The 54,323-nt window shown below is 52.7% G+C and carries 68 protein-coding genes, 1 tRNA gene, 1 pseudogene and 1 riboswitch (1 of these 71 running past the window's edge); of the genes and pseudogenes, 45 read left to right on the forward strand and 25 right to left on the reverse strand.

Annotation, left to right across the window (positions count from 1 at the left end; translation table 11 throughout):
• The first annotated feature begins 22 nt into the window (after window positions 1-22).
• The 4 genes from ABLV17_RS07160 to rlmA all read left to right on the forward strand — a co-directional run bounded on the left by ABLV17_RS07160 (window position 23) and on the right by rlmA (window position 3,181).
• Window positions 23-139: a DUF2627 domain-containing protein gene (locus tag ABLV17_RS07160; protein ID WP_071530300.1), complete on the forward strand. Its 117-nt coding sequence runs from the start codon at window positions 23-25 to the stop codon at window positions 137-139.
• Window positions 140-179: 40 nt separating this feature from the next.
• On the forward strand, window positions 180-389 hold the full coding sequence (cspE, locus tag ABLV17_RS07165; RefSeq protein ID WP_001062678.1) for a transcription antiterminator/RNA stability regulator CspE: 210 nt from the start codon (window positions 180-182) through the stop codon (window positions 387-389).
• A gap of 190 nt (window positions 390-579) precedes the next feature.
• A complete protein-coding gene (ftsI, locus tag ABLV17_RS07170; protein WP_213316883.1) occupies window positions 580-2,325 on the forward strand; it encodes a peptidoglycan glycosyltransferase FtsI in 1,746 nt (581 codons plus the stop codon).
• Between the two features lie 61 nt (window positions 2,326-2,386).
• Window positions 2,387-3,181 (forward strand): 23S rRNA (guanine(745)-N(1))-methyltransferase, encoded by a 795-nt coding sequence (rlmA, locus tag ABLV17_RS07175; protein ID WP_087860566.1) that lies wholly within the window; start codon window positions 2,387-2,389, stop codon window positions 3,179-3,181.
• A 3-nt stretch (window positions 3,182-3,184) separates the two neighbouring features.
• Here the strand turns inward: rlmA and mntP are convergent, their stop codons facing one another.
• The 5 genes from mntP to manX form a co-directional block, all read right to left on the reverse strand.
• Window positions 3,185-3,751, reverse strand: a complete 567-nt coding sequence (gene mntP, locus ABLV17_RS07180; RefSeq protein WP_015366036.1) for a manganese efflux pump MntP — start codon at window positions 3,749-3,751, stop codon at window positions 3,185-3,187.
• Between the two features lie 62 nt (window positions 3,752-3,813).
• A riboswitch (yybP-ykoY riboswitch) is annotated at window positions 3,814-3,962 on the reverse strand.
• Window positions 3,963-4,161: 199 nt separating this feature from the next.
• Window positions 4,162-4,620 (reverse strand): DUF986 family protein, encoded by a 459-nt coding sequence (locus ABLV17_RS07185; protein ID WP_015366037.1) that lies wholly within the window; start codon window positions 4,618-4,620, stop codon window positions 4,162-4,164.
• A gap of 95 nt (window positions 4,621-4,715) precedes the next feature.
• On the reverse strand, window positions 4,716-5,567 hold the full coding sequence (locus ABLV17_RS07190; RefSeq protein WP_015366038.1) for a PTS mannose transporter subunit IID: 852 nt from the start codon (window positions 5,565-5,567) through the stop codon (window positions 4,716-4,718).
• 12 nt (window positions 5,568-5,579) lie between these two features.
• A complete protein-coding gene (locus ABLV17_RS07195) occupies window positions 5,580-6,380 on the reverse strand; it encodes a PTS mannose/fructose/sorbose transporter subunit IIC (RefSeq protein WP_015366039.1) in 801 nt (266 codons plus the stop codon).
• A 55-nt stretch (window positions 6,381-6,435) separates the two neighbouring features.
• On the reverse strand, window positions 6,436-7,401 hold the full coding sequence (manX, locus tag ABLV17_RS07200) for a PTS mannose transporter subunit IIAB (protein ID WP_087860567.1): 966 nt from the start codon (window positions 7,399-7,401) through the stop codon (window positions 6,436-6,438).
• A gap of 445 nt (window positions 7,402-7,846) precedes the next feature.
• On the opposite strand from manX, the gene yoaE reads away from it, so the two are divergent.
• Window positions 7,847-9,406: a CNNM family cation transport protein YoaE gene (gene yoaE / locus ABLV17_RS07205; RefSeq protein ID WP_213794547.1), complete on the forward strand. Its 1,560-nt coding sequence runs from the start codon at window positions 7,847-7,849 to the stop codon at window positions 9,404-9,406.
• A gap of 16 nt (window positions 9,407-9,422) precedes the next feature.
• Here yoaE and ABLV17_RS07210 read toward each other — a convergent pair whose 3' ends face one another.
• From ABLV17_RS07210 to pabB, 4 genes are all read right to left on the reverse strand, one after another.
• Window positions 9,423-11,018, reverse strand: a complete 1,596-nt coding sequence (locus tag ABLV17_RS07210; RefSeq protein WP_113373583.1) for an EAL domain-containing protein — start codon at window positions 11,016-11,018, stop codon at window positions 9,423-9,425.
• A 130-nt stretch (window positions 11,019-11,148) separates the two neighbouring features.
• Entirely contained in the window at window positions 11,149-12,513 is a 1,365-nt protein-coding gene (gene sdaA, locus ABLV17_RS07215; RefSeq protein ID WP_015705929.1) for an L-serine ammonia-lyase, read from the reverse strand.
• A gap of 163 nt (window positions 12,514-12,676) precedes the next feature.
• Window positions 12,677-13,255, reverse strand: a complete 579-nt coding sequence (locus ABLV17_RS07220; RefSeq protein ID WP_087860569.1) for a CoA pyrophosphatase — start codon at window positions 13,253-13,255, stop codon at window positions 12,677-12,679.
• A gap of 3 nt (window positions 13,256-13,258) precedes the next feature.
• Window positions 13,259-14,614, reverse strand: coding sequence for an aminodeoxychorismate synthase component 1 (gene pabB, locus ABLV17_RS07225; RefSeq protein WP_213794548.1), 1,356 nt, complete (start codon window positions 14,612-14,614; stop codon window positions 13,259-13,261).
• Between the two features lie 85 nt (window positions 14,615-14,699).
• Here pabB and ABLV17_RS07230 point away from each other — a divergent pair, with 85 nt between their 5' ends.
• Window positions 14,700-14,885, forward strand: coding sequence for a YoaH family protein (locus tag ABLV17_RS07230; RefSeq protein ID WP_045376054.1), 186 nt, complete (start codon window positions 14,700-14,702; stop codon window positions 14,883-14,885).
• On the opposite strand, the gene ABLV17_RS07235 is transcribed toward ABLV17_RS07230, so the two are convergent.
• Complete coding sequence (locus ABLV17_RS07235; protein WP_015366047.1) at window positions 14,886-15,230, reverse strand: RidA family protein; 345 nt, start codon at window positions 15,228-15,230, stop codon at window positions 14,886-14,888.
• A gap of 131 nt (window positions 15,231-15,361) precedes the next feature.
• Between ABLV17_RS07235 and ABLV17_RS07240 the strand changes: the two genes are divergently transcribed.
• From ABLV17_RS07240 to rnd, 5 genes are all read left to right on the forward strand, one after another.
• The gene (locus ABLV17_RS07240; RefSeq protein WP_087860571.1) at window positions 15,362-17,272 is read left to right on the forward strand and encodes an ATP-dependent DNA helicase; all 1,911 of its coding nucleotides are present in this window, start codon (window positions 15,362-15,364) and stop codon (window positions 17,270-17,272) included.
• A gap of 145 nt (window positions 17,273-17,417) precedes the next feature.
• Complete coding sequence (tsaB, locus tag ABLV17_RS07245; protein WP_087860572.1) at window positions 17,418-18,113, forward strand: tRNA (adenosine(37)-N6)-threonylcarbamoyltransferase complex dimerization subunit type 1 TsaB; 696 nt, start codon at window positions 17,418-17,420, stop codon at window positions 18,111-18,113.
• A gap of 38 nt (window positions 18,114-18,151) precedes the next feature.
• Entirely contained in the window at window positions 18,152-18,733 is a 582-nt protein-coding gene (locus tag ABLV17_RS07250) for a Slp family lipoprotein (protein ID WP_213794549.1), read from the forward strand.
• Window positions 18,734-18,941: 208 nt separating this feature from the next.
• On the forward strand, window positions 18,942-20,627 hold the full coding sequence (gene fadD / locus ABLV17_RS07255) for a long-chain-fatty-acid--CoA ligase FadD (RefSeq protein WP_213794574.1): 1,686 nt from the start codon (window positions 18,942-18,944) through the stop codon (window positions 20,625-20,627).
• A 242-nt stretch (window positions 20,628-20,869) separates the two neighbouring features.
• Entirely contained in the window at window positions 20,870-21,985 is a 1,116-nt protein-coding gene (gene rnd / locus ABLV17_RS07260) for a ribonuclease D (protein WP_213794575.1), read from the forward strand.
• Between the two features lie 95 nt (window positions 21,986-22,080).
• Here the strand turns inward: rnd and minE are convergent, their stop codons facing one another.
• Genes minE through minC form a run of 3 tightly spaced genes read right to left on the reverse strand, consistent with a single transcriptional unit; the run spans window position 22,081 to window position 23,891 of the window.
• Window positions 22,081-22,350, reverse strand: coding sequence for a cell division topological specificity factor MinE (gene minE / locus ABLV17_RS07265; RefSeq protein ID WP_015366053.1), 270 nt, complete (start codon window positions 22,348-22,350; stop codon window positions 22,081-22,083).
• A 3-nt stretch (window positions 22,351-22,353) separates the two neighbouring features.
• Complete coding sequence (gene minD / locus ABLV17_RS07270) at window positions 22,354-23,166, reverse strand: septum site-determining protein MinD (RefSeq protein WP_015366054.1); 813 nt, start codon at window positions 23,164-23,166, stop codon at window positions 22,354-22,356.
• Window positions 23,167-23,189: 23 nt separating this feature from the next.
• A complete protein-coding gene (gene minC, locus ABLV17_RS07275; protein WP_213794576.1) occupies window positions 23,190-23,891 on the reverse strand; it encodes a septum site-determining protein MinC in 702 nt (233 codons plus the stop codon).
• Window positions 23,892-24,017: 126 nt separating this feature from the next.
• On the opposite strand from minC, the gene ABLV17_RS07280 reads away from it, so the two are divergent.
• The 3 genes from ABLV17_RS07280 to ABLV17_RS07290 all read left to right on the forward strand — a co-directional run bounded on the left by ABLV17_RS07280 (window position 24,018) and on the right by ABLV17_RS07290 (window position 25,516).
• Window positions 24,018-24,299, forward strand: coding sequence for a YcgL domain-containing protein (locus ABLV17_RS07280; RefSeq protein WP_026612271.1), 282 nt, complete (start codon window positions 24,018-24,020; stop codon window positions 24,297-24,299).
• Between the two features lie 17 nt (window positions 24,300-24,316).
• The gene (locus ABLV17_RS07285) at window positions 24,317-24,976 is read left to right on the forward strand and encodes a fumarylacetoacetate hydrolase family protein (RefSeq protein ID WP_087860576.1); all 660 of its coding nucleotides are present in this window, start codon (window positions 24,317-24,319) and stop codon (window positions 24,974-24,976) included.
• Between the two features lie 93 nt (window positions 24,977-25,069).
• Window positions 25,070-25,516: a YcgN family cysteine cluster protein gene (locus ABLV17_RS07290; RefSeq protein WP_015366058.1), complete on the forward strand. Its 447-nt coding sequence runs from the start codon at window positions 25,070-25,072 to the stop codon at window positions 25,514-25,516.
• 26 nt (window positions 25,517-25,542) lie between these two features.
• Here the strand turns inward: ABLV17_RS07290 and ABLV17_RS07295 are convergent, their stop codons facing one another.
• From ABLV17_RS07295 to ABLV17_RS07345, 11 genes and pseudogenes are all read right to left on the reverse strand, one after another.
• Window positions 25,543-26,823: a site-specific integrase gene (locus ABLV17_RS07295; RefSeq protein WP_348854158.1), complete on the reverse strand. Its 1,281-nt coding sequence runs from the start codon at window positions 26,821-26,823 to the stop codon at window positions 25,543-25,545.
• Window positions 26,824-26,854: 31 nt separating this feature from the next.
• Window positions 26,855-27,103 (reverse strand): excisionase family protein, encoded by a 249-nt coding sequence (locus ABLV17_RS07300; protein ID WP_015705920.1) that lies wholly within the window; start codon window positions 27,101-27,103, stop codon window positions 26,855-26,857.
• A gap of 104 nt (window positions 27,104-27,207) precedes the next feature.
• Window positions 27,208-27,396: a hypothetical protein gene (locus ABLV17_RS07305; protein WP_348854159.1), complete on the reverse strand. Its 189-nt coding sequence runs from the start codon at window positions 27,394-27,396 to the stop codon at window positions 27,208-27,210.
• Window positions 27,396-27,617: a TraR/DksA family transcriptional regulator gene (locus ABLV17_RS07310; protein WP_348854160.1), complete on the reverse strand. Its 222-nt coding sequence runs from the start codon at window positions 27,615-27,617 to the stop codon at window positions 27,396-27,398. The genes ABLV17_RS07305 and ABLV17_RS07310 overlap by 1 nt, the downstream gene beginning before the upstream one ends.
• Window positions 27,618-27,834: 217 nt before the next feature.
• Window positions 27,835-28,320, reverse strand: a complete 486-nt coding sequence (locus ABLV17_RS07315; RefSeq protein WP_348854161.1) for a hypothetical protein — start codon at window positions 28,318-28,320, stop codon at window positions 27,835-27,837.
• On the reverse strand, window positions 28,313-28,666 hold the full coding sequence (locus ABLV17_RS07320; protein WP_348854162.1) for a hypothetical protein: 354 nt from the start codon (window positions 28,664-28,666) through the stop codon (window positions 28,313-28,315). Before ABLV17_RS07320 ends, ABLV17_RS07315 begins: the two co-directional genes overlap by 8 nt.
• A gap of 34 nt (window positions 28,667-28,700) precedes the next feature.
• Window positions 28,701-29,860, reverse strand: a pseudogene (locus tag ABLV17_RS07325) (RecT family recombinase).
• Window positions 29,823-32,804: a RecE family exodeoxyribonuclease gene (locus ABLV17_RS07330; RefSeq protein WP_348854163.1), complete on the reverse strand. Its 2,982-nt coding sequence runs from the start codon at window positions 32,802-32,804 to the stop codon at window positions 29,823-29,825. The pseudogene ABLV17_RS07325 and the gene ABLV17_RS07330 overlap by 38 nt, the downstream one beginning before the upstream one ends.
• A gap of 139 nt (window positions 32,805-32,943) precedes the next feature.
• A complete protein-coding gene (locus tag ABLV17_RS07335; protein ID WP_348854204.1) occupies window positions 32,944-33,129 on the reverse strand; it encodes a YdaE family protein in 186 nt (61 codons plus the stop codon).
• Window positions 33,111-33,302: a DUF1482 family protein gene (locus ABLV17_RS07340; protein ID WP_047052302.1), complete on the reverse strand. Its 192-nt coding sequence runs from the start codon at window positions 33,300-33,302 to the stop codon at window positions 33,111-33,113. The genes ABLV17_RS07335 and ABLV17_RS07340 overlap by 19 nt, the downstream gene beginning before the upstream one ends.
• 664 nt (window positions 33,303-33,966) lie before the next feature.
• A complete protein-coding gene (locus ABLV17_RS07345; RefSeq protein WP_108684194.1) occupies window positions 33,967-34,659 on the reverse strand; it encodes a helix-turn-helix transcriptional regulator in 693 nt (230 codons plus the stop codon).
• A gap of 127 nt (window positions 34,660-34,786) precedes the next feature.
• Between ABLV17_RS07345 and ABLV17_RS07350 the strand changes: the two genes are divergently transcribed.
• From ABLV17_RS07350 to ABLV17_RS07380, 7 genes are all read left to right on the forward strand, one after another.
• Window positions 34,787-35,035 carry a helix-turn-helix domain-containing protein gene (locus ABLV17_RS07350; RefSeq protein ID WP_348854164.1) on the forward strand — a complete coding sequence of 83 codons (249 nt, stop codon included), beginning with the start codon at window positions 34,787-34,789 and terminating at the stop codon, window positions 35,033-35,035.
• Between the two features lie 96 nt (window positions 35,036-35,131).
• The gene (locus tag ABLV17_RS07355) at window positions 35,132-35,674 is read left to right on the forward strand and encodes a toxin YdaT domain-containing protein (protein WP_348854165.1); all 543 of its coding nucleotides are present in this window, start codon (window positions 35,132-35,134) and stop codon (window positions 35,672-35,674) included.
• 185 nt (window positions 35,675-35,859) lie between these two features.
• Window positions 35,860-36,792: a replication protein gene (locus tag ABLV17_RS07360; protein WP_348854166.1), complete on the forward strand. Its 933-nt coding sequence runs from the start codon at window positions 35,860-35,862 to the stop codon at window positions 36,790-36,792.
• Window positions 36,789-37,490 (forward strand): replication protein P, encoded by a 702-nt coding sequence (locus ABLV17_RS07365; RefSeq protein WP_348854167.1) that lies wholly within the window; start codon window positions 36,789-36,791, stop codon window positions 37,488-37,490. Before ABLV17_RS07360 ends, ABLV17_RS07365 begins: the two co-directional genes overlap by 4 nt.
• On the forward strand, window positions 37,487-37,789 hold the full coding sequence (locus ABLV17_RS07370; RefSeq protein ID WP_348854168.1) for a protein ren: 303 nt from the start codon (window positions 37,487-37,489) through the stop codon (window positions 37,787-37,789). Before ABLV17_RS07365 ends, ABLV17_RS07370 begins: the two co-directional genes overlap by 4 nt.
• 22 nt (window positions 37,790-37,811) lie before the next feature.
• Entirely contained in the window at window positions 37,812-38,018 is a 207-nt protein-coding gene (locus ABLV17_RS07375) for a hypothetical protein (protein WP_348854169.1), read from the forward strand.
• Window positions 38,019-38,125: 107 nt separating this feature from the next.
• Window positions 38,126-39,130: a DUF2971 domain-containing protein gene (locus ABLV17_RS07380; RefSeq protein WP_348854170.1), complete on the forward strand. Its 1,005-nt coding sequence runs from the start codon at window positions 38,126-38,128 to the stop codon at window positions 39,128-39,130.
• Window positions 39,131-39,372: 242 nt separating this feature from the next.
• On the opposite strand, the gene ABLV17_RS07385 is transcribed toward ABLV17_RS07380, so the two are convergent.
• A complete protein-coding gene (locus tag ABLV17_RS07385; protein WP_348854171.1) occupies window positions 39,373-40,281 on the reverse strand; it encodes a hypothetical protein in 909 nt (302 codons plus the stop codon).
• 446 nt (window positions 40,282-40,727) lie between these two features.
• Here ABLV17_RS07385 and ABLV17_RS07390 point away from each other — a divergent pair, with 446 nt between their 5' ends.
• The 24 genes from ABLV17_RS07390 to ABLV17_RS07505 all read left to right on the forward strand — a co-directional run.
• Window positions 40,728-40,985, forward strand: a complete 258-nt coding sequence (locus ABLV17_RS07390; RefSeq protein ID WP_348854172.1) for a DNA polymerase III subunit theta — start codon at window positions 40,728-40,730, stop codon at window positions 40,983-40,985.
• A 182-nt stretch (window positions 40,986-41,167) separates the two neighbouring features.
• Entirely contained in the window at window positions 41,168-41,623 is a 456-nt protein-coding gene (locus ABLV17_RS07395; RefSeq protein ID WP_348854173.1) for a YbcN family protein, read from the forward strand.
• On the forward strand, window positions 41,616-42,137 hold the full coding sequence (locus ABLV17_RS07400) for an HNH endonuclease (RefSeq protein WP_320902901.1): 522 nt from the start codon (window positions 41,616-41,618) through the stop codon (window positions 42,135-42,137). The genes ABLV17_RS07395 and ABLV17_RS07400 overlap by 8 nt, the downstream gene beginning before the upstream one ends.
• The gene (locus ABLV17_RS07405) at window positions 42,137-42,307 is read left to right on the forward strand and encodes a NinE family protein (RefSeq protein WP_201507218.1); all 171 of its coding nucleotides are present in this window, start codon (window positions 42,137-42,139) and stop codon (window positions 42,305-42,307) included. The genes ABLV17_RS07400 and ABLV17_RS07405 overlap by 1 nt, the downstream gene beginning before the upstream one ends.
• On the forward strand, window positions 42,300-42,590 hold the full coding sequence (locus tag ABLV17_RS07410; RefSeq protein ID WP_047076797.1) for a DUF1364 domain-containing protein: 291 nt from the start codon (window positions 42,300-42,302) through the stop codon (window positions 42,588-42,590). Before ABLV17_RS07405 ends, ABLV17_RS07410 begins: the two co-directional genes overlap by 8 nt.
• Window positions 42,587-42,949, forward strand: a complete 363-nt coding sequence (rusA, locus tag ABLV17_RS07415; RefSeq protein ID WP_348854174.1) for a crossover junction endodeoxyribonuclease RusA — start codon at window positions 42,587-42,589, stop codon at window positions 42,947-42,949. Before ABLV17_RS07410 ends, rusA begins: the two co-directional genes overlap by 4 nt.
• Window positions 42,946-43,086 (forward strand): YlcG family protein, encoded by a 141-nt coding sequence (locus ABLV17_RS07420; RefSeq protein WP_348854175.1) that lies wholly within the window; start codon window positions 42,946-42,948, stop codon window positions 43,084-43,086. The genes rusA and ABLV17_RS07420 overlap by 4 nt, the downstream gene beginning before the upstream one ends.
• The gene (locus ABLV17_RS07425; protein WP_348854176.1) at window positions 43,083-43,583 is read left to right on the forward strand and encodes an antiterminator Q family protein; all 501 of its coding nucleotides are present in this window, start codon (window positions 43,083-43,085) and stop codon (window positions 43,581-43,583) included. The genes ABLV17_RS07420 and ABLV17_RS07425 overlap by 4 nt, the downstream gene beginning before the upstream one ends.
• An 89-nt stretch (window positions 43,584-43,672) precedes the next feature.
• Window positions 43,673-43,748, forward strand: a tRNA-Arg gene (locus ABLV17_RS07430).
• Between the two features lie 192 nt (window positions 43,749-43,940).
• Window positions 43,941-44,165: a class II holin family protein gene (locus ABLV17_RS07435; RefSeq protein WP_045412035.1), complete on the forward strand. Its 225-nt coding sequence runs from the start codon at window positions 43,941-43,943 to the stop codon at window positions 44,163-44,165.
• Window positions 44,143-44,646, forward strand: coding sequence for a lysozyme (locus ABLV17_RS07440; RefSeq protein ID WP_348854177.1), 504 nt, complete (start codon window positions 44,143-44,145; stop codon window positions 44,644-44,646). Before ABLV17_RS07435 ends, ABLV17_RS07440 begins: the two co-directional genes overlap by 23 nt.
• Window positions 44,634-45,011 carry a DUF2570 domain-containing protein gene (locus tag ABLV17_RS07445; protein ID WP_348854178.1) on the forward strand — a complete coding sequence of 126 codons (378 nt, stop codon included), beginning with the start codon at window positions 44,634-44,636 and terminating at the stop codon, window positions 45,009-45,011. Before ABLV17_RS07440 ends, ABLV17_RS07445 begins: the two co-directional genes overlap by 13 nt.
• Entirely contained in the window at window positions 44,911-45,180 is a 270-nt protein-coding gene (locus ABLV17_RS07450) for an Rz1 lytic protein (RefSeq protein ID WP_348854205.1), read from the forward strand. The genes ABLV17_RS07445 and ABLV17_RS07450 overlap by 101 nt, the downstream gene beginning before the upstream one ends.
• Window positions 45,181-45,490: 310 nt before the next feature.
• A complete protein-coding gene (locus tag ABLV17_RS07455) occupies window positions 45,491-45,721 on the forward strand; it encodes a hypothetical protein (protein WP_348854179.1) in 231 nt (76 codons plus the stop codon).
• Between the two features lie 67 nt (window positions 45,722-45,788).
• Complete coding sequence (locus ABLV17_RS07460; RefSeq protein WP_348854180.1) at window positions 45,789-46,391, forward strand: hypothetical protein; 603 nt, start codon at window positions 45,789-45,791, stop codon at window positions 46,389-46,391.
• Window positions 46,391-47,866: a terminase gene (locus ABLV17_RS07465; protein WP_348854181.1), complete on the forward strand. Its 1,476-nt coding sequence runs from the start codon at window positions 46,391-46,393 to the stop codon at window positions 47,864-47,866. The genes ABLV17_RS07460 and ABLV17_RS07465 overlap by 1 nt, the downstream gene beginning before the upstream one ends.
• 28 nt (window positions 47,867-47,894) lie before the next feature.
• Window positions 47,895-49,343, forward strand: coding sequence for a phage portal protein (locus ABLV17_RS07470; protein WP_348854206.1), 1,449 nt, complete (start codon window positions 47,895-47,897; stop codon window positions 49,341-49,343).
• Complete coding sequence (locus tag ABLV17_RS07475; RefSeq protein WP_348854182.1) at window positions 49,279-50,283, forward strand: phage minor head protein; 1,005 nt, start codon at window positions 49,279-49,281, stop codon at window positions 50,281-50,283. Before ABLV17_RS07470 ends, ABLV17_RS07475 begins: the two co-directional genes overlap by 65 nt.
• A gap of 40 nt (window positions 50,284-50,323) precedes the next feature.
• Complete coding sequence (locus tag ABLV17_RS07480) at window positions 50,324-50,833, forward strand: hypothetical protein (protein WP_348854183.1); 510 nt, start codon at window positions 50,324-50,326, stop codon at window positions 50,831-50,833.
• A gap of 69 nt (window positions 50,834-50,902) precedes the next feature.
• Window positions 50,903-52,288, forward strand: a complete 1,386-nt coding sequence (locus tag ABLV17_RS07485; RefSeq protein WP_348854184.1) for a DUF2213 domain-containing protein — start codon at window positions 50,903-50,905, stop codon at window positions 52,286-52,288.
• Window positions 52,289-52,291: 3 nt separating this feature from the next.
• Window positions 52,292-52,723, forward strand: a complete 432-nt coding sequence (locus tag ABLV17_RS07490) for a hypothetical protein (protein ID WP_348854185.1) — start codon at window positions 52,292-52,294, stop codon at window positions 52,721-52,723.
• 11 nt (window positions 52,724-52,734) lie between these two features.
• Window positions 52,735-53,820 (forward strand): major capsid protein, encoded by a 1,086-nt coding sequence (locus ABLV17_RS07495; protein ID WP_248062264.1) that lies wholly within the window; start codon window positions 52,735-52,737, stop codon window positions 53,818-53,820.
• Between the two features lie 11 nt (window positions 53,821-53,831).
• Entirely contained in the window at window positions 53,832-54,209 is a 378-nt protein-coding gene (locus ABLV17_RS07500) for a hypothetical protein (protein ID WP_348854186.1), read from the forward strand.
• A 2-nt stretch (window positions 54,210-54,211) separates the two neighbouring features.
• Window positions 54,212-54,323, forward strand: partial view of a hypothetical protein gene (locus ABLV17_RS07505; protein WP_348854187.1) — the 5' portion only. 269 nt of this gene lie beyond the right edge of the window; the window shows 112 of its 381 coding nt (coding positions 1-112); it begins with the start codon at window positions 54,212-54,214; its stop codon lies off the right edge, out of view.

Here is a 54,323-nt window from a genome sequence, read left to right on the forward strand (position 1 = left end):
TAAACGAGGTACAGTTCTGTTTATGTGTGGCATTTTCAGTAAAGAAGTCCTGAGTAAACACGTTGTCGTTGAATACCGCTTCTCTGCCGAACCTTATATTAGTGCCTCATGCAGTTATGTGTCAGTTTTATCTATGTAAGCACCTGCGGGTGAAGAAAACAGTTTAAGGAATTTTGCAAATGGCAAAGATTAAAGGTCAAGTTAAGTGGTTCAACGAGTCTAAAGGTTTTGGCTTCATTACTCCGGCTGATGGCAGCAAAGACGTGTTCGTACACTTCTCTGCAATCCAGGGTAACGGCTTCAAAACTCTGGCTGAAGGCCAGAACGTTGAGTTCGAAATTCAGGACGGCCAGAAAGGTCCGGCTGCAGTTAACGTAACTGCTATCTGATTCAAGACCACTCATCTTGTAAGAAAGCCTCGCTATAGCGGGGCTTTTTAGCATCTGTTGCAAAGTATTTCCAATTTTTCCCCTCCGACGCGCTTTGTTGCAAAACATCACCCTTATTAGCACTGTTTAGCAGTCTGTTTTGCCAATTTTCTGTTAAATCAGGTGGTTGCAAAATAATGCTGGAGCTACGGTGCAAAAGAATAAAAGTAAGTCGGTCACAAATTTTCTCCCTATCCGTTTTGGGTTGCTGTGTGTGGCGATTTTGGGATGTCTTGGATTTCTGCTGGCGAGGGTAGGTTGGCTGCAAATCGTCTCTCCGGATAATCTGGTTAAACAAGAGGATATGCGTTCGCTGCGTGAAGAACCCATCGCCGTGATGCGCGGAACTATTAGCGATCGTGAAGGACGCCCGCTGGCGGTGAGCGTGCCGGTAAGCGCTATCTGGATAGATCCGCAGACCATGCTGGAAAAGGGCGGTGTCGGCTATGGTCCGCGCTGGCAGGCAATGGCGGAAGCGTTGCATATCGATCTTATTGAACTCTCTCATCGGGTGCAGTCGCATCCGCATGCTCGCTTTCTTTATCTGGCGCGCCAGGTGAATCCGGAACAGGCCGACTGGATCGATAAATTGCACCTGCCGGGCGTTTATTTGCGCGATGAGTCCCGCCGTTTCTATCCCGCCGGGCACGTCGCGGCGAACCTGCTGGGCTTTACCAATGTAGATAATCAGGGCATCGAAGGGGTTGAGAAAAGCTTTAACAAACAGCTAATGGGAACGCCCGGGCGCCGGCTGGTGCGTAAAGACCGTCACGGCCATGTGATCGAGAATATCACCGAGCAGGCCGCCGTTCCGGCGCATAATCTGCAGCTTAGTATTGACGAGCGCCTGCAAACGGTCACGGAGGATGCGCTGGATAATGCCGTGCGTTGGAACAAGGCGGAATCAGGCGCGGCGGTGTTGATCAAGATTGATACCGGCGAAATCCTGTCGATGGCCAGCTACCCGGATTTTAACCCTAATAACCGCGACAGCGCCCAGCTCGATGATTTTCGAAATCGCGCTATCAGCGATACCTTTGAGCCGGGTTCAACGGTTAAACCGCTGGTGATTATGACCGCGCTGCAGCAGGGGATTGTGCAGCCGGATAGCGTAGTCGATACCCATCCCTTTACGCTTGATGGCCATCGCATTCGCGACGTGGGTTATTATCCCGAGCTGACGCTCACCGGTATTCTGCAAAAGTCGAGCGATACCGGGGTTTCGCACCTCTCGCTGGCGATGCCGGTGCAGCATCTTATTGATACTTACAAGGCCTTTGGCTTTGGCGACCCGACCGGGCTTGGCTTGACCGGTGAAAGCTCCGGGCTGATGCCGCATCGTCGCTATTGGGGCGAGCTGGATCGTGCCACCTTCGCCTTTGGCTATGGACTGATGGTTACGCCGCTACAGCTGGCGCATGTCTATGCGACGATCGGCGGTTACGGTATTGAGCGCCCGCTGTCGATAACCCGTATCGATCCGCCGGTTATCGGGACGCGAGTTATGCCGCAAGAGATCGTCCATGAGGTTGAACATATGATGGAGAGCGTGGCGTTACCGGGGGGCGGCGGGACAAAAGCGGCGGTACGTGATTATCGTATCGCGGTAAAAACGGGTACGGCGAAGAAAATTGGCCCTGACGGTAAATACATCGATAAATACGTCGCCTATACCGCCGGCGTGGCGCCGGCCAGTCAGCCGAAGTATGCCTTGGTGGTGGTGATAAACGATCCCAGTAACGGCAAATACTACGGCGGGGCGGTATCTGCCCCGGTATTCAGTCAGATTATGGGCGACGTACTGCGTCTGGAAAACGTGATGCCCGACGGTATGCCGCAAGGCTCTGAGAATCTTATCGTCATGCATAACCGCGAGGATCTGCCTCCCGCGTTGTAACAGTGGTCTGCGAGGGCGAATAGCGCTACACTTTCGCCCTTTCAGCGCCACCGGAGTTATCATGTCTTACACCTGCCCACTATGCCACGCGCCGCTTAGCCGCAGCGCAAATAGCTATATTTGCCCGCAGCGGCACCAGTTCGATCTGGCAAAGGAAGGGTATGTCAATTTACTGCCGGTGCAGTTCAAACGTTCACGCGATCCGGGCGATAGCGCTGAGATGATGCAGGCGCGCCGCGCTTTCCTCGATGGCGGATATTATCAACCGCTGCGCGAGGCGATTTGCGGCTATCTGCGGACTTTCGCCCCGGGCGAGCTGCTGGATATCGGCTGCGGAGAGGGATACTACACGCATGCTTTCGCCGCCATTGCCGCACGCAGTTTCGGCCTCGATGTCTCAAAATCGGCGATCCGCGCCGCCGCTAAACGTTACCCACAGGTCGAATTCTGCGTGGCTTCCAGCCAACGGTTGCCTTTTGCCGATCAATCTCTGGATGCCGTCGTGCGTATTTATGCGCCCTGTAACGCCGATGAACTGGCGCGTGTAGTAAAAGCAGGCGGTTGGGTGATTACCGCCACCCCTGGGCCGCGCCATCTGATGGAACTGAAAGGGCTAATCTACGATGAAGTTCGTCTGCATGAACAGAACCGGGAAGCGATGCCGGGCTTTACGCTGCGTCATGAGCAGCAGTTAGCTTATCCGATGCAGTTGAGCGGCGCGCAGGCGGAAGCATTACTACAGATGACGCCGTTTGCATGGCGAGCGAAACCGGAAGTCAGGGAGTCGTTACGCCAGCAGGAAATCTTTGGCTGCCAGACCGATTTCATGATTCACTGCTGGCAGCGCGAGGGGTAAGGGCTACGGCGCGAAATGGCCCCACAGAATCTGCGCGCCGATACCGATTAGCACGATACCGCCAAGAATTTCGGCCCGTTTGCCGAGCAGCGGGCCGATAAAGCGGCCAACCATAATTCCCAGCGTTGACATGGTAAAGGTGGCGCAGCCGATAGCCAGCGCGGTGGCGATAATATTGACCTGCAGGAAAGCAAGCCCCACGCCAACGGCCATCGCGTCAAGACTGGTAGCGAATGCGGTGGTCACTAGCAGCCAGAAGCCGTGGCGACGCGGCGCTTCACATTCATCGTCATCGCCGCCGCGAAAACCTTCAATGACCATACGCCCGCCGAGAAACACCAGCAGCACGAACGCGATCCAGTGGTTCCATTCCAGCACAAACTGGCTGGCCAACATGCCCAGGCCCCAGCCGACCAGCGGCGTCAGGGTTTCGATCGCGCCGAATATAAGACCGGTGCGTAGCGCTTCGGAGAACTTAGGTTTATGCAGGGTGGCGCCTTTACCGATAGAAGCGGCAAACGCGTCCATCGACATACCAAAGGCAAGAAGGATAGTGGCAGAAATATTCATGAGCGTGTCCTGACCGGGGAATATCCATATGACACATCGCTGCCCCCAGTAAATATACGCGGAGCTTGAGCATAACGTACAGCAGTGATGTATCTATGGTCTCGCCTGATTGAACGACCGCTCAACCCGTACGTGCCACGTTTTGCAACGAGTATGTTGACACGTACATTTTCCACTTGCGGAAAATCGGCTACTCCCCAACGACGGGCGCAACCTTAACATATTTTTAGAAGATAAAACAATCACAGAAAAATAATATTAGCAACAATAAATGATAACGATTTTCATTTAAAATATTAAGTGAAGGATTGGTTAAATAATATAACGGGGTGAGGGGAGTAAATATAGCCATGGCTATATATTCCGACAGCAATGAATGGCGGAAATATAGCGCAGGCTATATCTATAACTCATTGACTGGTAACGAGTAGTTTGTATATTTTTTCCAGATCGTCGATATTTCGTACGCGGATAAGCAGGCGCCGCTGCTCTAATTGCATCACCAGTACGCCGTCTTCCGACAAATTCATTGCTTTAATGCGCGGATATTCAATCCACACGTTGGCAAAGAAAAAACCGCTCTTTTTGAACAGAATTCGCGGCGTACGGATCCAGAACAGATATAACCCCATTAATGCCAGCGCAGATAATAACCAGGTGGTGATTATTTCGCCGTGGCTGGCAATATTGTTGTAGATGAGAATCGCCGTCAGGCCGACGAAAATCATCCCGTCGACGCGTCCACGACGCAGCAGGGGGATTGACAGCAGGGTGGGGCCATTGCGGCGCGGCATGATGAATTGGTCGTAGATAGCGAAAGCCACCAGGGCGACGATAAACAGAATGAGCACCAGCTCCGTGATTGCCATTGATCCTCCAGGCAGCGTGGACCTGCGTACAGGTACACGTTTTTACGCTAAAAAAAAGCCGGGGACAAAGCTGCCCCCGGCCTACTACGTGACGATTATTGACCCAGCAGGCCGACCGCATAGCCGGCGATACCGATGACGAAGAAGCCAACGATGATCCACAGCGGATTGACTTTCTTACGCAGCAGCCACATACAAGCGAAGGTCAGCAGCAGCGGCACCAGTCCCGGCATCAGCTGGTCAAGGATGGTCTGCACGGTGGTCACACGAGTCTGGCCATCCTGACCGGTGATAGTGGAAACCACCAGGGGAATATTGACATGCGTCCATTTGTTAACCAGGGCCCCCATGACAAACAGGCCGAGGATTGATGCCCCCTCGGTCAGTTTCTGCAGGAAGCCGCCGCCCATATCCTTAACGATGTCCACGCCTTTCCGATAGCCGTATGCTACGCCGTAGTAGCGGGTCAGCAGACGCACGGCATTGAACAGGATGAAGAACAGTAGCGGACCAAGCAGGCTACCGCTCATCGCGATACCGGCGCCGAGCGCGGCGAATACCGGACGCACGGTACCCCAGAAGATCGGGTCGCCGACGCCTGCCAGCGGCCCCATCAAACCGACTTTGATACCGTTGATCGCGCCATCGTCGATTTCCGCGCCGTTAGCACGCTGTTCTTCCATCGCTAGCGTTACGCCGAGTACCGGCGCCGCGACGTATGGATGGGTGTTGAAGAACTCAAGGTGACGCTTAATAGCCTGCTTACGCGCATCGTTGTTCTCCGGGTACAGGCGACGGATTGCCGGAACCATAGAGAAGCAGAAGCCCAGCGCCTGCATACGTTCGAAGTTCCATGAACCCTGGAACAGGTTAGAACGAATGAACACGCCACGAATATCACTCTGAGTGAGTTTTTTCTCGGTGGTATTTTTAGTCATATCAACCATTTCGCTCACCTGTTAGTCCAGTTCGTTATCGAGATCGTTGTTACCAGCCGCCTGAGCCGGGGCACCCGCTACGCGGTTATATTTCGGGCTCAGCTGAATGTAGAGAATGGCCATGACGGCACCAATCACACCCAGCGCAACCAGGTTGAAATTGGTGAAGGCCGCGGTGACGAAACCGAGATAGAAGAATGGCATCAGGTAGCCCGCGCGCATCATGTTGATGACCATCGCGTAACCGACGACGACGATCATGCCGCCTGCGATATTCAGACCGCCAGTCACCACTTCCGGAATGGCGTTCAGCAGACCCTGAACTTCGCTGGTGCCGACAGAGATGGCTACGATAACCGCCGGGATGGCGATACGCATCGCCTGCAGGAACAGCGAGGAAACGTGCAGCCAGGAGATGGCCGTCAGGTTACCGTTTTCAGCGGCTTTATCCGCCGCGTGCTGGAAGGCAACGGTAATGGTACGAACGATAATGGTCAGAACCTGGCCTGCCGCCGCCAGCGGGATAGCCAGCGCGATACCGGCGCCAATGCTTTGGTGGCCAGCGATAACCAGTACGGTAGAAATAATGGATGCCAGCGCGGCATCAGGCGCAACCGCCGCACCGATGTTCATCCAGCCGAGGGCGATCATTTCCAGCGTACCGCCGATGATGATACCGGTTTTCATGTCACCGAGAACGGCGCCGATTAACGTACAGGCGACCAGAGGACGGTGGAACTGAAATTCATCAAGTACCGACTCCATACCCGCAATACACGCGACGATGAACACCAGCACAATCTGAAGAAGGGTAATCTCCATTGTACTTCTCCTGTTGATAAAGTCTTAAAGTGAAAATTGGCTCACGAGCGCCGGGTTATTTATCCACCTTGGCGATCAAATCCATCATTTTCAGTTTCTGGTCGGTGGAAACTTTGCGCGCTTCCAGTTCAATACCGCGGGCATTCAGTTTTTTGAATGCTTCGATATCGGTTTCATCGACCGAAATCGCGTTATTCACCTGCGTTTTACCCTGACGGAAAGCCATACCGCCAATGTTGACGCTGGTAATTTTCACGCCGCCTTCAACAATACGTTCAACGTCCGTTGGGTTAGTGAACAGCAGCATGACGCGCTCGCCGGCGTATTTCGGGTTGTTGTAGACGCGAATCATTTTCGCGACATCAACAACGTGAGCGGTCACGCCCGGAGGAGCCACCTGGGTCAGCAGCGTTTTACGCACCGTATCGGCGGCAACTTCATCACTGACCACGATAATGCGGGTGACGTTGGTCTCTTTGGTCCAGCGGGTCGCAACCTGGCCGTGGATAAGACGGTCATCGATACGCGCCAGGCCAATCACCATGTAATCATTTGGCCCCATCGGTTTAGCGGGTGCCGCCGCTTTCGGCGCTGCGGCCTGTACCGGCGCCGCTTTTTCAACCGGTTTGGCTTTCAGCGCTTTCACGCCTTCGCTACCGGTTTCCACCGCCAGCGCCACCAGCTCATCAAACGACGGATCGTCATCGCGGGCCATGAAGGTTTCAACCAGCATCGGGACGTTGACGCCAGCGATCACTTCATAGTTTTCTTTATCAACAACAATGCGGCTTGCCGCGTTGAATGGACTACCGCCCCACGTATCGACGAGGAACAGCACGCCTTTTGTGGTATCCAGTTTTGCCAGCTGTGCATTGTACTTTTCGATTAGCGTTTCGGCATTTTCGCCGGGAACGAAATCGATCCAGCCAACGTTTTCCTGCTCGCCCAACAGCATTTCTGCGGTTTTCAGCAGTTGTTCTGCAGCCCAACCATGTGTGCCTATTACAATAGCAATCGTCACTTGCTACCTCCGTTATTATGGTGAATGCATCATCTGGTCTGATACATCCTGAATCACTCTTGTGGAAAAATCGATTCAGTAAGGGTGTAAGATCTAAATTAATTACTACCGCGAATTATTTTAGATAGTGAAAAAATAATTAATGTGATGGAGCTCCGTAAATTACGCTTCAATAATCAATAATTTCGCAGCGCAAAAAATAGCCTTAGCTATTGCAAAGACAGGTAAATTTTTGCCAATTCTGCGCTATATTTTGCTATGTTTAGCTTCCGTTTAATTACTCAGGAGTATAGGGCATAGCCCGCCGTATGGACCGTCATCGACGTCTTTTCACCCTCAGGCACTCGTCTGCCGCCTCAACCACACACGCTTTTTTACCAGCAACTATTGTTTCGCCGGTGCTTGACATCGCGATGACTACCGCTGTCGTTAACGGGAGCCGCTCATGGAATTCTTAATGGATCCCACCATCTGGGCTGGCCTGCTGACGTTGGTAGTCCTCGAAATTGTTCTGGGTATCGATAACCTGGTCTTTATCGCCATCCTTGCCGATAAACTGCCGCCAAAACAGCGTGATAAGGCTCGTATCATCGGCCTGTCGCTGGCGCTGATTATGCGCCTGGGACTGCTCTCGGTTATCTCGTGGATGGTCACGTTGACCAAGCCTTTGATAAGCATAGGCGATTTTTCGTTCTCCGGGCGCGATCTGATCATGCTGGTCGGCGGTATCTTCCTGCTATTCAAGGCGACGACAGAACTTCATGAACGACTGGAAAACCGCCAGCATGATGCCGGTCACGGCAAAGGCTATGCCAGCTTCTGGGTGGTAGTGCTACAAATTGTAGTGCTGGATGCCGTCTTCTCGCTTGATGCGGTGATTACCGCCGTCGGCATGGTGAACCATTTGCCGGTGATGATGGCTGCGGTCGTTATTGCGATGATCCTGATGCTGCTGGCCTCGAAGCCGTTAACCCGCTTCGTGAACCAACATCCGACGGTTGTCGTGCTGTGTCTGAGCTTCCTGCTGATGATTGGTCTGAGTCTGGTGGCTGAAGGCTTTGGCTTCCATATTCCGAAGGGCTACCTGTACGCGGCAATCGGCTTCTCGATTACCATTGAGTTCTTTAACCAGGTGGCGCGGCGTAACTTTATCCGCCACCAGTCGACGTTGCCGCTGCGCGCGCGTACCGCTGATGCGATTCTGCGCCTGATGGGCGGTCGCAAACAGGCGGCTGTCGCGCACGATAGCGATAGCCCGGCGGCAGTGCCGGTGCCGGAAGGCGCGTTTGCTGAAGAAGAACGCTATATGATTAACGGCGTGCTGACCTTGGCGCAGCGCTCATTGCGCAGCATCATGACCCCGCGAGGCGAAATTAGCTGGGTGGATGCTGAGCAGAGCGAAGAAGAAATTCGTCGCCAGCTGCTTTCGTCTCCGCACAGCATGTTCCCGGTTTGCCGCGGCGAGCTTGATGAAATCATCGGTATCGTACGCGCCAAAGAGATGCTGGTGGCGCTGGAAGCGGGCGAGAACGTTGCCGCAATGGCTTCCGCTTCTCCGGCGATTGTGGTGCCGGAAACGCTGGACCCGATCAACCTGCTGGGCGTGCTGCGCCGGGCGCGCGGTAGCTTTGTCATCGTCACCAACGAATTTGGCGTGGTGCAGGGGCTGGTGACGCCGCTGGACGTCCTGGAAGCGATCGCCGGTGAGTTCCCGGATGCCGATGAAACGCCGGAAATTGTGCTGGATGGCGAGGGTTGGCTCATCAAAGGTTCAACCGACCTCCATGCGCTACAGCAGGCGCTGGGGCTGGACGACCTGGTCAACGAAGACGATGATATCGCGACCGTTGCCGGGTTGGTTATCTCCGCGAACGGTCATATCCCGCGGGTAGGCGATGTTGTCGAACTGCCGCCGCTGCAGTTCACCATCATTGAAGCGAATGATTACCGCGTCGATCTGGTACGGGTTATTAAAACCGTCCACGATAACGACGAAGAAGAGTAATGCCGAACCCGCCGGGCTAAACCTGGCCGGCGGGTTGTTTTTTACTCCCAGTCGCCGCCAGACGGTGCTTCTCTTCCGCCAGCCAGCGCGGAAAATCCTCTACCGGTAACGGGCGGGCATAATAATATCCCTGTAGTAAATCCACGCCGTGGCTGCGCATGTAAATCTTCTGCTCCTGAGTTTCAACCCCTTCGGCAATGGTGACGATTTTGAGCCGGTGCGCCAGGGCGATAATCATATCGGTCACCGTCGCGTTGACGCCGTCAATACCAATGGCGCCGGTATAAGATTTATCAATTTTCAGTACATCCGGGCGGAGTTTTTCCAGCCAGGACAAAGAACTGTTGCCGGTGCCGAAGTCATCAATGGCCAGCTGGACGCCTTTAAAATGCAGGTGCTCCGCCATGTGATGATCGCCCTCACGCAGGACATCGCGTTCAGTCAGCTCGACCACCAACTGCTGTACCGGATTAGCGCTGAACCAATAGGTGTGCAGATCGCGCAGCAGCTCGCCGTTGCTGAAATGACGCGCCGCCACGTTAATACCAATATGAAAATTGGCATCCTGCGGGAAATAATGCAGCCGACGGGCGGTTTCAGCGATGACGTAGCGGGTGAGGGGGACTATCAGGTTGTAGCCTTCAGCAATAGGGATAAAAACATCCGGCGAGATATTTCCGCGGCGCGGATTGTTCCAGCGCAGCAAAATTTCCACGCCGCAACATTCCTGAGTACGTAAATCCTGCAGCGGCTGGCACCATACCTCGAACTCGTGGGCGGCGATACCCAGGGTTATTTCGCGCGAGAAAGTCATTCGTCCTGCGGTCGTCAGCCAGGCGATACCGGTCATCAACAGGCTGAACATCAGCGCCAGCGGTAATTCAGCGGGCAGCTCTTCTAAGGCCACCGCGGAGGCTCCCGGGCCGCTGATGTTGATGGTAAAGGGGAACTGGCTGGAACTTTGCCGGTAAATTATCGGCAGACCCGGCAACTGATGACTTTCGACGACGCCGACATCGCTGAGAAAACTCTTGTTGCCGACCGTGAGGCTGATGTCGCTTATGAGCGATGATTTTTCTTTGAGAATCAATTCGCCAAGCAGCTCGATATTGATAATTAACAACGCGCCGTCGGCGCCGCTCACGGAGGAGGGATACCACTGGATCAGTACCGGCGTGCCTTTGAGCAGCGAGTTATCGGTTGAAAAGGCCAGCAGCGGCTTTACCGTCGGCAGCGTGGGCTGTAGCTGATGAATGGCCACATGGCGCGGGCCAAAAATGCTGGAGCAGTAGGCCATCCCGGACTGAACAAGGATGATTGAGCGTACGGTCTGCAGAGTGGCCGCGGTTTTACGCAGCTCAAGATGCACATCCTGACAGGGTTTGCCGACCATACTCAGCAGGGTAGCGTGTTTTGCCGCCAGCGGCTGCAGGATATTGTCCATCGCGATCACCATATTGCGGGTCACCGTCTGGATGCGCTGTTGATTTTGGCTACGCTGTGAAATAAATCGGATTGTCAGGGTGACTGCAAGCGTCAGAAATGCAACGGCCAGGCACACCAGAATGCGCTTGCGGCGGTACGTCGAAATGACCTTCTGTGCATTTTGCATGCGAGGCGCCCTGTCGGCTAAATAGAGGAATAAGAGTAACAGCCGGCTTAAAGCAAGTGTAGTGGGTAAGATAAGTTGGTGGGAGAAAAAGAAAAATGCGCCCGGAAAGGGCGCATTTCACAGACGTGTTTTAGTCACACTGGACTTTGATCGCCAGGCCGCCGCGAGAGGTTTCGCGATATTTGGCGTTCATGTCTTTACCCGTTTCGTACATGGTCTCGATAACTTTATCGAGAGAGACGCGCGGTTCGCTGGTGCGGCGCATCGCCATACGCGCGGCGTTAATCGCCTTCACGGAGGCGATAGCGTTTCGCTCGATGCACGGCACCTGAACCTGGCCGGCGACCGGGTCGCAGGTCAGGCCGAGGTTATGTTCCATGCCGATCTCCGCCGCCACGCAAACCTGCTCCGGGCTGGCGCCGAGCAGTTCAGCCAGCCCCGCCGCCGCCATTGAACAGGCCACGCCGACTTCGCCCTGACAGCCGACTTCGGCGCCGGAAATGGACGCGTTCATCTTGTACAGCGCGCCAATCGCGCCGGAGGCCATAAAGTAGCGAATATAGATATCCGGGCTGACGGATTCGATAAAGTGATCGTAGTAGGCGAGCACTGCCGGAACGATACCACAGGCGCCGTTGGTCGGCGCGGTAACGACGCGGCCGCCTGCGGCGTTCTCTTCATTGACCGCCAGCGCGAACATGTTCACCCAGTCGACAACATTCATCGGGTCGTTAGACAGTTTATCGCTGGCGACCAGCAGACGACGCAGCGCCGAAGCGCGTCGCGGCACGCGCAGCGGCCCCGGCAGCACGCCTTCGGTGTTCATGCCGCGATCGATACAGGCGCGCATGGTTTGCCAGACGTTTTCGAAATAGGCTTCGATCTCTTGCTTGCTGTGCAGCGCCAGTTCGTTTTGCATCACCATGCCGGAGAGCGACAGACCGGTTTCTTTGCAGTAGCCCAGCATTTCCTGCGCCGATTTAAACGGATACGGAACCTGCAGTTCGCTCGCGTCTTCTTTGCCGAAATGCTCTTCGTCGACGATAAAACCGCCGCCGATTGAATAGTAAGTCTTGCTGTAAATTTCTTTCTCGCCGGCCCACGCATGGATAGTCATGCCGTTTTCGTGCAGCGGCAGGTTGTCGCTACGAAAACGCATGCCGTCATCCGCCGGGAAGTCGACTTCGTGTTGCCCGTTTGCCAGCAGCAGACGGCCGCGGGTTTCTACGTCGCGGATAAATGCCGGGATCGCGTCAATATCGACCGTCGCAGGCAGATTGCCCGCCAGTCCCATGATAATGGCGATGTCCGTATGGTGGCCTTTGCCGGTTAATGAAAGCGACCCATAGACGTCAACGGCGACGCGCGTCACTTCATTAAGCAATCCCTTTTCGACCAGGTCATCGACGAACTGTTTACCGGCCTTCATCGGCCCTACAGTATGGGAAGATGAGGGACCAATCCCCACCTTGAACATGTCGAATATACTAATCACGATAACACTCCTGACAGGGTTACCGCGGTTGCGGTAACGATGTAATAACTGCGCATAGTGTAAGAGGGAACCGGGTTGTCAGCTTAACTATTCACATGAATTAAACTAATGGATAACCTTGGTTTTACTAATAGTGCGAGCGGCTTCTCATTACTTATTATAGCTAAGGACGGGTGCCGATTTGCAGCGCCAGCTCGCGAATAATGCCGGCGGTCATTCCCCAGACAAAATAATGTTGGTACCACGATAGCCAGACGCGATGTGAATTACCGCGCCGATGGATGTCCAACGGGTGGTAGCGACCCAGGCGCAGCGCTTCTTCAAGCGGCATTTCAAACACCGCAGACACCTCGTCCTGACTGGCATGATAGTGCAGGTTCGGGGGGATTATGCCGACAACCGGCGTCACCTGAAAGCCGGTGACGCTGTCGACCGGCGGCAGCACGCCGATCACTTCAACGGCTTCCGGCGGGATCGCCACTTCTTCCTGCGCCTCGCGCAGCGCGGCGGCGATTAACGTTGCGTCGGTGTTATCAACTGCGCCGCCGGGGAAGGCGACCTGGCCCGCGTGCTTGCGCAGCAGCGGCGAACGCTGGGTCAGCAACAGTCCCGGCTGCGGGCGACGGACAATCGGCACCAGTACCGCCGCCTGGCGCTGGTTCAGCGACTGCGGCGAGGGCTGCGGGCGCAGCAGCTGAAAACGGGAAAGAAAGTCGTCCAGGTCGAGGGCGTTAGCCGCCATGTTCTAGCTCTCCAGTTGATGCAGAATACGGTTAACTTTATCAAAAGTTTCCTGATATTCCGCTGCCTCTTCGCTGTCCGCCACGATACCGCCGCCCGCGGAACAGTACAGCTGACCCTGCCAGGCGGTGATCGTACGGATAGTAATACTGGTATCCATATTGCCGCACAGACTGAGATAACCAATGCTGCCGCACCATGCGTTGCGTCGCTGCGGTTCAAGTTCATCGATAATCTCCATAGCGCGAACTTTTGGCGCGCCGGTAATAGAGCCGCCAGGGAAGGCCGCGCGCAGCAGATCGCTGGCATCAAGCGTAGCAGGCAATCGTGCGGTGATGGTGCTCACCAGGTGATGCACCGCCGGGAAAGGTTCAACCACAAACAGTTCCGGTACGCGCACGCTGCCCGGCACGGCGACGCGGCCGATATCATTGCGCATCAGATCGACAATCATCAGGTTTTCTGCGCGATCTTTCGGTGAGTGGGCAAGCGTTACCGCCTGGCGCGCATCTTCTTGCGGAGAGTCGAGTCGCGGCAGCGTGCCTTTAATGGGGCGCGTCTGGATGTCGCCCTGATGCAATTGAATAAATCGCTCCGGAGACAGGCTTAAAATCGCCCCTTCCGCCAGGCGAATGAAGGCGCTGAACGGCGCGCGGTTAACGGCATTAAGCTTACAAAATGCCTGCCATTCGTCGCCGCGATAGCGGGCCTGGAAACGCTGCGCCAGGTTGACCTGATAACAGTCGCCGCTGCGCAGATACGCCTGCACCTGGCGGAATTTTTCGCCGTACTGCTGACGGCTCATATTTGATTGCCAACTGGAGGTCAGGGAGAAAGATTCAGCCGGCTGGCGCGTTTGCGATTCCAGCCACTGCAGGCGCTGTTGCGGATTGTCGTAGCTCAGTAGCGATACCTGCTGACGTTGATGATCGACGATCAGCGCCCAGTCATAAATGCCGACCGCCATCTCCGGCAGGGCTATATCAGCCTGCGCTTGCGCGGGAAGACGTTCAAAGCGGCGGCCAAGATCGTAGCCGAATAACCCCAACGCGCCGCCGAGAAACGGCAGGTTTTCATCGGCCTGCGGCGTTAACTGACAGCGATCCAACTGCTGTTGCAGCAGCTGCAGCGGATCGTCCTGGGAGACAAATTCGCCTTCACCGTCGTTGACCCAGGTTTGCTCGCCGCGGGTAACCAGCGTCGCGCGCGGTTCGGCGACGATAATATCGAAACGGCTATACGGATGGTCGGCAAAGCCGGAGTGCAGCAGCATCGCCCACGGCATCGCGCTTAACGGCGCGAAATAGCGTTCGGCGGCATCCGCACGCCAGGGCAGGGTAATAATAGCGGGGGACAACATTAACCTCGATCCTAATGTGCCGCCCACTGGCGAAATGGCGGACGGCGTGAAATAATTACGCCCCACAATGTAGCAGGAGTGAGTGATGTTTGCAGGTTTACCTTCGCTGAGCCATGAGCAACAGCAAAAAGCGGTCGAACGTATTCAGGAATTGATGGCGCAGGGGATGAGCAGCGGCCAGGCAATCGCCCTGGTGGCCGATGAACTGCGCGCCACGCATACCGGCGACCGGATAGTAGCGCGCTTCGAAGATGACGAAGAAGACGAGTAACTACGCCGCGGCGATGATTTTAATCTCAACTTTATACTGCGGCTTCATCAGGGTCGCCTGTACGGTACAGCGCACCGGCGCGTGACCGGCAACCACCCAGGCGTCCCAGGCTTTATTCATCGCCGCAAAATCATCTTTATTGGCCAGGAAAATGGTGGCATCAAGAATACGTGACTTATTGCTGCCCTGTTTTTCCAGCACCGCGTCAATTTGCGCCAGGGTGTTGGCGGTCTGTTCAAACGCGTCGGCGTCGAGGTTTTCCGGCACCCCGGTGTAGTAAATGGTTTGGTTGTGAATGACCACATCAGACCAGCGGGCTTCGGCATCAATACGCGTAATTGTCATTTATCTTTCCTCGTTGTTCTATCCATTTGGCTGCGGCAAGACTGCCATAATGTTCCGTCCGCGTCACTACCCGGGCTGGCGAAACGCCGTCCTCCCTGACATAATCACTGTCCAAATAACCAGGGGGCAACGTGATCGACGATTTTGCAGCAGACGGCCAGCTGGCCATGGCGATACCGGGATTTAAGCCGCGCGAGCCGCAGCGCCAGATGGCGGTAGCGGTGAGTGAGGCCATTGAAGCCTCCCGGCCGCTGGTGGTGGAAGCAGGGACCGGCACCGGTAAAACCTACGCGTATCTGGCGCCCGCGCTGCGTGCGAAGAAAAAGGTGATCATCTCCACGGGTTCGAAAGCGCTGCAGGATCAGCTCTACAGCCGCGATCTACCGACCGTTGCTAAAGCGCTTAAATTCACTGGCAAACTGGCGTTGTTAAAAGGGCGCTCAAACTACCTGTGCCTTGAACGCCTTGAGCAGCAGGCGCTGGCGGGCGGCGATCTGCCGGTACAAACGTTAAGTGACGTTATTCTTCTGCGCTCCTGGTCTAATCAGACGCAGGATGGCGATATCAGCACCTGCGCCAGCGTCGCCGAAGATTCTCAGGCCTGGCCGCTGGTCACCAGCACCAACGATAACTGTCTCGGCAGCGACTGCCCGTTATACAAAGATTGTTTTGTGGTTAAAGCGCGTAAGAAGGCGATGGATGCTGACGTGGTGGTGGTCAACCATCACCTGTTTCTTGCCGATATGGTGGTAAAAGAGAGCGGCTTTGCCGAACTGATCCCCGAAGCGGAAGTGATGATCTTCGATGAAGCCCATCAGTTGCCGGATATCGCCAGCCAGTATTTTGGCCAGTCGCTCTCCAGCCGCCAGCTGCTGGATTTGGCCAAAGACATTACCATTGCCTACCGTACCGAACTGAAAGATACCCAACAGCTGCAAAAATGCGCCGATCGTCTGGCGCAAAGCGCGCAGGATTTTCGGCTGCAGTTGGGCGATCCGGGCTATCGCGGCAACCTGCGCGAACTGCTGGCGGATAGCCACATTCAGCGCGCGCTGCTGCTGCTCGATGACGCGCTTGAACTGTGTTACGACGTCGCCAAACTCTCCCTTGGCCGTTCGGCGCTGCTCGACGCCGCCTTTGAGCGCGCGACGCTCTACCGCGGCCGCCTGAAGCGGCTCAAGGAGATCAATCAGCCTGGCTATAGCTACTGGTATGAATGCACGTCGCGTCATTTTACCCTCGCCTTGACGCCGTTAACGGTGGCAGAGAAGTTTAAAGAGGTAATGGCGCAAAAATCGGGGAGCTGGATCTTTACCTCGGCGACGCTGTCGGTGAATGACGATCTCCACCACTTTACCGCTCGTCTCGGCATTGATGACGCGCAGACGCTGCTGTTGCCCAGCCCATTTGATTATCAGCATCAGGCGCTGCTCTGCGTACCGCGTAACCTACCGCTACCGAATCAGCCTGGCGCTGCCCGTCATCTGGCGGCAATGTTGAAACCCTTGATTGAGGCCAACGATGGACGCTGCTTCATGCTCTGCACCTCGCATGCCATGATGCGCGATCTGGCTGAGCAGTTCCGCGCCACCATGACGCTGCCGGTACTGCTGCAGGGAGAGACCAGCAAAGGCCAACTGCTGCAGCAGTTTGTTAGCGCCGGCAATGCGCTATTAGTGGCGACCAGTAGCTTCTGGGAAGGAGTTGACGTGCGCGGTGACGCGCTGTCGCTGGTGATTATCGATAAGCTGCCGTTTACCTCGCCGGACGATCCGCTGCTCAAAGCGCGAATGGAAGACTGCCGCCTGCGCGGCGGCGACCCGTTCGATGAAGTTCAGTTGCCGGATGCCGTCATTACCCTCAAACAAGGCGTGGGTCGCCTGATCCGCGATATTGACGATCGCGGCGTTCTGGTTATCTGTGACAACCGGCTGGTGATGCGCCCCTATGGCGCCGTGTTCCTGGCCAGCCTGCCACCCGCGCCGCGGACCCGTGATATCCGCCGGGCGGTACGCTTTCTCGCCGTGCCGCCGGCAAGGTAATCCGTCGCAAAATGTGGTAAGCTGCGCGCCATTTTGTTAATCAGCTATCCCCAATGGATTTCGGGCGGTGCGGCGGCGGTGAGTCCGTCAGCCGATGAATTTACCGCCCTAAAACCTGGATTATGTAACGAGAGCGTGACCACCCATGCGAATTTTGGCTATCGATACCGCCACGGAGGCGTGCTCCGCGGCGCTGTGGAATGATGGCGCCCTGAGCGCCCATTTTGAAATTTGTCCCCGCGAACACACCCAACGTATCCTGCCTCTGGTGCAGGAGGTCCTCACTGAAAGCGGCACTACGCTGAATGAACTTGACGCGCTGGCCTTTGGCCGCGGTCCGGGCAGCTTTACCGGCGTACGTATTGGTATCGGCATTGCGCAAGGACTGGCGCTGGGCGCTGAGCTGCCGATGATCGGCGTCTCTACGCTGGCGACGATGGCGCAGGGCGCGTGGCGCAAAACCGGCGCTACTCGCGTGCTGGCGGCCATCGACGCGCGTATGGGAGAAGTGTACTGGGCTGAGTATCAGCGCGACGAAAATGGCGTCTGGCACGGTGAAGAAACTGAAGCGGTTCTCAAACCGGCTGCGGTTGCCGAACGCCTGGCGCTGCTTTCTGGCGAATGGGCTACCGTCGGCACCGGCTGGCAGGCGTGGCCGGATCTGGCGAAAGAGAGCGGGCTGATTTTAAGCAGCGGCGAGATTGAACTGCCGGCGGCTGAAGATATGCTGCCGCTGGCCATTCATCTGTTGGCGGCAGGAAAAACCGTGGCCGTTGAGCATGCGGAACCAGTTTATTTGCGAAACGAAGTGGCGTGGAAGAAACTTCCTGGCCGCGAGTGAATCTCAGTAGAGAGAAGACTGAGAGAAGGAGTCGCATCATGGCGGGTCAAAAACAGGGCGTCCGTTGGCTGTTAGCCGCGGCGGTTGCCGTTGCGCTAAGCGGTTGCGTGTCGGTGCCGGATGTTATTAAAGGCACCAGCCCTACGCCACAGCAGGATTTAGTGCGGGTGATGAACGCGCCGCAGCTGTATATCGGCCAGGAAGCGCGTTTTGGCGGTAAGGTCGTCAACGTGCAGAATCAGCAGGGGAAAACCCGCTTAGAAATTGCCACCGTACCGCTGGATAGCGGCGCGCGGCCGGAACTGGGCGAACCTTCACGCGGCCGTATCCTCGCCGACGTGAGCGGTTTCCTTGACCCGGTCGATTTCCGCGGCCAGCTGGTAACCGTGGTTGGGCCGATTAGCGGCGTTGTCGACGGTAAAGTTGGCGCAACGCCGTATAAATTCATGTTGATGAATGCCACCGGCTATAAACGCTGGAACGTGGTGCAGCAGGTGGTGATGCCGCCGCAGCCCATTGACCCGTGGATGCTCGGCCCGCGCCCATGGGGCTACGGATACGGCGGCTGGAGTTGGTATAACCCGGGCCCGGCTGAGGTCAGAAACGTCGTAACGGAATGATTTTGTTGTTTTTATAATGGAATAGAAACAGCGGCTAGCCCGCTGTTTCGTGTTTTTTAGTCTCATAAGAAAAATAAATAGTGACGCGCTTCGCAACCTGAAAAACGCCTAATTAATAAACTGGTACGCTGAGTTAATATAATGTTAACAAAATGTTTGTTGATCAGGGGCTGTGATGACGACGAATAACTATTTCAGAGGTGAAGCAGTGAAAAAGGTTTGGCTAAACCGTTATCCCGCCGATGTTCCGGCGGAGATAAATCCTGACCGCTATCAATCCCTGGTTGAATTGTTTGAGCACGCCACTACCCGTTATGCCGATCAGCCGGCATTTATCAACATGGGCGAGGTGATGACCTACCGTAAGCTGGAAGAGCGCAGCCGCGCTTTCGCCGCTTATCTCCAGCAAGGATTAGGGCTACAGAAGGGCGATCGCGTCGCGCTGATGATGCCTAACCTGCTGCAATATCCGGTGGCGCTGTTTGGGATCCTGCGTGCCGGAATGATTGCCGTCAACGTTAACCCGCTGTATACCCCGCGCGAACTGGAGCACCAGCTCAATGACAGCGGCGCGGCGGCGATTGTGATCGTTTCCAACTTCGCACATACCCTGGAGAAAGTAGTCGATAAAACCCAGGTAAAACACGTCATCCTGACGCGGATGGGCGATCAGCTCTCCACCGCTAAAGGAACGTTGGTCAACTTCGTGGTGAAGTACATTAAGCGGCTGGTGCCAAAATATCATCTGCCGGACGCCATCTCATTTCGTAGCGCCCTGCAGCATGGCTACCGTATGCAGTACGTGAAGCCGGAAATCGTCGCGGACGATCTTGCCTTCCTGCAGTACACCGGCGGTACCACCGGCGTGGCGAAAGGGGCGATGCTGACTCACCGCAATATGCTGGCTAACCTCGAACAGGTGAATGCGACCTACGGTCCGCTACTGCACCGTGGTAAAGAGCTGGTGGTGACCGCGCTGCCGCTGTACCACATCTTCGCCTTGACCATGAACTGCCTGCTGTTTATTGAACTCGGCGGGCAGAACCTGTTGATTACCAATCCGCGCGATATTCCGGGCCTGGTAAAAGAGCTGGCAAAATATCGGTTCACCGCGATGACCGGGGTGAATACCTTGTTTAACGCGCTATTGAACAATAAAGAGTTCCAGCAGCTTGATTTCTCTTCGTTGCATCTTTCCGCCGGCGGCGGCATGCCGGTGCAGCAGGTGGTGGCGGAGCGCTGGGTGAAACTGACCGGCCAGTATCTGCTGGAGGGCTATGGCCTGACTGAGTGCTCGCCGCTGGTGAGCGTCAACCCGCATGATATCGACTACCACAGCGGCAGCATCGGCCTGCCGGTGCCGTCGACCGAAGCCAAGCTGGTCGATGACGATGATAATGAAGTCGCGCCGGGCGAGCCGGGTGAGCTCTGCATCAAAGGGCCGCAGGTGATGCTGGGCTACTGGCAGCGTCCGGATGCCACCGATGAAATCATTAAAGATGGCTGGCTGCATACCGGCGATATTGCGGTGATGGATGATGAAGGCTTCCTGCGCATCGTCGATCGCAAAAAAGATATGATTCTGGTCTCCGGTTTTAACGTCTATCCGAATGAAATTGAGGATGTGGTCATGCAGCATTCCGGCGTGCAGGAAGTGGCCGCCGTCGGCGTACCGTCCGGCAGTAGCGGCGAAGCGGTAAAAATTTTCGTGGTGAAGAAAGATGCTGCGTTAACCGAAGAAGCGCTGATTACTTTCTGCCGTCGCCATTTGACCGGCTACAAAGTACCGAAGCTGGTGGAGTTCCGTGACGAGCTACCGAAATCCAACGTCGGAAAAATTTTACGACGAGAACTGCGTGACGAAGCCCGTGCTAAAGTAGACAATAAAGGCTAAGTAACGAGTGAGTCGCCAGGCGCCGGCGAAGCCGGCGTCAAGATTACTGACAAAGAAGGAAAAAGCGTGGTTTTTCCTTCTTTGTGGTTATCAGCCGAAAATCAATAAATTGATTTTCCTTGTTATTTGTCTGGTGCAATCTGCAAGCCCAACGATTGCATGAGGTTTGTCATTAATCTCGCGCCGGCTAAGCCGGCGTTTTTTATGGGCGCAAGTTAAGAGAGTATGATTTGAACTATCAGATGATCACCACCGACGATGGCCTGCGCGCTATCTGTGAAGCGGCAAGCTCGGCACCCGCGGTTGCGCTGGATACCGAGTTTGTTCGCACCCGCACCTACTACCCGCAGCTTGGTTTGCTGCAGCTGTTCGACGGCAAACAGGTTTCTCTGATCGATCCGTTGACCATCAACGACTGGGCGCCGATGCGCGAGCTGCTGCTCAACCAGGATGTCACCAAATACCTGCATGCGGGCAGCGAAGATTTAGAAGTCTTCCTCAACGCGTTCAACCTGATGCCGCAGCCGCTTATCGACACCCAGATTCTGGCCGCCTTCTGCGGGCGCCCGATGTCGTGGGGCTTCGCTTCAATGGTTGAAGAGTATTCCGGCGTTGCGCTGGACAAAAGCGAATCACGCACCGATTGGCTGGCCCGTCCGTTGACCGAGCGTCAGTGCGAATATGCGGCCGCCGATGTCTGGTATCTGTTGCCGATAGCCAGCAAATTAATGGCGGAAACCGACCACGCGGGCTGGCTGCCGGCCGCGTTAAACGAGTGCCACCTGATGCAGCAGCGTCGTCAGGAAGTCCTTGACCCGGCGGATGCGTGGCGGGAAATCGGTAACGCCTGGCAACTGCGTACGCGTCAGCTGGGCTGCCTGCAGTTGCTGGCGGAGTGGCGTCTGCGCAAAGCGCGCGAGCGTAACCTGGCGGTGAACTTTGTGGTACGCGAAGAGCATCTATGGAGCGTGGCGCGCTATATGCCGACCAGCCTCGGCGAACTTGATAGCCTCGGTTTATCCGGGAGCGAAATTCGCTTCCATGGTAAGACGCTGATTAGCCTGGTTGAGAAAGCGCAGGCCTTGCCGGAATCGGCGCTGCCTGAGCCGCTGCAAAACCTGATCGATATGCCGGGGTACCGCAAAGCCTTTAAAGATATTAAAGCGCTGGTACAGGAAGTGAGCGCCGAGAAGGGGGTGAGCGCCGAACTGCTGGCGTCGCGCCGCCAGATCAACCAACTGCTGAACTGGCACTGGCAGCTGAAAACGAAAAACGGCGAGCCAGAGCTGGTTTCAGGCTGGCGTGGTGAATTGATGGCCGATCGTCTGAAAGCGCTGCTCAACGACTATCCTCGCTAGCGCCGGGCGCTATTCAGGCCATAAAAAACCGGCCGCGCGTGGCGTGGCCGGTTTTTTTAATCCTACGGCGAGATGCCGTTAATAAGACAACAGGGTCAGGGTTTCGACTCTTCAGCTTCTGGCAGGGTCACGTTCAGCTCGAGAATCGAAATATCACCATCGCGCTGTTCCAGCTGTACGCTGACCATCTCAGGATCTATCTGTACGTATTTACAGATGACCTCCAGGATATCTTTGCGCAGCTGCGGCAGGTAATGTGGCTCCGCGTCGCCGCGGCGGCGCTCCGCGACGATGATTTGCAGGCGTTCTTTCGCAATGTTAGCCGTGTTCTTTTTTCGCGAGAGAAAAAAGTCGAGTAATGCCATAATTTATCCTCCGAACAGGCGTTTGAGGAAACCTTTCTTCTCTTCTTCTATGAAGCGGAAAGGACGTTCTTCTCCGAGCAGACGATCCACAGTATCCGCATAGGCTTTACCCGCATCTGAAACGGTATCCAGAATGACCGGCTCGCCCTGGTTCGATGCGCGCAGCACGGACTGATCTTCCGGAATCACGCCCACCAGATTGATGCGCAGAATTTCCAGCACGTCTTCCATGCTCAGCATGTCGCCTTTGTTCACGCGGCCTGGGTTGTAGCGCGTCAGCAGCAGGTGCTCTTTGATCGGCTCGTCGCCATTTTCCGCGCGGCGGGATTTGGAGGCCAGAATGCCAAGGATACGGTCGGAGTCGCGCACGGAGGAGACTTCCGGGTTAGTGGTGATGATGGCTTCGTCAGCGAAGTACAGCGCCATCAGCGCGCCGGTTTCGATGCCCGCAGGGGAGTCGCAGACAATAAAATCGAAATCCATCTTTTTCAGTTCTTCAAGAACTTTATCTACGCCTTCGCGGGTCAGCGCGTCTTTATCACGGGTCTGAGAAGCCGGAAGGATATAGAGATTTTCAGTACGCTTATCTTTGATTAGCGCCTGATTAAGAGTGGCATCGCCCTGGATAACGTTGACGAAGTCATAAACCACCCGACGCTCGCATCCCATAATCAGGTCGAGGTTACGCAGGCCGATATCGAAGTCGATAACGACAGTTTTCTTTCCCTTCTGGGCCAAACCAGTAGCGATGGCCGCGCTGGAGGTGGTCTTACCAACGCCCCCTTTACCCGAAGTCACAACAATAATGCGTGCCATAGAAATTCCTTGTTAAAAAGGGATTAATTGAACGGTTGAATTGTCAAAGCGCCGTCGCCTAAACGCAGGCGTGCCGCTTTGCCATAAAATTCAGCTGGGATGTTATCGCTCAGCCAATATTCCCCTGCGATGGACACCAGTTCCGCCGCGAGGTTAGTACAAAATATTTGGGCATCTCTGTCGCCGCTTGCGCCAGCGAGCGCACGTCCCCGCATCATGCCATACACATGGATGTTACCATCAGCGATAAGTTCCGCGCCGGCACTCACATGGTTTGTAACAATTAGATCACAGTGTGGCGCATAAATGCGCTGACCGGAACGTACCGGCAGATCAATCAAACGCGTTTTTGTGATCGGCGTAGCAACTGGTGGCGGTGCGACGGGTTCCGGCGGCGGCGCCTGACGAACGATTTTCTCTTTTCCTTCCGTCAGTAGCGGGATCCCGGCGCGGTCGATTTCCGTTTTCAGGCGGGAAATTTTACACCCGCTCACGCCCATGATGCGTAAACCGGTGGCGACGATAGCTTCATGCATCGGGCGCCAGTCGACGCTCTCTTCAATAGTGCTGATGTTGACCACCACCGGCGCATGACGTAAAAAAGCGGGAGCCTGGGCGATTTTGTCTTCTAACGCCTGACGAATAACCTCGGGATTTGCATCGTGCAAATGAACGACAGATAAGGTGAAGCTACTGCCCTTAAGTTCGATTGGCGTATTTGACATCCTGGCCTTACTCAATTTGCTGTTTATCATCCGCCGAAGTGCGGTGATATTCCGAAGACTAAAAGGCATGTTATAGTCACTCATATATTGAGGCAAGTGACCACGGGTCTAATTCCGAGTAAATCTATGTTTTGTGTGATCTATCGAAGTACTAAACGTGAACAAACCTATTTATATGTCGAAAAAAAGGACGATTTCTCGCGCGTCCCGCCGGAACTAATGGCAAGCTTCGGCACCCCGCAGATGACCATGCTGTTGCCGCTCGACGGGCGCAAGACGCTGGCTAACGCTGACCTCGAGAAAGTAAAACAAGCGCTCGTCGATCAGGGCTATTACCTTCAACTTCCTCCCCCTCCTGAGAATTTACTTAAGAAACACCTCGCGGAACAGGGGAATAAATCCGATTAACCCATTGAGGGAAAATAATGTACCAACATCATAACTGGCAGGGTGAGTTACTGGATTATCCAGTGAGCAAAGTGGTTTGCGTTGGGAGTAATTACGCAAAACATATTAAGGAAATGGGCAGCGCGATGCCGGAGGAACCGGTGCTGTTTATTAAACCTGAAACGGCGCTATGTGATATCCGCCAGCCGTTGGTACTGCCTGAAGGATTGGGCTCGGTGCACCATGAGGTTGAACTGGCGGTGCTGATCGGCAGTACGCTGCGCCAGGCCAGCGAAGATCACGTGCGTAAGGCGATTGCCGGTTATGGCGTGGCGTTGGATCTCACCCTGCGTGATATTCAGGGCAAGATGAAAAAGGCCGGACAACCGTGGGAGAAAGCCAAGGGGTTCGATAACGCTTGTCCAATCTCTGGTTTTATCCCTGCCGCCGAGTTCAGCGGCGATCCGCAAAATACGCCGCTAAGCCTGAAGATTAATGGTGAAGTTCGCCAGCAGGGGACGACCGCCGATATGATTCATAAGATCGTACCGCTGATTGCCTATATGTCGCGCTTCTTTACGCTGAAAGCGGGCGATATCATTCTGACCGGGACTCCGGACGGGGTCGGGCCGCTCGCCAGCGGAGATGAGTTGGAAGTCGGCTTCAATGGTTTGACGTTATCCACCCGCGTGCTGTAACGTCCGCTTGCCGCCTTTTGGGGCGGCAAAACTTGCATCGGCGTGCCAGACTGGTTATAAGGTGCACCCTGAATTGTAATGACGGACATCCCAATGAGCGAACAACCTTTCTGGCAACAAAAAACACTGGATGAAATGACCGACGCGGAGTGGGAATCACTGTGCGACGGCTGCGGACAGTGCTGCCTGCATAAGCTAATGGATGAAGATACCGACGAGATTTACTTCACCAACGTCGCCTGCCGTCAGCTCAACATTAAAACCTGCCAGTGCCGTAACTACGAGCGTCGCTTCGAGTACGAACCGGACTGCATCAAACTCACGCGTGATAATCTGCCGACCTTCGAATGGCTGCCTCACACCTGCGCCTATCGCCTGCTGGCGGAAGGTAAAGCGCTGCCGCACTGGCATCCGCTGCTGACCGGTTCTAAGGTGGCGATGCACGGCGAACGTATTTCCGTGCGCCATATTGCGGTTAAAGAGTCTACCGTCGTCGACTGGCAGGACCATATTTTAAACAAACCAGACTGGGCGCAATGACACGTAGAAATGAAAGGGAAAAGTGGTTACTGATTTAGAGCCTGGGGCATGGATGGGGCAAAACCTCCAAAATTTGCGTTGAGTATCGCCATCTGATTACTGTTGTTGTCAGTCATCCATTTTCCGTAAACGTTGTAAACCATTTGCGCTGACGTGTGGCCCATCTGTGAAGCAATGAAGTTAGGGTTTGCTCCCGCACTTAATGCCCAGCATGCGAAAGTGTGTCTTGATTCATACGCACGGCGATGACGAATGCCGGCTCTCTTGAGCACATCATTCCACGTCGCGCCGAAAGAACCAGGCGCATACCAGTCTCCACCTTTTCCATTCCTTGCAGTCAGCCGCGGAACAAATACGAAAGTACACGCATCTGTTCTGGTTCTGCCGAACTCCCTCAAATGCACTTCTATTTGATGCTGTTTGCCCATCCGTGTATAAGCCATCTGGCTTTTCAGAGCCTGTATTGCTGCGTCGGTGAGTACTATTTCTCGGTTTCCGCATTCTGTTTTAGGCGGGGTGAAATGCCCTTTAATAGCAATGTTGCGGCTTACAGTGATTGTCCATTTTTTCAGGTCTATATCTTCCCAGGCCAGCGCACTGATTTCTCCGTGGCGAAGTCCTGTGTTAACGGCCAGTATCCACAGATTTTTTATTTGCTCTGATGGGCAAGCGTTAAGAAGTCGGAAATATTCTTCGTGGGTAAGTGGATCTGGTTCCGATCTACTCTTCCTGAGTGGATCAATGCCTTCGAATGGGTTTCTGTCGATATACCCATTTTGCTTAGCGAAAGAAAACATACCTCCAAGGCAGTTAAGGTAAACATTTACTGTTCTCACTGTCCGGCCTTTTTTGGCGGAGCGATTCTTCAGGTGTTTCCCACAAATCTGGAACCCTGTAAGTAACTCCTTTCTCACTACCAGAATCTGTTCCGTGTTTATGCTGGAAAGCTTTTTGTCTGGCCCCAGTAATTCGCAACAAATTTTGATATAAGACCGGTAACGGTTGAAGGCGTTAAGCGTAATTTCCATCCTCTTAAGCTCTAACCATCTTTTGGCGAGTTCGCCAACAGTAATCCCTGGGCGCGTCAGGCCAAATCGCCCAAGGTTTGAAGACTGCGGAAACTGCTCGACATAATTGAACGTGCCGATCTTGATGGCATAGCAGATGGTCGTTCTCAGTTCTCCTGCCATTCTCCTGTTTTTGGGGGTGTCAGGTATACCGAGATTTTCCCGAACCCTTACACCCTTATATATAAACCACAGGCGCAAACTACCCCCGTGATTTTCTACCCCGGTAGGATATTTCATGCGTTCTCCTTGTTGTGAATCACTGGGGTATTTAAACAGATTTCTGGCGCGGGATCGCTGGTCGCTGACGTTCAACCCAGTTGTCTATCTCTAAGCGATTGTAGAGGATAGGGGAGTTGTCCTTAGGCTGGCAGTCTCCGGAATAGTGCCGATACTCGCGACCTTCCATCCAGGATTTTTCGCGGGCCGATTTGATAGCGTTTTTGGTGAGTCCGGTGATCGTCATCAGCACTTCTTCCGAAACCCACTTATTAGGAGTCAGCTGAATAACTTCGCTCATAGGTTCTCCAGGCAAAAAGAACCCGGCGCGTGGCCGGGTAAAAGGGATAATGGAGGCGGTGTTTTCGCACCCAATAGCCAGCTCATAACTGGCTATAAGTTGCGTCATTGCTGTTTAACTGTGTAGTTGCCGTTGGTTTTAACGCCAACGGCAAAGTAAGTTCCGCCAGTGATACCAATCCCCCAGGTATCACTCGTGCCATCACCTGACTTCTTCTCGCTGATGAAGTGGCGAAGGGCGGATATGGCCGATTCGATATCTGCCTTCGAATGGATGTTGAATGTTATACGCATCAGATGCCCCTCTGTTTATTCTTCAGTTCGATCACGCCCTGGCACTCCGCGCACGTCTGGCAGCCGGGAACGGCAGCGCGCCGCGGCGCCGGGATAACCTCTCCGCATTCACTACAATGCTCAGCTGATACGGCGTTGCGGTTGATGCGGTGTGCTGCGATCGCCATGTCGATGCGCTGCTGCGCTAGTTCGTTGGCCTGATCGATGATTTCTGCTGTCATGCTCTTACCCATCCCTTGCCATTAACATGTCGGATCAATGACCGTTTACGCATATATTGCAGTCGGCGATCAACAAATCTGAACGGGTACCCACTCCCGTCTTCTTCAGCAATTCTCTTAGACTCTTCTTCAACATCCCTTACAAAAATCTTGTGGAATGGAGTAGGGCTTCCGCCGATTTTGTTTAGAATCAGCTGATCTAGCTTTGCGTACTTGCTCATGCTGCACCGCCTTTGACGCGGGAGATGGCGTCATCAGTCTTCTGTATTTCTGAATGCTCGTCATAATCCGGAAGATAGCGGCGAGCGACAGCAGCCAAGGAAACCAGCGCCGCTAGAAGCTCGTCGCGCTGCCCGGCGACTTTCGCATGCTCAAGCGCTGCGTTTTCCAGCTGGGCCTTGTGCTTCTTGTAAGCCTCAAATGCGTGCCATGACTGGCCTTTCCGCACGCTGGTGGTTATGTCCGCCACCTGTTCAGGCGTCAGCGTGGTAAGTGGATGGGCCGGGTAAATCATCACCTGCCCAGCGTCCCAGTCGAAGCCAGCCTGAATGGACTCGACAGCAACGGATGGCGACGCACCAATACTGCCCGGCGAGTGAATGGAGATGGTAATCTCCGGGTCGCGCCGCTGCGTCATTGGGTTGGACCAGATTAGGGCTACCAGCTCAGTGAATTTGGATAATTTCATTCCGCGCTTAGTCATTCCAGGCCTCCAGCTCATTTTCTATTTCTTCGTCGATCTCGTCGTTGGTGGCTTCTTCATTCAGGTAGTCGCGCGCTTCTTTGAGATAATGCTCCCGACGCCCGTCGTACCATGCGTAGAACTCTGGCGACCAGCCATTCCTGTCACCCACATCAGCGAAAAAATCGTGCATTGCGTTGTTGTAGGCCAAGTTTTCAACCATGCAATACGCCGTAGTCAGTGCCGCCTCACGGATGTAACCGCGGAGATCTCGCTTGTGCCAGTAGGGGCTATATTTCGAATCGCAGCGCCCTTTGAATTCAACTTTCCAGCGGCGTATGCATCGTGCGTTAAGTGATTTGCTCATATCGTTACCGGGAGGGCGAACCCTCCCGCCTCCCTTAGCCCAAGTATTCCGGTTTCATGTCGTCCAGGGTGATACGGAACTGGTCATACAGTTCATCACCCAAGTGGCGGCGCGATGAGGTCAGGGTGCTTTCTGCCTTCGCGAATAACGCTTCTGCTTCCGGATCCCCAGGGTTAGGAAGTGAATTTATGGCAGCCTCAACCTTGTTCTTCGCATCAACAAGGTAGTAGCGCTTCACCGCCTTATTTTTCAGTTCGGTATAAAGAGCAGTACCCAGCAGAGCTTTCTGTGATTCGATGTCTGCGCGAATGGCTTTGGCCTGATCCACTGAGTTAGCTGTATCAATTCGGTCGCGGAGTCCATCGGCAAGAGAATCAATACTTATAGCTGTGTCTTGCTCGCTGGTGGTGATGTCTGAGCCGCTGGTAATCTCAGCTACAGACATTCTTTGCACCGGCACCGGATTGATTTCTCGTTCTGTTCGTTGCTCAACTTCATCCGGGCTATAAACACCCAGAATCACTTCAGGGCAGTACAGGCGAGCCCAGTATTTCACGCCCAGATAAGCGATCTGCTGCTTCGGGTTAGAAACCCACAATGGAGAATTACGAGTTACAACACCCGAGAGATAAAGCGGCTCACCCCAGGTGATTTCTGACTCACCGCGAAGGATCGCGCCGACCTGAACAAACAGCCCGATTTCGTCTTCATCAGTCCAGCCTCGCACCCGTTCGGTAACGTTGTATTTCCCATTTTTACCGTGTTTTTCCCTGGTAATTTCCTGAGTCCTTGTGCAACGCTCCCAATCGCCGCCGTAGCGGTAATGAAATCGACCGTTGATAGCACTGGAGCTGGCGATTACCGCGTTGACGAGCTGGGCTTCATATCCGAGTACGCCATTTACCAGATGCGTTTTTTGCGCGACCGCATAGGGATTCATGCCCCACTGCATAGCCTGCATAACGATGGCCATGCAATCGGCTGGCTTACCTGCAAGGTGAGCTGGTACTGTCACTTGTGAATCAGCCATAAGGTTTGCGAAAGCAGTTAACTGACCGAGAGCCTGAACGTTAAAGATCGCGTTGCTAGCTGAAATGGTGTTTGGTGCTTGCTGTTCGGCTGTAACAATGTTGGTATTTTCCATGACTGTTCCCCCTTATGCCTGTACGCGCAGCGCTTCGAGACGGCGTACATCAAAATCGTTAAGTTCTTCGGCGTAATCTTCAGTGATCGGCGCCGGCCATTCGCCAGTGTCGAAACCGTTCGCGATGGCGCGCATTGCTTTGCGGTATTCCAGCATGCCGAGTTCCAGTAGTTCTTCGGATGCCTCGATAATGGCGATCCAGTGGTAGTTCTCGTCTTTGTTGACGAAGATCCAGAAGAACTGATCCAGAGCAGCGGTTTCGCAGTACATAGCCGCGCTGAGGTGGTAATCGCGCTCAATGATTTCCCTGTGCAACTTCGCGCGCAGGCCTTCCTGCTTGATGTTCCACATGCTGATGGTCTTCAGGTCCGCACCAATGCGCAGGCCGCTCATGTCTATCTCAAGGTCAGGGCGCACGCGAACTTCCAGCCCGGTTTCCTCATCAATACCGAAATAGCTCACCTCAACGGCGCGGCTCGGATGCTGGAGCAGCTTGCCGGCGGTGGGGTGATTCAAAAGTGCTTTCTGAATGTCCAGCGCAGTGCTCATCTGCTGGCGGGTAACCAGTATTTTTCCTTCCGGGTTTTCGCGCCATGCATCCAGCAGTTCGTCGGCAAATACGGCATCCGGTTTAACCGATTTCACGGCCTGAATCAGGTCCGCTTTAGTGCCTGAGACTTTCAGCGGCTGCGCCTTCTGAGCCTCCTGAGCGACCATGTCAGGATTGATAATCGCCAGTTGTTCTAACAGGGCATCCCGGCTGCCGCTGGTTTTCATCTGGGCGGGCAGAGTGGCGTTATATTCTTTGATGCATGCCTTCATTTTGGCTGCGGTAACTTTCTGGCCTTCTTCGACGCGCTGAAATTCAGCGGGTAAGGCCATGTAGTTTTCACCTGTTTGGGGAACGTCATCACCCATAGGAACCGTCTGCGGCAGTGTGGCGTTGTGCGCCTCCAGCAGCGTCTTGATGTCGTCAGCACTCAACTGCGGCGGAAGCCCGGCGTTGTACTCGTCGATAAACGAGCGGATCGTCGCTGTCGTGGTGAAGGCGCCTTCCGGGATTTCCGGTTCGATGCTGAATTCTTTTTCCAGCTGTTCAGGCTGCAGCGCCAGCGCATGCACCAAATTGCCCATATCCAGAACTGGAGAGCGCGTTTTATCAATGACTTTCGTGACGTGACGCTTTTCGAAATACATCAGAGATATACGGGCATCTTTAACCTGAGTCGAACTGATGCCGTTCGCCGCGTGGTAAACATCGTTCGGAACACCTTCATATCGACCGGGCTCGAAGAATTCAGGCCATTTTGTTGCTTCCGGCTCTGGCTCATGCTCTTCTTCTGCAGTTGCTGATTGTTGGTCCTTCAAAACTGCAACGGTAAGGTCAGGGAAGCGCTCAGCAAGAATATCGCGCATGTTCACGGCATCTGCTTGTGGAGCAGTTGCATCAGTGCCTTCGCTTGCTGATACCGCATTATCATTTTCGTCTTCGACTGGCTGAGCCGTTTCCATCTGCACATCGCTGGTGGTTTCCCCGGAATTAGCTGGATGTAATTTTTCTTCTGCAGCGCGCTGGCGCGCCTGGTCCACGATAGAAAGTGCTGGTGCTGGCTGGCTATCCATCAGACCATCAATCGAAAAAACACCATTGCCCATGTTTGAAACTTCAGGCTGTTTGGGTTTGGTCAGGTCTTCCGTTACCCAGTTCGGTGCATCTGGATCGCTTACCCCTTCGATATATTCACCGCGCTCAGCTGCGAGAATCTTATCCACGGCTGACCGTTCAGCGACGGCGGCAGATGAGACATGCCCGGCTTTCTCAAGCGTTTCAGCAGAGGGCGTGTCATGCTTATGCTCTGTCAGGTTCGCATTGATATAGGTCTGCAGACTTACCGGGAAATGATGAATATCGCTGGTGGTGCCACGAATGAGGGCAAAAATGGCAGCGCGTGAATAATCCAGGATGCCTGCGGTTTTACGCAGCGCAGCAGACCATTCTTTGAACGGGCTTTCTTTTTTCTGGACGATTTCTTTAGCCCGGCGATGAATGGATGCCGGGAAATTGTAGATATCGAAATCCATCGGCATTGTGGCCAGCGCAATCTCAACATCAAGCGTATCTAGCGTATGTGTGTAGTCAGGATTGCGATCGGTTTTATTACTGCCGCCTGCATTAGTGCCGGTGTCCGTTTTCTGAACGGAAGAAATGTAATTTCCGGCAGACCATTCGCGAACGAGTTTGCCGCGGTCAATGTGCGGAGTTTCAAACCACAGTTTTGCAAACTGGATACGCTTGCCCAGTTCGTGGCGCTTACCTTCAGGAAATACAGCTTTGTTGGCGCTGGTAAATTTCCACAGGGTAGGCATGTCGGCATCCTTTAACCCCTGGATGTTCTCAGCGGCGAGAATCAGATCCTGCACTGCGGAGTTATCGGTATCCATTTCCAGAACTGCGAGCTCTTTACGGTGCGGAATACTGATTTGATAGACGTGGTTATCATTCGCCATGTACTGCGCCAGCAGCTTAATGCGGAACGGCTGCTCAGCAATATTGAACAGGGCGTTTGTATCGTTTTCGTATTCAGCATTGCCGAACGATTCCACGGTATCGACATCACCAGCATCGTCAGCACTATTGTCATCAACCAACTCGCCAGTGACAGGCTCAGAGGATACTTCAGCATCATCGGTGTGATGAACGTCTACAGGCTCTTGTCCTAGCTTCAGTGCCCAGGTGCGACCATCGTCGGCGAGCTGGTAGCGTTCACACCATGAGTAATCGAGAACACCTTCAGCCGGAAGATCGTTAAATACCGGGAAATCGGTACGGATTGGCTTTTGATAGTCTTTGCCGCGGCCTGTTTCGATCTCAGCATCTTCCAGGTCGACGTCCAGCTGCAGCAGCGCGCGGGATTCGGTTTTTGCAGACCGCCAGATTACAGCATCGGCTTTACCCGATTTTTGAGTCGCTTTTATCAGATAAAAATATTCCATGTGATAGCCTCAATTTTGGATGTAGAATCCCTCGGGCCATTGATAGCGCCCATTCAGGGTGTTCATTGGTTTTTGGTAATTTGCGGTGGAACTTTGGTCGGTGTCACCGGACGTACAGCCCGCTTCGGCGGGTTTTACGTTAGGCCTCGTTGGCCATTTGGTCGTATTGACCGCACTTCGGAGAGCAATAGGTTCTTTCCCGTGGCGCCAGTTGCGAACCGTGAATGATGAGGATGGTCATTTTTACTTCCTTGCCTTCCTCAATCGGCTTGCGGCAATAAGCGCATTTCTTCTGCTTAACTCCCCCTACATCTGCGCCGTAAATGCGGCTGGGTTTTCTGCTAACACTCCCTTAAGCGGGTAACAGTTTTCTTCAATTCCCTGCTCAACAGCTGCTTTCTTACAATCCGACTCGCTGTCATATACACCGAGAAGAACGTCCTGATTTCCGCCAGTCAGCATGCCGACAGTGAGAACCAGTGCGAACATCGTGTTCATGAAGGGTCACCTTTTTGTGCGAGCATGTAACACACCCGACGAATGAATGCTGACAGAGGGCTTAACCGAATAGCCTGCTGACGAGCGGGTTTACGTGCAAAATCGACCATTGATATAACTCCCACAGTGCGCTGATTAGCGCCGTCCAGATGAAGAGCCCGATAACTGCCGAAATGATCAGGGCTCTGATGCCTTGCTTACACATTTCAACCTCTGCCTTGTCGCCGGCCAGCGGAACTAGAAAGACTTCTGCGCTTAATCTCTGGCGGTGGATGGCCGCCGGTTGTCATAACTAAGCTGCCTCGGTGAAGCGGCTGAGGTATGAAAGTCGTTTGATTACGCACCATTGCCGCTCTCCCTGAGCCCGTCGGGCGTCCGACGCATGGTTTACTGTCGCGCCGTTCGACTGACCGAATCTCCACTTCTCCGCTGGCTACTTCGCTCAGCTGTCGATGTTTCGTTTCGATGGCTAAACAATAGCTAAAGCGATTATTTGAGTCAATCGCCAAAACGATATTTATAATCGATAGTGCGATAATTAATTGAATGATAAAGCGATATTTTTTAGAGGGAGAGGTAAAAAAATTAGATAAAGAGGTTGGAAAAGTTAGGTTGACGGTAAGGAGGGGCGGTTTGAGCGCAATAAAAAACCCGCCGAAGCGGGTTATGCGAAACGTTTGTAATCTATTGATTGCCTGAGCAGGACTTTCGCCATGATATAGAACGTGTCCTCATCCCCAGCTTCAACGTACCACTTTTCATAGATAGGGTTGTCTGAGATGACAGCCAGTCTGTCACGCTGCATCTGCAGGCGTTTCACATGAAGAGTTTTTCCGAAAACGAAAACATACACACCGTCGCCATCAAAATGTGTGACGCCAGTGTCGACAAATATTTGGTCACCTGGGGAAATAGTGCCATCCATGCTATCGCCATTAACCGTGATAACTTTAACGTGCTGTGATGGCCGGTTGCCAAACAAAGCGCGAGCCTGTTCAGTTGTGTATTCAATGGCACGTATGGTTTCAATAAAGTCACTGGTGACCAGCGAACCTGGACCAGCGCTGGCCTTAACGTCTAGAACATCCACGCGGTAGAATCCATTTTCTGCGGCTTTAACCTGGTATGGCTTATATGGCTCTTGCATACCAGAAGCGAGCATTTCTCCTTCACCCGCAGAAAGCCATTCTGGACGTACACCAAGTACAGAGGCGATCTCAACAGTTTTACGCGAACCGTTAGCATCCTTAAGTAACTTATTTACGCTGGATTGAGCCATGCCGACATCTTTGGCTAATCGGCCTTGAGTATATCCAGCATTTTTCATTGCCTGCGCCAGGCGCTCCGAGAATCCCATATTCACCTCTGTTAACGACTCCTTTAACTCTATCGCTCAAGCGATTATTTAGCAAAAAATCGCCTATGCGATTGACATTCGCTAAAGTGATAACCATAATCGCTTTAAACTGATAGCTGAGGTGATTATGAAGACCCCAACAGTAGAGAAAAACTTCGCAGTAGAAAAAGCGATTGCCATCGCTGGTAGCCAGAAAGAACTGGCTAAGCGTTGCGGCAAGGCACAGTCAACAATTTGCGATTGGCTTAATGGCAAGAAACGTATTTCGCCAGTCCATGTTCCTGAGCTTGTTAGTGCGGTTGGCGGGGAGATCAAGGCGTATGAGTTCAGGCCTGACCTTCCAGCACTATTCCCGCATCCAGACACTGCCGCCTGAGCCGCGTTAAAGCTCAACGCTCTTTAACAATCAGGAAATCAAATCTAACGGCTGAATTATCAGCCATTTGGAAACTATTTAACTAAGGGAATGCAAATGCAATCACTTACGTATCAACACAATACCGGATTCGTTCCGGCCGCGATGATAAATCGCGCTCAAACAAAGCAGGATCACGATCATGACCTGATCCGCGATGCAGTAAGAGCCTGGGCGTCGGCTATCGACAATCAGGATGTGGTATCGGCACTGATTATCAACGAGTACCGGGAGCAGGGCGGCGATTCAATCAGCTTTCCTGACGATATCAGTCGGGCCCGGCAGAAACTCTTTCGCTTCCTGGATAACCGGTTTGATTCGGAGCAGTACCGCGAGAACGTCTGCCAGCTGACACCGGCAATCATGGCCGTTTTACCGCTGGAATTCCGCACCAAGCTGGCGCCGCAGAACGACACCATGTCGCTGATAGCTTCGGCAATGAAAGAGTGTGCAGAGGCCAAACAGGCAGTGCTTCTTAACGCGCCTGAGCATCAGAAACTGAAGGAGGTAAGCGAGGGTATCGCTTCGCTGTTTCGCCTCATGCCGGAGCAGGTAGGCCCACTGATGACGATGGTGACATCGATGCTGGGGGTTATGTGAAGACTTCAGAAATGGTGAAAGCCGCGGTGCTGCAACACCAACGGCTTTCAATTGCAAATAACGTCAGTCAATTGCGAGGTCATTATGACAAACGCTAATCAAAAACGCCAGGCGCAGGAGGTTTAACTGTGTCGAACGTAGCTTACGCCAATTTCGCGGCACATTCAGCCGCTAGGAGCAACAGGATGGAGAACCAGAAGTCTGGTTACGTCCCGTTGTACCGGAGCATCAAGAAGAAGTCATGGGCTAAAGACGTGTTCCTGCGTGCATTGTGGGAAAACCTTCTCATTGACGCCGCCAGACAGCCATATACGGCCTTCTTCAAGGGCAAGCAATGGCCTCTGCAACCCGGTCAACTGGTCGTCACTGCTGCAGATCTTGGGCTTCAATTGTGTGACCGTCAGGGTAATCCGACAAGCCGTGACGCAGTGGAGAGAATGCTGTCTGTTTTCGTTCGCGAAGGGATGATCAGCATCGAAGGAGAGAAGCGAAAAGGCAGGGTGATCACCATTAAAAACTATGTCGAATATGCTCAAAAAACGGACGATTTGCCCGCACATAAAGCCGCACATATAAGCGCACATGACGAAGCCAGTAATGGCGCGGGTTCGGAAGGGTATGCCGCACATAAGGCCGCACAATTCCCCGCACATCATGAACAAGAAGGTAATAACAAGAATATAAATAACTCTTCGTCCGAGAATTCTGACGAATCCTCTGACAAGCCCGGAAAGAAAACTCCTGCTTTGAGACCAGAAGCAGCGATCCAGAGCGGAACCAAATGGGGCAACTCTGAAGACCTCCGCTGTGCTGAATGGCTGTTCACCGTCGTACAGGGAATCGCCCCCTCTGCAAGAAAACCGAACTACGCCACCTGGGCGAATGATATCCGCCTGATGCGAGAGCGTGACAAGCGCACCCACAAGGAAATCGCCTCGCTGTTCAAGTGGGCCTGTGAAGACAAGTTCTGGAAGGGCAATGTCCTGTGCCCATCAACCCTTCGCGAAAAGTGGACTCAGCTTGATATCAAGCGAGGTAAGCAGACCCAAGGAACTGCTGCCGACAAGCCAAAGGTTGACCTGACCAACACTGACTGGATTTACGGAGTGCAGCTATGAAAAGCCTTGCAGAGCAGATGCATAACTTTGACCGAGAGCAGATGCGCCGCGTTGCACACAACCTGCCGGAGCAGTACGACGAGAAACCGCAGCTTGAGCAGGTGGCCCAGGTCATCAACAGCGTGTTCAGCCAGTTGCTGGCGGCTTTCCCGGCAACCACTGCAAACCGTGACCAGACCGAGATGAACGAAATCCGGCGCCAGTGGGTTCTGGCATTCAGGGAAAACGGCATCACCACCATGGAACAGGTTTCTGTTGGTATGCGGGTAGCCCGTCGTCAGGAACGCCCATTTCTTCCGTCACCCGGTCAGTTTGTTGCCTGGTGCAAGGCTGAAGAAGCCGCGGCGGCCGGGTTACCTAACGCCGATCAACTGGTGGACATGATTTACCAGTACTGCCGTACGCGCGGACAGTATCCGGATGCCGAATCATACCCCTGGGAGTCCAACGCGCACTACTGGCTGGTTACATCCCTGTACCAGAACATGCGCGCAAACGGCCTCAGTGACGTTGAGTTGCGCCGTAAGGCATCGGAAGAACTGGCGCGCATGGCTAACCGAATTAACTCAGGAGAGACGATTCCGGAGCCCGTTAAGCAACTTCCTGTTCTTGGTGGTAAGCCGCTATCACGCATGCAGGGGCTGGCCAGGCTGGCTGAAATTCGCGAGAAGCACGGACTGAGAGGGCGCAAACAATGACCGGCAAAGATGCAATTCTGAATTACCTCAAGACACACGAAACCTGCAGCTCCCCGGATGTGGCTGAAGCTTCTGGCATTTCTCACACCTGCATTAACCTGGCGGCCAACATTCTGGCAAAGCAGGGCGTACTGGTAGCAGTAGCGAAGGTATGGCGAACGGTTCACTACCGGCTGGCTACCGAGGAAGAAACCTCCGGCCAGAAGAGCACCAATCAGATTTTCAACGAGTGCCGGCAGAGCCCGGTGATGCGCCGCATCCTGTCTGTATATGGGAGGCCATATGTAGGAGGGAAGTGATTTCCATTGGATGGTGAAAATCATGGCAAAAGATCCCGGCGTAACACTAGTCAGCATCGCTAAGTCTGTCGGCGTATCAACCAGATCGCTTAATCAAATTATGCAGTCAGGACCATCAGAAAAACAGATCGGGTGTATCGCTGAAGCTGGTATGCTTACATTGGGAAGCGAGCCAATTACAATCACGGATGTTTATAATTTAAACTATATTAATAATGTTATTATGTGATAAAAATTCGTTATCGCATAAAACAACTTGCTGGTTTAATAGGTTTTTTTTGATTAAAATGTTAATATTACTAAATGCATATATTGCCATGGAGCTTAGAGCGGAGTATGTATTATTTTAAGTATTTTAGGAATGACACTAATTTTGATAAATCAATACGTTATAACGAGCTTTTTTTTGCTGCGAATAGCTCGTTAAATGATCCGATGGATTTATGGTTTAATCCTATTTTTTGGGATGATGTAAAGCTATGGGAGAAATTCATTGATAGCTATACCTTTGGTTTCATTAAACTACTGGATTACATGGAAAAACCACTAACTGGTGAATTTTACACTTCCATCAATGAATTATTTAAATGTAAGGGACTAATACAAGTATTAGAGGAATCCCAATTATACCATTCAAGTATAATTGAGATTATCAGAGAAAATAAACTGGCTTATGGGGATAATGTTACGTTTGCAGCATCGTTTCTAATGGAGATATTCGTTAATGTTAAAAATGTCACCAATTTTATTTCTGTATCTTTTAGTAAAGATCCATTTAATTATTTGATGTGGTCCCATTATGCAAATGGGTTTAAAGGTTGCGTATTAATTTATGAATTCGAAAATAATAAAATTAAGCTTAATACACATCTTCTGGGAGGAGATGAGTATGAAGTAACTATGACGGACGTTATTTATTCTAACAGCCCACAGCAGATAGATCTTTGGAATCTAATATATAAGAACATTATCGATAATGTGGGGTGTTTTTTTACAAAAAATAAGTATTGGGAGTATGAAAAGGAAAGTCGTCTCGTTTTTCAATCTTCACACTTATCATATGGAGAGATTTTCCACCATCATCCTTCCCTCGTTAAAGGTGTGATTTTTGGTTCAAGGTGCGAAAAATATTTCAAAGATAAAACCATACAAACATTAAAGGAAAATAGAAGAATATGTGGAATTGATAGTTTTTTAATGTTTGACACCATTCTTAATGCCCAAAACGAGATAGAGTTAAAGTCAGGGGTTAACTATTTTATGAAAAATAATTCCAGCCAACTATTAGATAATGATGCGGTTAAAAAATGGAGCGATACTCTTAGGTTAAAGGTTGAATAAATAAAACCAGTTATTACTGATGTCATTACACACAATTTTCGATGTTGAACTCTAAAATATGCTGTACAAAGTTAGATTAGGCAGTGATGGAGACGAAGAGAAATAACAACAATCGGCTAAAATGCTCTCCAGGTAAGGATAATTTACTACTGCATAGTTTACTTCCCCGATGTTGAAGAAACTGAATGACCAACTTCAACGCAGGGGAAGTCATTATTGAACATGATACTGATGTATGGCTGTTAATTTTTTGTTAGGTCATTGTTTTTTCTTTGCTCTTTAAGGGTTTTATTTAGTCCCAAAAGCGGTTTTTTTGAACTTGATTTGACGTCAAAGGAGGTTATGCCGTTATTTTCACTTATTATAAATATTTCAGGGTAAGTTCTAGCTACAGCTTCAATCATAGAAGTTATATTCTCTTTTTCTTGTTTTGAAATAACAATGTCGTTTTTTAATTTTGATTCTTTACTATCGTACTCATATTTGATCGATTTTAATGAACTTAATTGCTGATTTAACTCAACTGTTTGTCGTTGTAACGTTTTTATAGTCTCTTTTTCAACTAGCAATTCTTTGGCGATGTTTTCTTTTGCAGTTGTTTCTACATCGAGTTTACTTTCAGCTTTAGCTAGCCATCCGCGAAGTTCAATGGCGTCATTTCTTGTTTGCTCAAGAAGTTCTGTAGCTATGTGTAAATCCTCTACTGATTTTTCAAAATCTTTCTTGGTTTGGTAAATACTTTCTTCAATATATTTCTCCTCTTTCTTTTCAGCAAGTTTTTTTCGCGCGTCAATATCTGCAATGCTTTGTTGTAATTCTGCAATTCTTATTTTTGACGTAAGATTAAGTTCAATCGTGTCACTCTTCGGCTTATCCTGTATGCGAGTAATTATTTTATTTATTTGTGGCAGTAGGGTTGAAATTAAAACAGTAGTGCATATTGGACCAAGTAAAAAATTTCCAACATCAAAGTGATCATTGATATAGCTGAGTCTTTCTTCAATTTCTTTTTTGCTGAGTATTAGTATCGCCAACGTTTGCCAGTTAAAACCAACCCAGGAGAACACAAAAGCGCCAAGGAATGGGCTTTTAACTCTCTCGAGTGAGGTTTGACGAAATGAAGAATAAATATCACGGAGAAAATCAAGCATGTCGCGGCCTTTGATTTATGTTTTTCTCGATATTACCCTGAAGGTAAGCTGTAGTCACTAGGGCAAAAAAATCTTAGCGAACTGGGCGAAATGGATTCAATGAGGGATATCCACGTTGGCTGGGTGGCACAGGGTTCACAGAATGAAGTAATCGCAATGGCGTAGTGCTGCAAAATGGCGGTGATAAGACAGGGAGTGACTGTTGCCACAAAACTTGCGATGGTCATGCGGGGTTCACAGTTCTGAAGGGGGATATGGTTGTGACATGAAAAGACATTACTGGTTTTAAAATTCCGCACGGCAGGTATTCGGGAGTAGCCAAGACTGTCTTACCATGCATTTTTTTGCGGTAGCTGCGCGATTGGCCACCGGAAGATATACAGCAAGTTCGAACCATAGGAGCAACCATAATATATAATCCCCTCAACACCAGAGGGGATTTTCTTATGTCACAGTGGAACATTGCAGCCAAACCGAAAGAAGAGCAGGACAAGGTTAACGTCGACCTAGCTGCCAGCGGCGTAGCGTACAAAGAACGCCTGAACATGCCGGTGATTGCTGAGCAGTTCGCCAGAGAGCAGCCTGAGCACCTCCGAGAGTATTTCATGGAGCGAGTTCGCTACTACCGCGAACAGAGCATCCAGCTACCGAAAGCATCCGATCCTCGCTATCTGGAAATGGCCGAGCAGAACGCCAAAAAGTAGTTTTGATTTTCCGTTATCAACCAGCCATAATCATGTCATCGGAGCCTGAACAACTCCGGTGACTTCTGCGCTTTGAGGGGACTCAAAGTGCAAACGACAATCAGAATACCTTTCAATCAGTCACAGATGCAGAAATGCACCTGCGATATTCTGCATTCTGCGGTTTCCATTAAGGAGGCCGTATGACACTTCCAGTAGACGGCATCAAACTCCATCGCGGTAACTTCGCGGCCATCGGTCAGCAGATTCAGCCACTGCTGGATGCCGGCCAGTGCTTCCGCTTGCAGGTTAAGCCTTGGCGCGAGAAGCGCAGCCTTTCTCAGAACGCGCTCAGCCACATGTGGTATAGCGAAATCAGCGAATACCTCATCACCCGCGGCAAGACCTTTGCTACGCCTGAGTGGGTCAAAGACGCGATGAAGCACACCTATCTCGGCTACGAAAGCAAAGACCGCGTGGACGTCGTGTCCGGCGAGGTCACCACTGTGCAATCCCTCCGCCACACATCCGATCTTGAAACCGGCGAGATGTACATTTTCCTGTGCAAAGTCGAAGCCTGGGCGATGAATATAGGCTGTCACCTGACTATTCCTTCCGACTCCCAATACCAGAAATTGAGGGAGGCCCAAGATGCATAACTGGAGCGAAATATTTTCCATTGTTGATGGAAATCTTGTGTGGGCCATAAAGCCAGCTAACAGAGTAAAAATTGGTGACATTGCAGGATGTCTTAGCGATGGCTACAGGAGGTTTGAATACTCTGGCTATCAATACCTGGCACATAGAATTGTATGGGAAATGATAAACGGGCCAATTCCGGAAGGAATGGAGGTTGACCACATAAATCACGTCCGCGCAGACAATCGGATTGAAAACCTTAGGCTGATAAGCCAGTCGGATAATACCCGTAACAAATCGCTGCCCAGCACCAATACGTCAGGTGAGATTGGTATCCATTGGAATAAAAAGCTAAGCAAGTGGCATGTCCAGATCAACGCCGATGGAAAAAGAAAGTTCGTTGGTGTTTACGAAAGCATGGAAGAAGCAAAGCAAGCTCGCGACAAGGCAAAGGCTGAGCATGGTTACCATGCCAATCACGGACTACCCAATAGTCATCGCTACCAGCAGCTGCGCGATAAGCAGGAGGCCTGATGTCTACTCCACTTTCCCGCGTCATCACAAACGAAATCTTCCGCGTTCCGGCGCGCCGCAAGCGTAAGCCAGAGGTTAAGCCTTCCGATATCCCGACACTGAAGGGCTACACCGCCCGCCTGGTGGATCAGAAATGGCTGCGTCTCGCGGCAAGGAGGGCGCATGGCTAATTTATGCAAAGCGGCACGCGGCCGCGAATGTCAGGTGCGGATCCCCGGCGTATGCAACGGAAATCCTGAAACCACTGTACTGGCACACATCCGCCTGGTTGGACTGTGCGGTACTGGAATCAAACCGCCTGATCTGATCGCCGCTATCGCATGCAGCAGTTGCCACGACGAGATTGATCGCCGCACCCGTCTGGTCGATGCGGAATATGCAAAGGAGTGCGCTCTTGAAGGCATGGCTCGCACGCAGGTTATTTGGCTGAAAGAGGGGCTCGTAAAAGCATGAATGAATATCGCATCAGCCTCCCGTGGCCGCCGAGCAACAACCGTTACTACCGACATAATCGCGGGCGCACGCACATCAGCGCAGAAGGGCAGGCGTACCGCGACAGCGTCGCCAGAATCATCAATGACTCAATGCTGGATATTGGCCTGGCCACACCAGTAAAAATCCGCATTGAGTGCCACATGCCTGACCGCCGTCGCCGTGACCTGGATAATTTGCAAAAGGCCGCCTTCGATGCTCTGACGAAATCCGGTTTTTGGCTCGATGACCAGCAGGTGGATTACTACAGCGTGAAGAGGATGCCGATTGTTAAAGGTGGCCGCCTTGAGCTGACCATTACCGAAATGGAGGCTGCATGAGCCGTGACGTTATCGAACACATCCGCGACCGCTGGCAAAAGCTCCGCCTCTTCCGGCACCGCGGAACCGTACTTGTTGACTACCGCATTTTGAAGAATTTCGTCCACATCTATCAAACCCTGGGAGAGACAGCATGAAACTGGAATTAACCAACGAACAACACCAGTGGATAGATCAATGGCTCCAGCTTTGGGGGGCGTGGTGCCAGACAGGAAAGATAGACAAGGCGATGATAAATATGATCGCCAAGTTCATGGCAACAGTTGAACCGCAAGCGCCATCAAGACCTGTATGCAGTGATGATGACGGGATGCTTATTGATGCCGTTATCCGGCATTACCTGAAAAACATAGATGAGAACGCATGGAAGGTAATTTTTGCCTATTACGTCTGCAACTCAAGCGAGATAAGGATAGCCTCATGGCAGCATGCTGTGAGCAAACCTCGCCTAATGAAGACGCGCGCAGGAAATCAGTATAAGCACCCGAGCATTTCAACCATTCGCCGGGAAGTTAAGCAGATTATCAACGCGGCGCTCTTCTGCCTGTACCATCCGCTGCAAAATGCGTTTAACGATCGCGAAAGCGTGAGGAAAATTGCAAAAAATAGTCATAACGTGCTTGCATTTCAATGAACAAATGAGCAATATATTTAGTGTAGGTTGCCGTATTTGCGTTTGACCTATCAGAACACCGAGCCTCGCCATCGTGCGGGGCTTTTTATTTGCCTGTAGCTCAGAGGAAAGAGCAACCGCCTTCTAAGCGGTTGGTCGCTGGTTCGAATCCAGCCAGGCGAGCCAGACCCAAGCCAGGGTATCTTCGGCAGAATAGCCGACATTGCCATTACCCTCATTACAGCTTCCCGCCTTGCGCGGGTTTTTTATTTTCAGGACCGCGGGAATCATCTGCGACGAGCTTTGTTGATAAATCAGCCCGACGGTCCTGATCCTTTCAAACACACATAGCACCCGCTAACTACGCGAGGTGAGAGTATGTATCGCATGGAAAAGATAACCACTGGTGCTGCGTATGGCGCTTCAGCCGGGAGCATCCTGAACGGCATGCTTAATGCCTACAGCCCCGAGCAGTGGAATGCCATCGGCGTGCTGGTGGGCATTGTCATTGCCGTACTTACGTATCTGACAAATTTGTATTTCAAAATCCGCGAAGACAACCGACGAAGCAGGAGCAGAGATGAACCCGACGCTCAGGAATAAACTGATTGGCGCCATCGCCGGCGGTTCCGGCGCTATCGCAATCGCTTCTGTCATGCTTGGAAATGCTGATGGACTGGAAGGGCGTCGCTATTACGCTTACCAGGATGTCGTCGGCGTATGGACTGTTTGCGATGGACATACCGGTTCAGATATTCGACGCGGTCACCGTTACTCTGACAAAGAGTGCGATGCTCTACTTCAGTCAGATTTGCGGAAAGTAGCAAACGCTATCGACCCGCTGATCATGGTTCCCATCCCTGAGCCTACCCGTGCCGCGCTTTACTCCTTCACTTATAACGTTGGCCATGGTGCTTTCGCTAGCTCCACACTGCTGAAGAAGCTGAACTCCGGTGATATACCGGCGGCCTGCAAAGAACTGCAGCGCTGGACATATGCCGGTGGGAAGCAGTGGAAGGGACTGATCTCTCGACGTGAGATAGAGCGCCAAGTCTGCGAGTGGGGCCAGAAATGGGACGATTAACCGCAATCATCTGCGCTGTCGTTATCTGCATGCTGGTTTCCATGGCTTGGGCGATAAACCACTACCGTGGCAATGCCATCACCTACAAAGACCAGCGCGACAAAGCAACGGTCAGGGCGGAAACCGCCGAGACCGTTAGCAATAGCGTAGTCACTGCAATGAACCTCATCAATGACATATCCCGGGCAACCAAGCATGCAAAGACCGAACTCTCCCAGACAGGTGAGCAGCGCGTTACCTACATCAGGCAGGCGCTTGAAGGCGATCAGTGCGCTAAGCAGCTTGTTCCTGCTGCCGCTGCTGACAGCTTGCGGGAATACGCGGACGGTTTACGTTCCGGCGCCAGTAGTCCCGATAAGCGCTGACCTTACTGCAGACACACCGATCCCCGGAATGGAGGTTCCGTTCACGTGGCAAGCTAGTCTGGAGTTAAACGCGAAGCTTTACTCTGCGCTGGGGCAGTGCAATCTGGATAAGGCGGGGATTAGAAAGATAGAGGGGATCCGGTCAGGCAATAATGAATCAGGCTCATAATGAATGCGGTGAAGATATAGGTTATTGGGTGATTTATTATTTTACTCCATGAACTGTATTTCATCATTTATTCTCCTTTGAAGTTGTGGTGGCATTTCTATTGTGTAACTTAATAATCTGGCCAAGCGACCATTAGCTATCAGAGAGCAAAACAACCGCTCTCCTATAGTGCTATCTAATTAAATTGCACTCCAAAAGAGTGTAGGGGTGGCGTCATTACAGAAGGCCATTCCATAGAGTGGCTTCGATAATGTCATGTGCATAAACCCTTTGCTGAAGTAAGATAATGTTTTTAGCGAAGGAGATAAAAATGAGCGAACAAAGAGCGTTCCCATGCTGTGTTTGTGGGAAAGAGTTCTATCTTGTTTCCCTTAGTGACGAAGATGCTGAGAGCTACGACGAAGTTGTTTCTATGGGTCGATATGATGATTACCTTGGTTGCATGGTTCCAAATGTTAGCTCATTTGAAGCGTGGCTTGGCGAGCATGAGGAATATGAAGACAATTATCATGCCTGCTCTGATTGCGGCTCAGATAGTTAAAATGTAATTTATGTATCAAGCCACCTCCGGGTGGCTTTTTTAATGGCTGTTACTACAGGAAAAGACCATGGCAAAACCGGACTGGGAGGCCATCGAGACGGCGTACCGGGCCGGAGTGATGTCCCTCCGAGAAATTGCATCACAACACGGTATCAGCGAAGGAGCTATCCGTAAGCGCGCCAAGCGTGATGACTGGTCTCGCGACCTTAATGCGAAGGTGAAAGAACGCGCCGACGATCTGGTACGCAAAGCGGAGGTACGCAAACAGGTACGCACTGAAACGACTTTGTCAGAGCGCGTACTTATAGAGGCTACAGCTGAGGTCATTGCTACGGTACGCATGGAGCATCGCGGTGACATAAAACGCGCCCGGCAGATAACCAATGCTCTGTTTGATGAGTTGGGCGCCGAGTGTGCAGACGTGGCTGCACTGGAGAAACTCGGAGTGTTGATGCTCAACCCTGACGACAAGGGTCAGGACAAACTCAATGAGATTTACCACAAGGTAATCAGCATGCCTGAGCGTGTTAAGTCGGTGAAGGCTCTCAGTGAAGCGCTGAAGAACCTCATCGGTCTCGAACGACAGGCCTACGACATCGATGGGCCTGAAGGCGACAACTCTGTTAAGCAACTCTCTGACCTGATGGATTCATTGTCTCAGGGGGCGTAATGAAACCTGAGCACCTCAAGCTGCTGTCCGATAAAGACTGGCGGCTGAACAATCTTTACTGGATCACCGACAAAGAGGGTAAGCCGACTCGCTTCAGGATGACGCCTGAGCAGCGGGAATACTTCGAGGGGATCCACACCCGCAACATCATCCTGAAAGCTCGACAGCTCGGCTTCACCACCGAGGTGTGCATCATCCAGCTCGACGCAGCTCTGTTTGAATCGGCGAAGTGCGCATTGATTGCCCACACGCTGAATGATGCAAAGCGTCTGTTTCGGGAAAAGGTGAAGTATGCATACGACAAACTGCCGGCGGAGATAAAGGCGGCTAACCCGGCCAGCAACGATTCGTCTGGTGAACTCGTATTTAAGAAAGGTGGCTCTCTCTACGTCAGCACGTCGTTTCGTGGCGGTACGCTGCGTTACCTGCATGTTTCCGAGTTCGGGAAGATATGTGCCAAGTATCCTGACAAAGCCCGTGAAATCGTCACTGGTGCCTTTGAGGCAGTATCGACAGGTTGCTTCGCTACTATCGAGAGCACAGCTGAGGGCCGGGCGGGTTACTTCTTCGATTACTGCCAGACGGCAGAGAAAGCCTTGCTGCAGGGCAAGCCACTGTCCGCGCTCGACTGGAAGTTTTTCTTCTTCTCATGGTGGAAGAATCCGCTGTACGCAATTGACCCGGTAGAGCCGCTACCTCAGCGCTTAGTTGAATACTTTGCTGAGATGGAGGCAAAGCACGGCGTTGTCGTCAACGAGCGCCAAAAGGCCTGGTATTACGCCAAAGAAAAGACGCTCGGCGACGACATGAAGCGCGAGTACCCGACCATTCCGGCGGAGGCGTTCCAGCAGTCTGTCGAGGGCGCGTACTACGCCAAACAATTCCGCTGGCTCTACACCAACAAACGGATAGGCCATATCCCGGATAACTCGCATCTCCCGGTCCACACGTTCTGGGATATTGGTGTTGGCGACTCCACGGCCATCTGGTTTGTTCGCGAAGTTGGTGAAGAATTCCACGTCATTGACTACTACGAAAACTCTGGCGAGGGGCTGAGGCACTACATGAAGGTGCTGAAAGACCGCGGATATGAGTACGGTGAGCACTGGGGGCCGCACGACATCGATAATCGTGAATTTGGTGCAGACGCAAAATCGCGGAGGGAACTCGCCCAGGAAGGGTATGAGATCGACGGTCAGGTTTACAGCATGACATTCCAGGTGGTGCCAAAAGTCGGTGTCGATACCGGCATTGAATCGGTGCGTGAAATCCTCCCATCCTGTGTTTTCGATGAAGAGAAATGCGCTGAGGGCATATCTCACCTTGAGGGTTATCGCAAGGAGTGGGATGACAAGCGAGGATGCTGGAAAGATAAACCTCTTCACGACTTCACATCACACGGTGCCGACGGGTTCCGCTACTTCGCAGTAGCGAAAAACAACCACAAACAAGTCGGTGCAATTTTCTTCACCTAAGGAAATCTCAGTGAGTAACGATAACGAAATGCAAATCCTCGCTGGGCTCATAGTGAATAGCCTTAACGAGGTGGGCCGTGCGCGCCAGTTGTATGCTACGGGGCTAGGGAAGTCAGGGAACACGAAACGACATCATCTATGGTGCGAATTTGGTTACCCGGAGCGACTCGACTTCGACCACTTCTACAACATGTATGAGCGTAACGGCGCGGCGTTCGGCGCGGTGCATAAGTTGCTCGATGCATGCTGGACCGATACCCCGGTGATCGTCGACGGCGATGAGACGAAGAAGTCGAAGAAGTCGACGCCGTGGGAAAAGAAAGTCACCAAGCTCATGAAGAAGCATTGGGCGAAAGTGAAGGATGCAGATCGGCGCAACCTGGTCGGGCATTACTCAGCACTTATCCTCCAGTTTGCAGACAGCAAGGAGTGGTGGGAGCCTGTCGATCGCAGCGTGATGCGAAATTCTCGCGAGCGCGGCCTGGTCAAGATGATTCCAGCATGGGAGGCACAGGTTAAGCCCGGGGAACTTGAACAGGACCAGAAATCGCCAGACTACGGCATGCCGAAGTTCTATTACTTCCAGGAGCAACAAGTCGGGGACAATGGCAACATCTCCGGCCCGATGCGGTCGATTAAGATCCACCCTGAGCGCATCATCATGTTTTGCGAAGGGTCAGAAGACGAGACTTCGCTGGCTGGCATTCCTTTCTTGCGTGCTGGTTATAACGATCTGCTCGACATGGCAAAGACCTCCGGTGGTAGCGCCGAGGGCTTCCTGAAAAACGCCAGCAGGCAGCTCGGCATTAACATGTCGAAGGATACAAACCTCAAGACCATCATCGACGAGGCGAAGAAAGCTGGTTACTCAGGCTTGGCTGAGGCGCTGAACGCCGCCATCCAGAAACTGAACTCAGGCACTGACTCAGCACTGGTTACTCAGGACGGAGAGGCTAAGGTGCTTTCCGTTGCTGCTGCCGATCCGAGTCCTACATGGACAGTGTCAGCAAATCAGTTTTCCTCTTCAGTCCAGATGCCATTCACCATTCTCTTTGGTCAGCAGACAGGGAGGCTTGCGTCAGATCAGGACAAAAACGACTTTGCTAAGCGCTGCAACGGTCGTCGCGCCGGTTTCCAGACTGACCGCGCGACCGCGGTAATTGAGCGGCTGTGGACAGTAGAAGTCATTGAGCCTCCGAAGTCTGGAGAAATAACTTTAACCTGGTCTGACTTACTAGCACCAAGTGAGAAAGAAAAGATTGCCAACATGAAGGAAATGGCGGCGGTCGCTAGGGATACACAGCAAGCGTACGGAACACCGGCTGTCGATGAGAATGAGGTCAGGGAAGCGGGAGAGTTAGAGCCACGCGAGGAAGTGAAAACTCCTGACCCAAACCAAAAGGTAACTACCGATGATCCTCTTTCCGATGAATCCGGAACAAAAGGCGAAAGTCGGTACGCCAGTAGTGCCGCGTAGCAAGGTTGACCCGACACGCTCTGCAAAGCAGGTTACCGCGATGTTCCGGGATATCGAAGACCGGTATCTCGGCATCAAGCGAGCGCTGAAAGCATTGTTCGACCAGCGACTGACAGGCCGAGAGCGTGAGGTAAATAGCCATGACTGGCACTTCCTTTGCCATGACCACGGCGAGGATGTGCGGCTCTACCAGGTCAATGCTGGAAAGTTTATCTACGACATGTCGGCGCAGGAGATGGCCGACCTGCTCGAAGCAGTGCAGGCCATTCTCGACGATTACCTGCTGGAAGGCGTCGAGCAAAACCTTTGGGCGATGGATTACGTCGTGGCGGAAGCCAATCGCGGCACGCTGGAGGCCTTCAATAACCTGTCTCAGCAGTCGCAGGTGTACGCCAGCCAGACAACCCTACAGCAGCTATTAAGCAGCCCCGGTCACCTTAATCAGATAGCGGCGGCCAGGCTGACAACGTTTAGTGACTGGAAGGTCATTAGCGATACAGCCCGCGGCGACCTGACCAACATCATCACCGATGCTGTAGCGCGTGGTGTGAATCCTCGCGAGACGGCCAGCGTCATCAGTAAGCGCCTCGACGTCAGCATGTCGAAAGCGAAGACCATCGCTCAGACTGAGCAGGTCGGCGCGCTGCGGCAGGCACAATGGAACGAAACGGACTGGGCCGCTGACCGTCTTGGGCTGAATACCGGCTTGCTGTGGCTGTCAGCGCTAAAGCCAACGACGCGCACCTGGCACGCCAGCCGTCACGGAAAGGTCTACACCACCGAAGAGGTGCGCGACTTCTACGCCGAGAACGGTAACCGGTACAACTGCTACTGCAGCCAGATACCGGCGCTGCTCAACGACGATGGCAGCATCTTCAATGATGGTCTGGCGGACAAGCTGAAGAAAGAGCGCAAGCAGTGGAAAACCGATATCAATTAATGCTTAATAGTGTTGAATTAACCGATAAGGCATTAATTAAATGAACATTACACCTCAGGACGTTGGTTCGTTTTTCCAGCCGCTGATTGTGCCGATCTTAACAGGTGTAGCTGCTGCGTGGTTTACAGCGAGATTTGCGTTAAATCGGTTTTACCATGAAAAGTGGTGGGAGAAAAAACATACAGCATATAGTCAACTAATTGACGACTTGATTGAGATTAAAAAAATATATTCTCAGGCATATGGTTTTTTTGAGGTTACATATAACCTCGGCAAAGGACAAGAAAGACCAAAAGACTATGTCGAGTGGAATCAACTTAATCGGCTCCATGTCAATATCCGACGGCATCACGCTTTAGCTCAGATATCACTTAGTAAAAATTCGGAAGGCCTGTTATGGGACTTTTTTGAGCAGCAAGATTTGCTTGAGGACAATCTTATTAGGGGGGCAATGCCTGAGTTCGAGGCCTACCACCAAATGATTGTAGTAACTGACAAGCTGATTAAGTCAATAGTTATAGATGCTGGAAAAGAATTAAAGTTTAAGTAGATACAAGTTACATACAGGTCGCTTCGGCGGCCTTTTTTATTGCCTGAAATCCACCATTGAGGACCCAGCATGAAACGCAACCGCGTTAACGTGCTGACCGTCGTCAACTCCGCTTCAAACATCACAACTGAAACCATCGACGGCAAGCCACATATCGTGGTTCGCGGTATCACGCCTGTCGTGGACGATATCGTGATGAACCGGAAGTTGTACCCGGCAGCAGAAATCGAAAAGGCCTACAACACGCTTGAACGTAACCCGATGCCGCTGGGCCACCCGAAAGTGGATGGCAAGCATGTGTCGGCGCGTGACGTCCGGGCGGTGAACGAGTACCACGTCGGGGCATGGCTACAGAACGTCAGCCACAAAGACGGAAAGGTGACGGGTGACATGTGCGTTAACCGCCAGTACGCCGAATCCAGCGATAAGGGCAAACGCCTTATCAACCGCCTGGATGAGATGCTGGCGGGCACCAATTCCGACCCGATCCACATCTCCACCGGCCTGCTGTATTCCGGTATCGCAGCCAACGGCGAGTCGAAGGGCAAAAAGTACAACGAGATCGCCACCAACATGATGTTCGACCATGTGGCGGTACTGCTTGATGAGCCCGGTGCCGGTACGCCGGAGGAGGGCGTTGGCATCTTCGTTAACTCGGAAGGTGATGAGCAACAGATCGAAGTTGCCCGCCTGGCTGATGGTATCGACTGCACCCGCGACGGCCTGATCAACAAAACCAAATTCTTCTTCACCAACGCCTCCAACTTCTCTTTCGACGACATCTCCCGCGCTATCAGCGACAAACTGCGCGAGGGTGACACCGAAGATAAGTGGCTTTGGCCTGAAACGGTGTGGCCGGACAGCTTCATCTACCGCAATGACACCAAATACCTGAAGCAGAAGTACCTCATCGATGACGACGGCAAGGCCGTGTTCGTCGGCGAACCTGTAGAAGTCGTGCGCAAACCCACTGAGTACGAGATTAAAACCAACGGAGAGAACGATCCGATGAAAGAACTGATTATCAATGCGCTGCAAGCCGCTGGTAAGCCGACCGAAGGCAAGTCCGACGCCGAGCTGATGGACGCATACAACCAGATGAAGGCCGACGAAGCCGCCGCCAAGAAAAATGGCGACGAAGAAATCGACCCGGCAACCGGCAAGCCAAAGAAAAAAGAGCAGGCCACCAATAACGAAGAGATGCCAGCGTGGGCGAAAACACTCGCTGATCGCGTGGACGTCGTTTTCAACAGCCTGAACGCGAACGCCGACAAAGAGAAAGGCGAAAAGCGCGCGGCTGTGAAGCTGGCGATGAACATGAGCGATGAAGAAGTCGCAGATCTGGACGGCAAGGCGCTCGATGCCATGTACGCCAAGTGCCAAACCTCTTTCGGCCTGAATGGTGCATTCCGCCAGGTCAATTCCTCTCAATCAGTCAGCGAAATGCCGGAGTAAAAAATGGCTAAAGACGGAAAACACGTAATTCACGCCGGTGGCGTATTCCCTAATCCGCTGCTCAACCGTGAAGGCGCGGCCGCTGCGGCCACCAAACCAGGAACGATCGGCACCTTTGTGGCTGGCAAGTTCACAGCCTCAGTGGATGGAGATGAAAAAGCGATTCTCTATGTTGCCGACTTCGACTACCTCCGCTGCCAGACGGTGGATGACAGCATTGCCGTGGGTGAATTAGTTGTCGGGATTCACCCTATGCAGGGGATGTTCCTCAACGTACGGGCCGCAGCTGGCACCTACAAAAAAGGGCAGCCACTGAGCATCGCTAACGGCCAGGTGAAGATTGCCGCCGCCGATGAATCCATTCGCGCATTCGTTGAAGAAGATGCGTCATACGCTACGGCGGCAGGTGATCTGCTGCGCGTCGTTATCAAGTAAGGAGCACCTGAATGCTTGTATTTTCTCGCTCTATCGGTGAACGCACCGGTAACCTCGAAGTCAACCAGGCTCAGTTCCGTGAGCTGGAGATGGCGCGCAACATGAGTGCGCAGTCTGTCGCTGACTTCATTGCCCGTGCTCGCTTCGGTGAAAACGGACATTTGGACGCAGTGAACGCCGTCGACGACATTCGCCGCATGTACCGCGCGTACGACCAGACAGTACTGGCACAGTTCGAGCCGAACACGGAGTTCACCCTGTTCAACGACCTGATGCCACTGTCCCGATCTGTCCGCCTGGAAGAGTCCGTGTATGAATATGCCCGCACCGGCGGTCGTGGCTGGGCGCATACCTCCATGTCCGGACAGATTGGTGCGGCGCTGGATGCTCGCGCGTACAGCTTCGACGGTACGATGGTGCCGGTGCACGATAGCGGCTTCAAATTCCACTGGCGTGATCCGATCTTCAATAAAGGGTCTGCTCTTGCATCCCTGGCTGATGCGCAACGTGGTTCTGTTGATGATGTGCGCCGTAAAATCGTTGACTACATGTTCAACGGCTTCCGCGATTCTGAGGGCAACTTCGTTACCTTCGACGGCAAGACCTGGAAAGGCCTGAAGGCCGATGAGCGCGTCGGCCAGGTTGATTTGGGTGCATCTGGCCTGAATATCGACTTCTCCAGCCGTACCACAACCGCAGAACAGAACCGAAACGGTGCGATTGCCCTGCGTGACACCATGAAGATCACCAATAACCAGTACGCGCCGCAGACCTGGTACGTATCCAGCGAGATCATGTCTAACTGGGAGCGCTATTTCAGCGACAATTACCAGTCCGGCACCATCCTGCAGGAAATCCTGAAGCTGTCCGGCATTGCCGCAGTGAAAGAAGACGCCGAACTCACAGGCAACCAGATTTTGGTGGTTCCTCTGACTGCCGGTGTTATCGCTCCGATCACTGGTCAGGCTGTGGGCACTGTTGCTGACCCTCGTCAGTTCTATAACAGCGACTACATCTGGCGCACCTGGGGAGCTATGGGCCTGATGGTCAAGCAGGATATCAACCTCAAACATGGCGTGCTCTTCGCGAGCAGCTAAGGAGAAACGGAATGGCACTGGTAGAAATCACATCAGGTAACGTGTTTGCTGGTGCCAACCTCCGCAAACTGGAGGTTGGTGCGATCGTTGAAGTCGACGATGCAACAGCAGCGCGCTGGAAAGTGACCGGTAAAGCGAAAGACACTGACAAGAAGAAGGGTGAAAAGCTCTTCGGCGAGTCAGTACCGGCAGCATCACAGCCTAGCGATTTGCTCGAGCAGCTGGCGGCGGTGACGAAAGAGCGTGATGAATCGCTGGAGCAGGTGGCTAAACTCACTGACCAGGCTGCAACTGACAAAACCACGTTCGACGAGCAGCTGGCGGCGGTGACGAAGCGCGCTGAAGAGGCCGAAGCCGCGCTGGCAGAAGCAACCAAGAAGGCGAAATAAACATGGCTGACCCAATCACAGCGGCAGACGTGCAGGCGTTCCTCGGTGAATTGGGTTACTCCATTCCCGGCGCGCTACTGGATCCGATTCTCTGCGTGGTGAACAAGATTATCC

The organism is Klebsiella sp. CN_Kp091 (genome assembly GCF_040065095.1).
Classification (GTDB): Bacteria; Pseudomonadota; Gammaproteobacteria; order Enterobacterales; family Enterobacteriaceae; genus Klebsiella; species Klebsiella aerogenes.

Bases quoted from the DNA above. Each gene is read 5' to 3' on its own strand.
- ABLV17_RS07220 (WP_087860569.1), bottom strand. From the start codon at position 13,255: ATGGCGGCTAACGCCCTCGACCTGGACGACTTTCTTTCCCGTTTTCAG.
- ABLV17_RS07315 (WP_348854161.1), bottom strand. From the start codon at position 28,320: ATGACTAAGCGCGGAATGAAATTATCCAAATTCACTGAGCTGGTAGCC.
- ABLV17_RS07385 (WP_348854171.1), bottom strand. From the start codon at position 40,281: ATGCTTGATTTTCTCCGTGATATTTATTCTTCATTTCGTCAAACCTCA.
- ABLV17_RS07230 (WP_045376054.1), top strand. From the start codon at position 14,700: ATGTTTGCAGGTTTACCTTCGCTGAGCCATGAGCAACAGCAAAAAGCG.
- ABLV17_RS07435 (WP_045412035.1), top strand. From the start codon at position 43,941: ATGTATCGCATGGAAAAGATAACCACTGGTGCTGCGTATGGCGCTTCA.
- rnd (WP_213794575.1), top strand. From the start codon at position 20,870: ATGATCACCACCGACGATGGCCTGCGCGCTATCTGTGAAGCGGCAAGC.
- ABLV17_RS07405 (WP_201507218.1), top strand. From the start codon at position 42,137: ATGTCTACTCCACTTTCCCGCGTCATCACAAACGAAATCTTCCGCGTT.
- ABLV17_RS07280 (WP_026612271.1), top strand. From the start codon at position 24,018: ATGTTTTGTGTGATCTATCGAAGTACTAAACGTGAACAAACCTATTTA.
- yoaE (WP_213794547.1), top strand. From the start codon at position 7,847: ATGGAATTCTTAATGGATCCCACCATCTGGGCTGGCCTGCTGACGTTG.
- ABLV17_RS07445 (WP_348854178.1), top strand. From the start codon at position 44,634: ATGGGACGATTAACCGCAATCATCTGCGCTGTCGTTATCTGCATGCTG.
- ABLV17_RS07460 (WP_348854180.1), top strand. From the start codon at position 45,789: ATGGCAAAACCGGACTGGGAGGCCATCGAGACGGCGTACCGGGCCGGA.
- ABLV17_RS07285 (WP_087860576.1), top strand. From the start codon at position 24,317: ATGTACCAACATCATAACTGGCAGGGTGAGTTACTGGATTATCCAGTG.
- ABLV17_RS07290 (WP_015366058.1), top strand. From the start codon at position 25,070: ATGAGCGAACAACCTTTCTGGCAACAAAAAACACTGGATGAAATGACC.
- ABLV17_RS07300 (WP_015705920.1), bottom strand. From the start codon at position 27,103: ATGAGCGAAGTTATTCAGCTGACTCCTAATAAGTGGGTTTCGGAAGAA.
- ABLV17_RS07420 (WP_348854175.1), top strand. From the start codon at position 42,946: ATGAGCCGTGACGTTATCGAACACATCCGCGACCGCTGGCAAAAGCTC.
- ABLV17_RS07355 (WP_348854165.1), top strand. From the start codon at position 35,132: ATGCAATCACTTACGTATCAACACAATACCGGATTCGTTCCGGCCGCG.
- ABLV17_RS07455 (WP_348854179.1), top strand. From the start codon at position 45,491: ATGAGCGAACAAAGAGCGTTCCCATGCTGTGTTTGTGGGAAAGAGTTC.
- tsaB (WP_087860572.1), top strand. From the start codon at position 17,418: ATGCGAATTTTGGCTATCGATACCGCCACGGAGGCGTGCTCCGCGGCG.
- ABLV17_RS07250 (WP_213794549.1), top strand. From the start codon at position 18,152: ATGGCGGGTCAAAAACAGGGCGTCCGTTGGCTGTTAGCCGCGGCGGTT.
- ABLV17_RS07350 (WP_348854164.1), top strand. From the start codon at position 34,787: ATGAAGACCCCAACAGTAGAGAAAAACTTCGCAGTAGAAAAAGCGATT.
- pabB (WP_213794548.1), bottom strand. From the start codon at position 14,614: ATGTTGTCCCCCGCTATTATTACCCTGCCCTGGCGTGCGGATGCCGCC.
- ABLV17_RS07380 (WP_348854170.1), top strand. From the start codon at position 38,126: ATGTATTATTTTAAGTATTTTAGGAATGACACTAATTTTGATAAATCA.
- ABLV17_RS07235 (WP_015366047.1), bottom strand. From the start codon at position 15,230: ATGACAATTACGCGTATTGATGCCGAAGCCCGCTGGTCTGATGTGGTC.
- ABLV17_RS07400 (WP_320902901.1), top strand. From the start codon at position 41,616: ATGCATAACTGGAGCGAAATATTTTCCATTGTTGATGGAAATCTTGTG.
- ABLV17_RS07185 (WP_015366037.1), bottom strand. From the start codon at position 4,620: ATGGCAATCACGGAGCTGGTGCTCATTCTGTTTATCGTCGCCCTGGTG.
- ABLV17_RS07295 (WP_348854158.1), bottom strand. From the start codon at position 26,823: ATGAAATATCCTACCGGGGTAGAAAATCACGGGGGTAGTTTGCGCCTG.
- ABLV17_RS07320 (WP_348854162.1), bottom strand. From the start codon at position 28,666: ATGAGCAAATCACTTAACGCACGATGCATACGCCGCTGGAAAGTTGAA.
- ABLV17_RS07465 (WP_348854181.1), top strand. From the start codon at position 46,391: ATGAAACCTGAGCACCTCAAGCTGCTGTCCGATAAAGACTGGCGGCTG.
- ABLV17_RS07195 (WP_015366039.1), bottom strand. From the start codon at position 6,380: ATGGAGATTACCCTTCTTCAGATTGTGCTGGTGTTCATCGTCGCGTGT.
- ABLV17_RS07190 (WP_015366038.1), bottom strand. From the start codon at position 5,567: ATGGTTGATATGACTAAAAATACCACCGAGAAAAAACTCACTCAGAGT.
- ABLV17_RS07475 (WP_348854182.1), top strand. From the start codon at position 49,279: ATGATCCTCTTTCCGATGAATCCGGAACAAAAGGCGAAAGTCGGTACG.
- minC (WP_213794576.1), bottom strand. From the start codon at position 23,891: ATGTCAAATACGCCAATCGAACTTAAGGGCAGTAGCTTCACCTTATCT.
- ABLV17_RS07390 (WP_348854172.1), top strand. From the start codon at position 40,728: ATGTCACAGTGGAACATTGCAGCCAAACCGAAAGAAGAGCAGGACAAG.
- ABLV17_RS07345 (WP_108684194.1), bottom strand. From the start codon at position 34,659: ATGGGATTCTCGGAGCGCCTGGCGCAGGCAATGAAAAATGCTGGATAT.
- cspE (WP_001062678.1), top strand. From the start codon at position 180: ATGGCAAAGATTAAAGGTCAAGTTAAGTGGTTCAACGAGTCTAAAGGT.
- ABLV17_RS07395 (WP_348854173.1), top strand. From the start codon at position 41,168: ATGACACTTCCAGTAGACGGCATCAAACTCCATCGCGGTAACTTCGCG.
- ABLV17_RS07495 (WP_248062264.1), top strand. From the start codon at position 52,735: ATGCTTGTATTTTCTCGCTCTATCGGTGAACGCACCGGTAACCTCGAA.
- ABLV17_RS07340 (WP_047052302.1), bottom strand. From the start codon at position 33,302: ATGAACACGATGTTCGCACTGGTTCTCACTGTCGGCATGCTGACTGGC.
- ABLV17_RS07330 (WP_348854163.1), bottom strand. From the start codon at position 32,804: ATGGAATATTTTTATCTGATAAAAGCGACTCAAAAATCGGGTAAAGCC.
- ABLV17_RS07485 (WP_348854184.1), top strand. From the start codon at position 50,903: ATGAAACGCAACCGCGTTAACGTGCTGACCGTCGTCAACTCCGCTTCA.
- mntP (WP_015366036.1), bottom strand. From the start codon at position 3,751: ATGAATATTTCTGCCACTATCCTTCTTGCCTTTGGTATGTCGATGGAC.
- ABLV17_RS07490 (WP_348854185.1), top strand. From the start codon at position 52,292: ATGGCTAAAGACGGAAAACACGTAATTCACGCCGGTGGCGTATTCCCT.
- ABLV17_RS07425 (WP_348854176.1), top strand. From the start codon at position 43,083: ATGAAACTGGAATTAACCAACGAACAACACCAGTGGATAGATCAATGG.
- ABLV17_RS07410 (WP_047076797.1), top strand. From the start codon at position 42,300: ATGGCTAATTTATGCAAAGCGGCACGCGGCCGCGAATGTCAGGTGCGG.
- ABLV17_RS07305 (WP_348854159.1), bottom strand. From the start codon at position 27,396: ATGCGTATAACATTCAACATCCATTCGAAGGCAGATATCGAATCGGCC.
- minD (WP_015366054.1), bottom strand. From the start codon at position 23,166: ATGGCACGCATTATTGTTGTGACTTCGGGTAAAGGGGGCGTTGGTAAG.
- ABLV17_RS07360 (WP_348854166.1), top strand. From the start codon at position 35,860: ATGGAGAACCAGAAGTCTGGTTACGTCCCGTTGTACCGGAGCATCAAG.
- minE (WP_015366053.1), bottom strand. From the start codon at position 22,350: ATGGCATTACTCGACTTTTTTCTCTCGCGAAAAAAGAACACGGCTAAC.
- ABLV17_RS07210 (WP_113373583.1), bottom strand. From the start codon at position 11,018: ATGCAAAATGCACAGAAGGTCATTTCGACGTACCGCCGCAAGCGCATT.
- rusA (WP_348854174.1), top strand. From the start codon at position 42,587: ATGAATGAATATCGCATCAGCCTCCCGTGGCCGCCGAGCAACAACCGT.
- ABLV17_RS07470 (WP_348854206.1), top strand. From the start codon at position 47,895: ATGCAAATCCTCGCTGGGCTCATAGTGAATAGCCTTAACGAGGTGGGC.
- ABLV17_RS07310 (WP_348854160.1), bottom strand. From the start codon at position 27,617: ATGACAGCAGAAATCATCGATCAGGCCAACGAACTAGCGCAGCAGCGC.
- ABLV17_RS07500 (WP_348854186.1), top strand. From the start codon at position 53,832: ATGGCACTGGTAGAAATCACATCAGGTAACGTGTTTGCTGGTGCCAAC.
- ABLV17_RS07440 (WP_348854177.1), top strand. From the start codon at position 44,143: ATGAACCCGACGCTCAGGAATAAACTGATTGGCGCCATCGCCGGCGGT.
- ABLV17_RS07160 (WP_071530300.1), top strand. From the start codon at position 23: ATGTGTGGCATTTTCAGTAAAGAAGTCCTGAGTAAACACGTTGTCGTT.
- ABLV17_RS07370 (WP_348854168.1), top strand. From the start codon at position 37,487: ATGACCGGCAAAGATGCAATTCTGAATTACCTCAAGACACACGAAACC.
- ABLV17_RS07375 (WP_348854169.1), top strand. From the start codon at position 37,812: ATGGCAAAAGATCCCGGCGTAACACTAGTCAGCATCGCTAAGTCTGTC.
- ABLV17_RS07480 (WP_348854183.1), top strand. From the start codon at position 50,324: ATGAACATTACACCTCAGGACGTTGGTTCGTTTTTCCAGCCGCTGATT.
- rlmA (WP_087860566.1), top strand. From the start codon at position 2,387: ATGTCTTACACCTGCCCACTATGCCACGCGCCGCTTAGCCGCAGCGCA.
- ABLV17_RS07365 (WP_348854167.1), top strand. From the start codon at position 36,789: ATGAAAAGCCTTGCAGAGCAGATGCATAACTTTGACCGAGAGCAGATG.